Origin of the sequence: Pseudomonas sp. P20, from assembly GCF_016463925.1 — a bacterium.
Taxonomy (GTDB): Bacteria; Pseudomonadota; Gammaproteobacteria; order Pseudomonadales; family Pseudomonadaceae; genus Pseudomonas; species Pseudomonas aeruginosa.
Map to the genome: position 1 here is coordinate 559,567 of NZ_JAEMVM010000007.1, position 53,149 is coordinate 612,715.

A 53,149-nucleotide genomic window follows, 5' to 3' on the forward strand; every position below is an offset into this window, starting at 1 on the left:
GGCGGCGAAGATCATGTTCACCGCGTCCGGCAGGCCGAAGAACGCCAGCAGCGAGCGCAGGTCGCCGTCCAGGGACGAGTAATAGGACGTGATGGTCGAGCCGATACCGATGCCGCCGACGACTTCGCGGAACGCCTTGTAGCCGATTTCCGCGACGAACAATTGCATCTCGAACCAGCCCTTGATGGCCATCTTGGTCAGCAGGACAAAGGCGTCGGTGACGAAGTCATAGACGCCGCTGTAGAGGAAGTCCCAGAGGGATTGCATCCAGGCGAGAATGTCGGAGAGAAAGGGAATGTCCATGGCGTTTCCTCAGGAGCGATAGAAAACGATCCATCCGGCCAGGATCGCGGCGATGAACAGCACCACGTAGCGGATGACGGAGAGTTCTTGGGCGTACTGGGTGAGGCAGACGTCGTAGCGCTGGCCGAGGGCGGTAAAGTCCCAACACGGCAGGGAGCCGCCGCCAGTGCCCAGGTGAATATCGAACTTGGAAGCGAGGACGCTTTCGAACTTGCCTTGCAGTTCCTGGAAGTCCTTTTGCGCCTTGGCGATGGCGTCGTCGTATTCCTTGATGGTCTTGTCGAAGGAGCCTTGCTTCGGCTCTTTCAGGCCACCCCCGCCGGAGCCGTCGCCGCCATCGCCACCGGTCCCGCCGCTGGAGCCGGACCCGTCGCCATCGCCGCCGCTACTGCCGTCACCGCCGGGCGTGGTGCCGCAGTCACTGCCAACATGGCCCTGACAGGGGTTGTTACCGCCACCGCCCCCACCGCCGCCGCCACCACTGGAGCCGTCATCGCCACCGCCGTTACCGGGCTTGGTGCCGCCATCGCTTCCACCGTCGCCGCCGGGCGGGTTGCTGCCACCATCGCCCCCAGTGCCGCCGTCCCCACCCGGAGGCGGACCGTCACCCGGGCCCACGTCGCAGCCAAAGGCACAGGAGCCATTGGAGGTGAACCAGTTACCGGTGAACGAGCCGATGACCTTGCAGTACGTCGCGCCGGCTTGCCCCTCAGCGGGGCCGATACAACCGTCAATCGAACTGACAGCGATCTCGCAGCCGAGGTAATTGATGAAGCGGGAGATCGGCGCTTGATGGGATTTTTCGTAGAGCGAGCCGGCCAGGATTTCGCACTTGTTTTCCTTGCACTCGCCGATCTCTTTATTGAAGTCCGTGCCTTCCGGGCAACTGTCGCCGGTCAAGATGGCAGTCTTCGTCTCCCAAGTGATTCCACCAGTACCCGAAACACTGCACTGAACTTCCTTGTAGCTCAGTTTGTTGACTTTCTTTAGCCAGTTGGCCGACGTGTTATCGAAGTAGTACTGGCATGCCGCCGTATAGGATGGAAAGAAGGCCGTGGGATTTCCGGGGATGGAAATCTTCCATTGGTAGAAGTCCGCGTGGGCCGCCGATGCGAGCACCAGGGCGAAAATAAGTAGTACGAAGCGAGGCATAAAAAAGGGGCCTTTCGGCCCCTCCTCCTGTCACTGATACTGGCCGATTTTCAATCCCGTCAGCAGCGCGGACGCCATGAATGCGCCCAGCATCAGGGACCAGATCACGTCAGGCCTTGCGCATCGCGCCGATGACCAGGGCGAGGCCGACCAGCACCGCCACGGCGGCGATCACCAGCTTGGCCACGGACCCGCCATCAGTGCTGGCTTGCGCCAGAACCCCCTTGGTGGTTTCGTCGAGCAGCGATTCGGCGAAGGAGACGTTGGCCACGGCCAGGCCGACGGTGGCGATGGAAGCGTTGCGGAACAGGGTTTTCATTTTTTCCATGATTGGAACCTCATTAATTGCGCGCTTTGCGCATGGCGGAAATGATCAAGCCAGCCCCCAAACCAACGGCGAACAGCCCGATGGTCCCGGCGAAGCCGAGGCGGAAGGCCGACGGGTCGAAACCACCCATCAGCAGAGTCAAATAGCCCTCTGCCTCAGGCGGCAGCAGGTAGGTCTGTATCCACTCAAGGTGCGTACAGCCGACCGTGCCGTCCGCGTTCTGGACCCAGGTCTTGCACACTTGAACCGATACAGAGCCTTCCATTCGTGCAGTCCTCAAACAGCCAGGGAGGCCGCTAGGCCGTCGATCCAGCCCCAGGCGTAGCCGGTGGCCAGACCTACCGCAAACAGCGAGAGATAGCGGAGCATCGCGGCCTCCTACGGCTTACGCCTTGGCGTCCGGGGACTTGTCTTGTTTGTCCTGGCCCTGCGGCTGCTGGGCCGGGCGCGGGGCTTGGGCTTGTGCTTGCGGACGAGCCGGGGCTTGGGCGGTCGGCGCGGTCGGCTTGCCGCCCACGGCCAGCAGATCCACAAGGACTTGGGTATTGGTGATCCGACCGAAACGGTCTTGGGTCGGGCGGACCACGCTGGCGAACTTGCAGAGCACCGGCTGGCCTTCGAAGACAATGGCGTCCAGCAGGGTCGGCTCGATGTTGTATTCGCTGATCTCGAAGCCCTTGGCGTTGCCACGGGCACCTTCCGGGATCGGGGCGATGGACTGGACCGAGGCGTAGATTTCCCCGGTCTTGGTCGAGGTATAGGTGTCGGTCTTGGTGACCCACAGTTCGACGACGCCGCCTTGGGTTGCAAACATGTTCATCGGTGTTTCTCCTTCAATTCGCCTTTTTCGGCGTGAGTTGTCCCGCTGCTGCAAATTCGGCTGTTTCGCCTTCATTCAGCGGTGTTGGGTGAAAGTGATTTGTCGGGCGATCCCTTCGGGCCGGGCTCTATTCGCTAGCGAACCAAGCCAACCACGGGTGTTCGTCTCGGCCCATCCGGGTAACGATCCCTATCGCAACGTCGTCGCCGACGGCCAAGGGGAACGCTTCCCCTTGGAACCCGCAGAGCAACACCAAGGGCTCTGCCCTTGTCATCCCGCTCTTGCCGCCGAGGGCTCGGGAGCGCGGGGCGGAGAAGCTGCCCCACACTCCCCAGCGGAGGCTGTTTCAGGGGGGGAGGCGTTCAAGGGTGCGCTGCGCCCGTGCTTCCGTTCGCCGGAACGGTGAAGCTGTTCCGACGAGCCGGGAGCGCGGCCCTTGACCGGATCGGCCACGGTGCGAATGGCTTGGATCAGGCAGAGCAGGAGCAGCGCTTTCAGGGTGTCAGCGAGCATGGGTCAGCCCTCCCGTTGGAATGCTTCGCGCACGGGCACAAAGGGCGTGGGCTTCCCGCTGTCGTACACAACGTGCCAGTACTTCGGCGGACGCCGGGACGGGTCGTGTTTCGCGCAGAAGGAACGGGAACGGCAGAGCCAGCGGCCATCTTCCAGATAGGGCAGCCCAGGGGGCCGGCAGTCTGGACACGGCGACGGGCTGTGCAATGGGATGACCTGCCTTGCGGACCAGCACACAGAGCAGGCGCAGTCCGGAGCGTGGGTTTGGCGCAAGTAATTCGGAGACGACATGGTCAGCTTCCTCCTTATCTTGGCGAGCACGGCCCCAGGCGAGAGCTTCAACCCGCAGGTCGGCCAGATAGGATTCTTCCGGTTGGGAGAGGTAGCCGGCATCCATGAGGCCATCGATCAGCATCAGGGCGCGGTCGAAGGGTTCGCTAGGGGGCTGTGCCGTTTGCAGCAGATAGCCTTCCAAGAAGGTCAGCAACGCATGGATAGGATTGCCTGACAGCATCAGAACTCCTCCTTTTCCATCAGTTGATGGGTGAAGAGCGCAACATTGACCATCACGTGCTTGCCGATCTTGTACGCGGGGATATAGCCCTTACGAATCCATCCACGGACGGTTTCGTGGTCTTCCCCCATGCCAATCCAGTTCGCGAAGTCCCGCCACGGCAACACCGGGGGCGCCGCGCGGAGGTCTTGAGCCTTGATTTCTTCCACTTCCATGGCCTTTGCTGCACTATGTTGGACATTGTTGGATAGTGGCTTGAGTCATTATGACTTAAGCTGATTTGAATCTTATTTTGCTTGAGTCGTTTTGACTAGAGCTTATTTAGATGAATTAGTTATGATAAAGCAGCGCGTTATAGCCATCCTTGCTTGGTCGGACATTCGGCTGCCTAAGCTCGAAGAACTGACAGGTATCAGCCGCTACACATGGAGCAACCTCAAGAATCCGTCTAAGAGTCGGGAGATTAAGGAGGAAGAGATACTTGCCATCGCTAAGGTCTTTCCGCAGTTCCGTTGGTGGCTACTCACCGGTGAGGTAATGCCTGATATAGGTCAGACCAGCCCCGAATACGAAGAGGCCAACCGAAACTTGACCAGTCAAAGCGCGGGATAGCGATCACACAGGAAGTGGCTAGACGTTGGTATGCCCGAGAGACTAAGAGAGTAAAAGTACACTCAGAAAACTAGGATCACAGATATTAGCTATACAAGTTAATACTGCACCATCACACTATTCCAGCTTGGGATGTAAGATATGGACCGATTCAGTAAAAGGGAATGGATTTTAACAATCTTTATAATTGTTATTTTGCAATTTATTCTTCATTGGCTGGCATTTCAATACAGAGGAAGTTCGAACGCCCTTGGTTACATATCCTTTGCCGGAACTGTTGTCTCTATAGTCTTAGGTGTAGTGGCGATAATATATTCTTTTGTGCAATCAATTTCTCACAACACTTCAGTGGAAGAGATGCGGGCTCAAGTTGAAGATTTAATAACTGCCACTAAAGATATAAACAAGTCGAAAGATAGCCTTCACGAATCCACAATTAAAATAATCAGCGCCGTGGAGTCGCTAAATACAAACCTAGTTGAAAATAATATCAATATGAACAATTTGTATTCAAGGTTTACAGAAGGTAGTTCAGACTCTGACGCGCAAAACTCAAATCAGAGCAGGATAAAAATAAGTAACCATCGCGATGAGGCCCCTCCATTCCTACTTACCAGTAATTTTTTATTAAACAGCATGACTGCTATTATTGGTGAAGCAGTTGTAGAAGGGTGGACCTCAGATAAGATAAATAGATTTATTCTTCCAGCCTTCAATAAGTGGCATACAATTGATACGGTTTATTTTTATGGCGCATATACGTCTTTACTTATCATCCTTAAGGCTGAAGGGCTTGTGAAAGGCGGGAATAGTGCGTATGAGCCTCTCAAAGAAAGCGGAAGTTTTTTAGAAAAAATAAAAACTATCAGAGAGATGTTTGCAACCAGTCAAGATGAGAATATAGCCGAGATAAGGCTCGCTATTGACATGCTAAAAGCTCAAGATGCTGAGAAAAACTCTAAGGCATAGAGTTTAATCCGCCAAATAACTCTTAGGTTTAAGACTTGGCATGAAGCCAAATATAAGGAAAGGAGCCCATGCAGGTTGATACAGATGAGATTCGTGCCCCTTGGGCACCTCGCGCTCGCCCAATAAGCCGTTTCGAATGGCTAGCCATAATTACTATTGGCGTGACCTTAGGCAGCCTCTTAAAGGATGGTATAGAACTCATAATCGCTAAAGCTATAGCTGAACGATATGTTTACGAAGCTAGCCAGGAACTGAAACGCTCTAGCGAACGAATGCGGAAAGAAACTGAAGCTATCAGACAGCGCACAGTCCAACGTAAAAGCGAGTCTGAACAAATACTTCTTCGAGAACAAGCCGAAAAAGAACGATTGAACAAGCTGAATAGTCCAGAATGCAAGTTTTGGACAGAGCAAAACAATCGAAATCCGAGCAGCAAGACTAAAGACGGAGTCAGCCGAAGCTGTCCGTAACCTAGCAATGGAAGCCACTTAAAGCTAAAGGAAACAAAAAGTGGAAGAAACCACCACTAAAAAAATCTCCCTAATTGAAAAAGCACTATCATCAGAAGCTATTTTACGCACAAAGCGCCAGAAGCCGCATAGGCTACGGAGTAGGCTATTGGCCCTCGGTACTACGCAATAATAGGAAGAAACATATGTACACATACATACTCCATCACACCCATGGCCCCTCAGAGAGCGAAAGTTACAAGCTTCTAGGCGTGTTTAGCTCACAACTCAACGCAGAGCAGGCGAAAGACCAGTACCTTACCCTTCCGGGCTTCCGAGACTACCCTGAAGGTTTTTCAATCATCGCCTACTCACTGGACGAATCTCATTGGACGGAAGGCTTCGAGGCTGGAGAAGACCACATTTTTGACTGATCGGCCTTTTTCTCACGGATCCTTCACAGTCGAAAAAGTGTCGAAATCACTGATCAGCAATGACCAATTAAGGCGACTTTGCCTGCTTGCAAGTAATTGATTTTTCAGTAATTGTCCAGCATAGGCCAAATAAGACCACCCTAAAAATAGGGTTCGACTCCCACTGCCTTCCGCCAATTCTCCGCTCGCTTTCGGCGGCCATCGTGTCTCACAGGATCAAGCGTCTATCTCGGTCCGTTCCAGCAGAAGCAGCGTCTCACCCGTCCCCGTCGTCTCCCTGACCAGCGCTCCCCGCTCATTCCAAAACGCACTCCTGCCCGCCGCCTTCCAGCCACCCGTCGGCCCGCCATGGTTGGCCAGCAGCACGCCCATTCCGTGCTCGCGGGCATAACCGGCCAGTAGGGCCGAGTCGGCCGGGTAGCCGTTTTCTCCGATCAGCGCGCTGGCGATGTAGAGGCGAGCGCCGGCACGGGCGGCGTGGGCCGGGTGGCTGGGTTGGCTGAAGTCGGCGCAGACCGCCAACGCCATCGGTAGGCCGTCGATCTCCAGCAGGGGGCCGCCGTCGCCGGCTGAGAAGTGGCGTTCCTCGCCCGCGTGCAGGTGCTGCTTGGCATAGACGCCGAGGCTGCCGTCGGCGCCGAGGATCAGGGCGGCGATCAGCGGCTTGGCATGCTTCGGCGAGCGCAGCGGCAGGCCGACCACCGTGGTCATCCGTGCCTGCTCGGCGAGCTGGCGCAGCGGTTGCAGCAGGGGCGTGTCCGCCGGCTGGGCGAGGGCGGCGGCAGCGGTGGGTTCGTAGCCGGTGAGCGACAGTTCGGGAAACACCAGCAGGCGCACGCCCCGTGCCTGGGCGATACGCATCAGGCGCAGGTGGTCGTCGAGGTTGCGTGGCAGGTCGGCGGGGTGGGCGCAGCTCTGGGCGGCGGCGATCAGCGTCATGGGGCTGTCTCGGGTATGGATGGCACAAATTCGCCAGTAGAGCCGAAGGCAGCATTTCCGGGAAGAGGCGATTAGCGGCTGCGCTACGTTTGGCTGGGGAGGGCGCTTTCGTCGCCGCGAAGCCGTAAGATAACGCGCTTCATGGCGCGCCCGACGGACGGGTGCGCACGCTTGCCTCGGGAGAACAGGGATGGCCGAGATCAATCCGCTTTCAACGGACCTGCAACAGCAACTGGCGGAGCTGCAGGCACAGGGGCTCGCCTTGCTTGGCGTCGCCGCGGACGAGACGCCGGCGCAGATCGTCGCCGCCGTCACCGACTACGTGCGCGATGCGAGGGAGCAGGGGCGCAGCCTCGACGACGAGGCGGTCTTCGCCCTCGGCGCGCTGATCGGCGCGCAGTACGTGCGTGGCCTCGGCTGGCACTGGGGCGACGTGACCTGGGACGGCGACCCGGACAGCGCCGCCGTCGGCGTGCTCAGCCCCGACGAATCGCTGTTCAACAACCCCATCGGCTGGGTAAGCCAGATCGCCGAAAGCGGCGGCGGGGTGCCGTTCATGCTCAGCTACAACATGATCCTGGCCAACCAGGTGCCGCTGTTCGAGCGGGGCAGCGCCACCGGTCTCTATTGAGCATGCAGGCGGATCGCCGCGACGCGCCGGCGCATCCCGCCAGGCGGGGCCGACAACCTGAACGGCCGGCGTCAGGCGCCGCGACCCGCCGAGCAGCGCCAACCGGCGAACGAGGTGCGGGTGACCGTGGTGGAACAGACGCTGCCTCTGAGAAACCGCGCCTGCGGCGCTTTCCAGGAAGGCAGCCTGGAACGACGCGACTGCCGAGCCCATATCGGGCTGCAATTCCGCGATTGAGTGGGCTGCGGGTTCGCGACTCGGCTGGCCTTCCTGGGAACACTTCTGAGGTTTTCGCATGACGGATCTTGAACACGCGGTGGAAAGCAACCGACGCGCCTGGGACGCGTCCGCCGACAGTCACCTGCGTGGCAGCGGCTGGCAGGAATTGTCGCTGGCGGTACAGGAAACCGGCTTCAGTTGCCTGGACGAGACCCTGGCTGGCGTGCTGCGCAATCTGGACCTGGCCGGCAAGGCGGCGGTCCAGGTCGGCTGCAACAACGGCCGGGAAGTGCTTTCGCTGTACGCCTTCGGCGTCGCGCGGGCGGTGGGGATCGACCAGTCCGCCGCCTTCCTCGCCCAGGCGCGGCAACTGGCCGAGCGCTCGCCGCATCAGCCGCGTTTCGTCGAAGCCAATGCCTACGAGCTGCCCGCCGAGCTGAACGGTCAGTTCGACCTGCTGCTGATCACCATCGGTGTGCTCAACTGGATGCCCGACATCGCGCGCTTCTTCGCCTCGGTGAGCGGCCTGCTGAAGCCGGGCGGGCAATTGGCGATCTATGAGACCCACCCGTTCCTGGAGATGCTCGAACCCGAGTCGGAGCGACCGTTCGAACTGCGCAACGACTACTTCACCGACACGCCCCACGTATCCCGGGAGGCCATCGTCTACGAAGGCAGCGGCAGCGATACCGGCATCGCCAGCTACTGGTACGTCCACCCGCTCGGCGACATCCTCGGCGGGCTGCTCGGCGCCGGCCTGCGCCTGAGTCACTTCAAGGAGTACCCGCACTCGAACCGCGAGGAACTCTACGACCTCTACGAGGACGGACCGCTGGCGATCCCGATGTGCTACACGCTGGTCGCGGTCAAGGCATGACCTGCGTCGAGGCCGAGCGAGGCGCGCCGCTGCGTGTGGTGGTGGTCGGCACCAGCGGGGCCGGGAAGACGACCTTCTCCGCCGCGCTGGCCGCCAGGCTGGGTTGTACGCATGTCGAACTCGACCGACTCTACTGGGGCCCCGGCTGGCAAGCCGTGCCCCACGAACGCTTCGAGCACGCCGTGGAGCGGGCGACGACGGCGCCGCGCTGGGTCGCCGACGGCAACTACAGCGCCGTCCGCGAGTTGCTCTGGGGCCGCGCCACCCACGTGGTATGGCTGAATTTCGGGCGCTGGACGGTGTTCTCCCGGGTCCTTCGCCGCACCCTGGCCCGGGGCCTGCTGCGCACCCGCCTGTCCCACGGCAACCGTGAATCGCTGCGGATGGCGTTCTGCTCCAGGGATTCGATCCTGCTCTGGTCATGGACCACCTTCGCAGGCAACCGCCGCAAATACACCGGCCTGCGCGAGGATCCGCGGTTCGCGCATTTGCGCTGGGTGGAGGTTGGCGAGCCGGGGAGGGTGGGGGAGGTGATCGAGAGGTTGGTGGAAGCCGCGCTCGCACAGTCGCAGTAGTGAGCGAAGCACGCTATCCGCCTCAGTCCTGGGGCTTGCTTACCCGGCTGCGCAGCGACTCGAAATAGGCTGTATCGGCGGGGCCGCCTGGCGTCGATTCCGCGCCGGCGACCAGCGTTTCACGCAGTTCCCTGGCGTGCGTTTCGCGTTCTCCCCTTACCAGGCCACTCTGTATCATTGGGTGCCGCGTCGCCGCCAGCGCCCGGCCGAGAATCCTTGCGACGACCTCGTCCTTGCCACGGGTATAGGCCTCGCGGTCGGTGGGGTAGCGGCGGGCCAGGGCGTGCTTGGTTTCGGCGTAGAGGCGGGCGTCGTCGGGGTGGTTGCGCAGCCAGTCGCGGAACAGCAGGTAGCGGTCGGCCTGGGCCAGGGGCATGACATGGACATGGTGGGTGCGGCCATGGCCGAAGGGCGGCATGCCTTTGACGAAGAACATCCGCTGGGTGTTCGGGTTCTCGCGCCAGAACTGGTAGCCGAGGCCCTCCAGCGGGGCTACCAGCCGCTGCGGATCGTGGCCGGGCGGCGGCAGCAGGAGGATGTCGATGATCGGCTTGGCGTCGAGCCCGGGCACCGCGGTGCTGCCGACATGCTCGATGCCCAGCCCGGGCAGCGCCAGCGCCGTGCGGATGGCTTCGGCTTCGGCGGCGAAGTGTTGTGGCCAGGCGGGGTCGGCAGGCAGCACCTCGATGCGGTCGTCGTCGGCGTTGCTCCAGCGTTGGCCGTCGAAGCGGGGCGGTTGGGGTGAGGACATGGCGGACTCCGGGGATATGCGGGAGATTGGCGGCGATGGAGAGCTGGGGTAGGGCGAATAACGCCAGCGGCGTTATCCGCCTTCCGCGAGCGGGGTGCGGGTAAAACCTGGGAGTCTCAGAAGTCCAGTGCCTGCACCCCTGGATGCTGCGGATCGAACCCATCCAGGCGCATGCGCTCGGCGAATGCCTCCCGCGCCGCGTCTCCCTGGAGAAACGCGCTCCGCGCCGAGGCCCAGTCGTCCGGTTGCAGCCGTGCCATCCAGCCCTCGCCGTAGCAATCCCGGTTGATCAGCGCCGGGCGCTTGACCACCGCCGGGTTGCTCGCCAGCAGGGTCCCGGCCAACGGGCTGCGGGCCGAGGAGGCAGCCTTGGCGAACTCGACCACGCCGAAGCTGCGGTCGCGTTCGATGTGCCAGCCGTCGCGCTTGGGGGTGAAGGCGAAGATTTCGCCATACAGCGCGCAGCCGTAGGCGCTCAGGCCCAGGGTCAGGCTGCCGTCGACTTCCTCGCGCAACCACAGGTTGTAGTCCGGGGCGTAGAACAGCCCGTCGGGGAACTCCAGGCCGTGCAGGTTCGCGCTCATAGGGTCAGCACCCGCTCGGATTCGAGGATCAGCCGTGCCAGTTCGCCGCCGCTGGAGATTTCGTCGAGTTCCTCGATCAGTTCGCTTTCGTCGATGTTCACCCCGGGTTGGCGGCACATCAGCAGGCGCGCGCCGGCCTCGCGGGCCTGGCGGATGAAGTGGCGCAGCGGCTCGCCGCCGTCCAGCGCGCGCAACTGGTCGGCGACGGCGCGGCGGGCCAACTGCACGCCTTCGCCGCTGAGGAACAGGGTCACCTCGGCGTCCATGCAGGCCAGCAGGGTGGCGGTGTGGAAGGGCGCGGCGCAGCGGGCCGGGGTGCTCGGGCCGCTGGAGACGATGATGAGGACGCGCTGGGCGTGGGTGTCAGGGTTCAAGGGGCTTGTCCATCTGGATCAGCGCCACGCGCCGGCCGTCCGGATCGTGGCGTTCGGCGATGGCGCGCGGCTGGTAGCCGAGCTGGGTATAGAGCAGCAGCCCGGCGGCGTTGGCGTTGAAGCAGGAAATCTTCATCAGGCGCGCTTTGTACTGTTCGCGGGCGAGGTTTTCCATGACCCCGATCAGGTAGCGGGCCACGCCCAGGCCGCGCGCGGCGGGCGCCACCATCATGTTGCCGAGGGCGCAGAAGTCGCCGTGCTGCCACTGGTAGAAGTTGGCGAAGCCGAGCACCTGTCCGTCGTGCACGGCCACGGTGCTGCCGCGGCGTTCGGCGATGGCGGCGGCCAGCTGGGCGACGCTGAACGGCCAGATCGCCTTGGGGTAGCAATAGAAGAGTTCGTCGCGGTCCTGGGGGAAGCCGGCGACCGTCTCCAGGTCACCGGTCTCCGCCGGGCGGTGGCTGAGCTGCATGTCAGCGCGGCGGGTATTGCGACATGACTTTCTGCACCGTCTCGCGGATCGCCTGCTCGCGCTCGGCCGGGCTCGGCGGGCTGGTGCGCATGATCTGCTCGCCGCTGCCGCGCCAGACCAGTTTGCCGTCCTTGCCGTCGAACAGGTCGACCTGGAGGGTGGCAACCTTGTAATTCACGGTGCGCGTCTCGGCCATCGCCGGGCCGCCCCAGTATCCTCCCCAGTAGCCGCCCCAGTAACCGCCGCCGTAGTTGGTGGTGATCTGGTCCTGGCGATCGTCGACGATCAGGTAGGCGCGCACCGTGACGTCGCCCCTGGCGTTGCCCTGGGCCGGACGCAGGCCGCGCTGGTCGAGCTGCTGGGCGACGGCTTCGCGGATGCGTTGCTCGGTGAGGTCGCTCTTGATGCGTGGGTCGTCGGGGCGGTATTCGAAGGCGGGTTGCGACCAGCTCCAGCTACGGTAGGCGGCGAAGTCGCGGGAGCTGTCGAAGTCGCGGTCGAGCTGGGTGGTTTCGCAGGCTGCGAGGCTGAGGAGCAGGCCGAGCAGCAGGATTCGGCGGATCATGGTTTTTCTCCAGTCAGAGTTCACATCCAAGCTCAGCGCCGGATGAAAGGCAAGAGGAAACGCGGGTTTGAAGCGTCTCCACAAGTAACGTTGGCGAGCACCCGCCCTATAGGGCGCGACGGGAGAATGAAATGAATCGAAGTATTGCGATCCTGCTGCTGGGCCTGTCGCTGACCGGCTGCGTCGAGGCACGCTCGGTGGTACCGGCGGATGGCCCGGGCCCGCTGCTGGTGGCCCATCGCGCCGGCACCGCGGACTACCCGGAGAACACCCTGCTGGCGATCCGCAAGGCGCTGGACAACGGCGCCGACGCGCTATGGTTGTCGGTGCAGTTGAGCGCCGATGGCCATCCGGTGCTCTATCGCCCCGCTGACCTGGCGGTCCTGACCCAGGGCGCCGGTGCGGTCGGCCAGTCGAGCCTGGCCGAGCTGGCGCGCTTGAACGCCGGCTATATGTTCAAGGCCGAGGACGGCAGCTATCCCTACCGCCAGAAGCCGCTGCGGATTCCTACGCTGCGCCAGGCGCTGCGGGCGATCCCGCCGCAGGTGCCGGTGTTCCTCGACATGAAGTCGCTGCCGGTGGAGCCGCTGGTCGATGCCGTGGCCGGCGAGCTGGAGCGGCAGAAGGCCTGGTCGCGGGTGCGTTTCTATTCCACCGAGAAGGCCGCCAACGACTACCTGACGCAGCGCTACGCGGACCGCGCGCGACAGTTCGAAAGCCGCGATGCGACGCGCAACCGCCTGGTCGGCCTGGCCTTCGGCGAGCGCTGCGAGGCACCGCCGGCCGGCGGCACCTGGATGGGCATCGAGCTGCGCCGCGAACTGACGGTGACCGAGCGCTTCACCCTTGGCGAGTCTTCCTACAAGGTGCCGGCGGCGCAGTTGTGGACGCGCAAAGCGATGGACTGCGTGCGCCGCGAGCCGGTGAAGGTGGTGATGTTCGGCATCGAGACCGCCGAGGACTACCGCACCGCGCGCGCCCTGGGCGCCGACGCGGTGATGAGCAACTCGCCCAGGAAGATGGAGGCGATCCGCCGCCGGGTGCTCGCCGATCAGCCCGGCGGGTAGCTCGACAGCGCCCGTTTCACCGCTTCGCGCAGGGCCTTGGCCTGTTCGCTGGCGGAGTCGCCGGAGTCGAACTCGGCGCTGTTGCCCCACACCGGCTGGCCGCTGCGGGCGTCGTTCAGCTCGACGCGGACCACGGTGACCTGCACGGTGTAGCTGCGGGTCACCGGGTAGCTGGCGCCATAGCCGTACCAGGGATCGCGCCAGCCGCCGTAGTTGCCGTAGTAGCCGCCGTAGTAGTCGGTGACCTGGCGGGTGCGCAGTTCGTTGCGCAGGAACGCGCTGACCTGCAGGTCGGCCGCGCTGCCCGGCCGCGCCGGGCGCAGGCCGCGCTGGTCGAGCTGCTGGCTGACGGCGTCGCGCAACTGGTTGTCGTCCAGGCCCTGGGGAAAGCCGCTGACCCCGGCGGCGGCCCAGCTCCAGCTACGGTAGCGGGCGTAGTCGCGCGGCGCCGCCGGATAGGCGCCGGGATCGAGGCCGGGATTGGCCGCGGTGGCCGGCTGCGGCGGGTAGGGCAGAGAGCTGGCGCGGTAGGGATTGTCGCCCTGGCAGGCACCGAGGGCGGCCAGGCTGGCGAGTAACGGCAGGATCAACAGTCGCGATTGCATGCTCGACGCTCCGTGGCCGCGCTACGTCGGCGGCCCTTGCAGGCTCAGACTGCATTCTGCGCCTTTCATTGCGGGCGGCACAGCCAGTGCAGGTAGCGGCCAAGCCCGGCAAAGGCCGGGTGGCGGCGGTAGGCCAGTTCCATTTCCACCAGGTCGAGCCGTTCGGCCTTAGCCTGGAACTCGCTCGGCATGTAGTCGTGGAACACCCGCACGCCGCTGCGCGCCTTGATGCGCCAACGCGCTGCCAGCGCCTGTTCCAGCTCGCGCGGGTCGAGCGGGCGCTGCGGGGTCAGGCTCTGCCCCTCGCCAGCGAAGCGTTCCTTGCGCAGCTTGCGGAAGTGGCCCTTGAGCAGGTTGCGGTAGATCAGCGCGTCGCGATTGTAGAAGGCCAGCGACAGCCAGCCGCCGGGTGCGCAGAGTTGGTGCAGCACCGGCAGGATCGCATGGGGTTCGGCCAGCCACTCGAGCACGGCGTGGCAGAGCACCAGGTCGTAGGGCTCGGTGAGCTGGCCGAGCAGTTCCTGCCAGGGCGCCTGGATGAATTCGGCGGCCTGCCCGGCTTCGGCGAAGCGCTGGCGGGCGCCGTCGAGCATGGGTTGCGCTGGCTCGGCGAGGGTTACGCGGTGGCCGCGAGCGGCCAGCCAGAGCGACATGTGGCCGAGCCCGGCGCCGATGTCGAGGACCCGCAGAGGTCGCTCCGGGAGGGCCTCGGCGAGGTCGGCCTGGAGTACCGCGAGGCGGATCGCACCCTTGGCGCCGCCATAGATCTTTTCGGCGAAGCGCGTCGCCAGTTCGTCGAAATGGCGGTCGCTCATGGCAGGAAGCGCCGTTCGCAGTCGGCCAGCTTGGCGCGCACCACCTGTTCCAGGTCGAGGCCGGTTTCCCCGCAGAACAGCAGCAGATAAAGGACGATGTCGCCAACTTCCTGACCAGCGTGTTCGAGCTGCTCGGCCGACAGCGTGCGCGACTGGTCTTCCGTCAGCCACTGGAAGATCTCCACCAGTTCGGCCATCTCGACGCTGGCGGCCATGGCCAGGTTCTTCGGGCTGTGGAATTGGCGCCAGTCGTTGCGGTCGCGGATGGCGTGCAGGCGCGCGGTGAGTTCGTGCAGGTCCATGGGGATTCTTCGCGGTGGCGGTAAGCAGCCGCATAGCTTCGGGCTTTGCGCCCGAAGCTTCAAGGCATGGCGGACCGGCGTCAGCCCTGTAGCCGGCTCCAATGCCCGGCCATGTGCGGCAGGTCGTCCTTGCCGCGCAGGCTGAACTGGCCGTCCGCCGCCGCCGCGCTGGCCAGGAGGGTGAGGCTGGCCGGCAGCAGCACTGGCTTCTGGAAGCGCACCTCGACCCGATAGCCCGAGGCTGGCAGTCGCTCGCCGAGGGCGGCCAGGCTGCGAGCCTTGTTCCACAGGCCGTGGGCGATGGCGCGGGGAAAGCCGAACAGCTTGGCGCTGGGCGCCGACAGGTGGATCGGGTTGTAGTCGCCGGCGGCACGGGCATAGCGCCGGCCGATGTCGGCGGGCGCCTTCCAGTTGTCGACCGGCTCCAGCGGCAGCGGCTCCTGCTCGGCTTTCGGCGGAATTTCGCCGGGCACCTTGACGCCGCGGCAGAGCACCTTGCTGTCGCCGACCCAGAGCAGGCCAAGCTGGTCTTCCAGGCGGGTGACGATGCTGAAGGTGGCGCCCTTGTCGTGCGGTTGCAGGTTTTCCACCGCGACGCTCACGGTGAACGGGCCGAGGCCGCCGAGCGCGCGCAGCACGTCGATGCGGTTCTCCAGGTGGACCAGGCCGAGCAGCGGGAAGGGGAAGCGCTTGTCGGTGAGCAGCGCCATCTGCAGCGGGAAGGCGAGGATGTGCGGGTAGGTCGGCGGCAGCAGGCCGTCGTCGCGGAAGCCGCAGACCTGGCGGTAGCGCTCGAGGTGCTTCGGGTCCACCGTGACCTGGCTGCGCAGGCCGCGCTCGGGCAGGGCCTTGCCGCGGATGCCGCGGCGCAGTGCGGCGCGCAGGAACAGGCCGGGCAGGGCGGGTGGGGCGGGCAGGTCGAGCCAGGCGGTGGGCATTGGACATCTCCTCGAAATAGGTGGCTGTCAGCTTAGTCGAGCACCCGCAGCAGGCATTGGCCGCCTGGCCGACGCCGCTGGCAGGGCGGTCAATCGGCTCCGGGATGCGTCTGCATCGAGATTTTCGACCACGCCGGCGGCTAGTCGATCTGAGGGTTTTTCCGTCATGCGGGATGGGTTATTTCTATGGCCTCTCCTTGAGAGGGGATGGCAAAGCTGCCTAAGATGGGCCCGCCCCATGGATAACTAGAAAAAACACCATGCGTGATCTGACCGACGATGTAGCGCTGATGCGCCCGGTGATCGACGCCCTGCGCGCCAGCGGCTGCGATCCGGACCGGGTCCTGGTCCGTGTCGGGCTGCCACCGGGTGGCCTGCCGGCCGGCCGTTTCCCCCATTCCGCACAGAACCTGTTCTGGAAGGCCGCCGCCGACGAGTGCGGCGAAGAGCATGTCGGCCTGCACCTGGCCGAGCACCTGCCGGCGTTCCACGGCCTGCTCCTGGAATACCTGTTCCTCTCCAGCGATACCTTCGGCGCCGGCCTGCGCCATTCCCTGCGCTACGTACGCCTGCTGTCCGACACCCTGCAGGCGCAACTGGAGGTGGAGGGCGAGCGCGCGGTGCTGTCGCTGGGCGAATCGCCGGCGATCAACCGCCACTTCCCGGAAATGCTCGCCGGCGCGGTGATCCGCCTGTTCGGCGCGCTCACCGAGGGCGAGTTCAAGCCGCTGGAAGTGCAACTGATGAACGAAACCGGCGCGCCGATGGAGCGCTACCGTGCGGTCTACGGCTGCCCGACGATCCTCGGCATGCCGCGCTACGCGCTGGTATTCGATGCCGCGGTGCTGGACAAACCCTCGCGCCACGCCGCCCCGGAACTGCTGCGCATGCACGAGTCGCTGGCGCGCCGGCAACTGGCCGAGGTGGAGCGCCTGGACCTGGTGCGCCAGGTCCGCGAACTGATCGGCGAGTTGCTGGTGGACGGAGGCGCCACCCTGGAGCAGGTCGCCGCGCGCCTCGGCATGCCGGCCCGACGTCTGCGCGAACGCCTGGCGATGGCCGGGGTGCGCTTCAACGATCTGGTCACCGACTACCGCTGCCGACTGGCCAAGGAACTGCTGCTGAAGACCGACGAGCGCATCGAAGTGATCGTCGAACGCACCGGGTTTTCCGAGCCGAGCACCTTCTATCGCGCGTTCAAGCGCTGGGTCGGCGAGACGCCGGTGGAGTTCCGCCGGCGCGGGCAGCAGGGGCGCGGGTAGGGCCTGTCCGAAGGGGCTACCGGTGGTTTCCCGGTGCAGGGCCAGATAACGCCGTTGGCGTTATCCGCCCTACCGGGTCGGCGTCCTGTTGCCGGGGAGTCAGGGGCCGCCTCAGGCCCCCAGCAGGCTCTGCCCGCACACCCTCAGCACCTGGCCGCTGACCGCGCCGGACGACGGCTGGGCGAACCAGGCCACCGTTTCGGCGACGTCCTGCGGCAGGCCGCCCTGGCTCATGGAGTTCATCCGCCGGCCGGCCTCGCGGATGGTCAGCGGAATGGCGGCGGTCATCTGCGTCTCGATGAAGCCCGGCGCCACCGCGTTGATGGTGATGCCGCGCTTGCCCAGCGCCGGCGCCCAGGCCTGGGCCAGGCCGATCAGGCCGGCCTTGCTCACCGCGTAGTTGCTCTGCCCGAGGTTGCCGGCGATGCCGCTGATCGACGCCAGCAACACCACCCGGCCGTTGTCATGCAGCTTGCCGCCGTCGAGCAGGGCCTGGGTCAGCACCTGCGGGGCATTGAGGTTGACGTTGATCACCGAGTTCCAGAAGTCGCTGCTCATCTTCGCCAGGGTCTTGTCGCGGGTGATCCCGGCGTTGTGCACGACGATATCGACGCCCTCAGGCAGCACGTCCACCAGTTGCTGCCCGGCGTCCGCGGCGCAGATGTCGAGGGCCACGGCACGGCCGCCGAGGCGCGCGGCGAGGCCTTCGAGGGCCTCCCTGGCCGGCGGCACGTCGAGCAGCACCACTTCCGCGCCGTCGCGCGCCAGGGTTTCCGCGATGGCCGCGCCAATGCCGCGGGCGGCGCCGGTGACCAGTGCGCGCTGGCCGGCCAGCGGCTTGCTCCAGTCGTGGACCTGGGCGCTGTTGGCGGCAAGACGGATCACCTGGCCGGAGACGTAGGCGCTCTTCGGCGAGAGGAAGAAGCGCAGTGCGCCTTCCAGTTGGTCCTCGGCGCCCTTGCCGACGTACAGCAACTGCACGTTGCCGCCGCGACGGATTTCCTTGCCCAGGGAGCGGGTGAAACCTTCCAGGCTGCGTTGCACGCTGGCGGCGACCGGGTCCTTGAGAGACTCGGGGGGGCGTCCGAGGACCACCACCTTCGGGCACTTGTCGAGGCCCTTGAGCACCGGCTGGAAGAAGTCGCGCAGCGCCACCAACTGCTCGAAGCGGGTCAGGCCGCTGGCGTCGAACAGCACCGCCTTGGCCCGCGGGCTGTGCTCGGCGGTCCAGCGCGGCAGCTCGAACTGTCCCTCGACGGCGGCGAACACCGCGTCGGTCAGCTTGCCGGCGAAGGGCAGCACGGCCTCGGCCAGCGCGCCGCTCCCGCCGATCACCAGCGGGCCGTCCACCGGCCGCACCCGGCCGGCCTGCCAGCGCTCCAGGCGCAGCGGGGAGGGAAGGCCGACGGCGCCAACCAGGCGGCGGCCGACGGGGGAGTTGGCGAAGGCGATGTAACGATCGGTCATGGAACGGGCTCCCGGTGGAAAGGCTCCAAGGCTGAAGGTGGATTCCGCCGGCCAACGATGCCGAGGGAACGCGGGTAACAGTGTGGACAACTCTACGCAGCCACCTGTTTGCCGCAATTGACCGCGCTGACCGGGATAACGGCAGGGCGGCCAATGCGACGCGACCGGCTAAGGTTAGCCTGTGCGCCACTGACCGCTCAGTTAACGGGTCGAGCCTCGGCTCGGCGTAAACGATTCCAGCAAGGAGTTCTTCCATGACCCAGCTGCGCCGGGTCGCCATTGTCGGCGGCAACCGTATTCCCTTCGCCCGCTCGAACACCGTGTACGCCACGGCGAGCAACCAGGAGATGCTCACTTCCGCCCTGGAAGGCCTGGTGGAGCGCTACAACCTGCACGGAGAGCGCCTTGGCGAGGTGGTGGCCGGCGCCGTGCTGAAGCATTCGCGCGACTTCAACCTGACCCGCGAATGCGTGCTCGGTTCGCGCCTGGCCCCGGAAACCCCGGCCTACGATATCCAGCAGGCCTGCGGTACCGGCCTGGAGGCGGCGATCCTGGTGGCCAACAAGATCGCCCTCGGGCAGATCGACAGCGGCATCGCCGGCGGCGTCGATACCACTTCCGACGCGCCGATCGGGGTCAACGAGGGCCTGCGCAAGATTCTCCTCGAGGCCAACCGCGGCAAGAGCAACCTGGACAAGCTCAAGAGCCTGCTGAAGATCCGCCCGCGCCACGTGGTCCCGGCCATCCCGCGCAACGGCGAGCCGCGCACCGGGCTGTCGATGGGGGAGTCCTGCGAACTGATGGCGCAGACCTGGCAGATTCCCCGCGACGAGCAGGACAGGCTGGCCTTCGAGAGCCACCACAAGCTGGCCGCGGCCTATGAGGAGGGCTGGCAGAACGACTTGATGACGCCGTTCCGCGGCCTGACCCGCGACCAGAACCTGCGCCCGGATATCGACCTGGAGAAGATCGGCACCCTCAAGCCGGTGTTCGAGCGCGGTTCGCGCGGCACCCTCACGGCGGCCAACTCGACGCCGCTGACCGACGGCGCCTCGGTGGTACTGCTGGCCAGCGAGGAGTGGGCGAAGGCGCGCGGCCTGCCGATCCTGGCCTATTTCAAGGACGGCGAGGCGGCGGCGGTGAACTTCGTCGATCGCCAGGAGGGCCTGCTGATGGCGCCGGTCTACGCGGTGCCGCGGCTGCTGGCACGCAACGGCCTGAGCCTGCAGGACTTCGACTACTACGAGATCCACGAGGCCTTCGCCGCCCAGGTGCTCTGCACCCTGAAGGCCTGGGAAGACCCCGAGTACTGCAAGACCCGCCTCGGCCTCGACCAGCCGCTGGGCTCCATCGACCGCAGCAAGCTCAACGTCAAGGGCAGCTCACTGGCCGCCGGCCACCCGTTCGCCGCCACGGGAGGACGGATCGTCGCCAACCTGGCCAAGCTGCTCTCGCTGGCGGAGCAGGGACACGGGCTGATTTCCATCTGCGCCGCCGGTGGGCAGGGTGTGACCGCGATCATCGAGCGGTAATCCAATAGGGCGAGCGGCCTTGTCGCTCGACGATGTAAGCAACTCCGTGACTTGGGCGGTGCCGTGCGAACGGGACCGCCTTTTTTTTTGCTGGCGCCCTACGGTTCGGGTTCGTCGGCGGCGTTGGAGACAGCGAATTCGACGCTTGTACGGAGAATCCCCTCTCTCTTCAGGGAGAGAGTTGGGGTGAGGGCGGCTCCGCTATCGGCCGGGAGTGCCGCTGCGGCGGATAACGCCGTTGGCGTTATGCGCCCTACCGTTCGGGTTCGTGGCGGCGATGAAGTACGGATCCCGACGCCTGCCGGATAACCCCGGCGTAGGGCTCACGCCGCACATCCGCCATTGCCGTCCTGCCCCCGCAGGCTTGCCGGCTGGCGGTCGGCGAAGGGGGTGGAGAGGATCATCGAGGTCTTGCTGATGCCGAACTTCATCAGCCGGTCGATCAGGTCCTGCAGCTCCGGCATCGAAGCCACGGCGGCCTTCATCAGCACGCAGGCGTCGCCGGTGATCCGGTGGCAGAGGGTCAGTTGGGGGATCCGGGCCAGTTCGTCGAGCACTGACTGGCAATCCTTCTCGGTGATCCGCAGTTCGATCACGCACTCGATGGGCAGGCCGAGCTTGGCCAGGTTCACCGAGGCGTGGTAGCCGGTGATCACCCCTTCGGCCTCCAGCTTGGCCACCCGGTCGGCTACCGCCGGGGGCGACAGGTTGATGCGCCGGGCCAGTTCGGCGAAGGTCAGGCGGCCGTTGTCGATCAGGGCGGCGAGGAGCGCACGGTCGTATTTGTCCATGATGGATCCCGGTTGTCGAATCGACGGAAAGCATGGCCGATTTCCATGGAAAGAAAAGTGTTACGTCCCGATAACCAGCGGCTGTGCCTTAACCGGCGGGTAGCGACCTCATAAAATGAAGTCTTTCTCCCGCCTGCCCTGTCGAGTGCTTTCCATGCCTGCCCGTCGCCTTCCGCTGTTGCTTTTCGGTGCGTTCTTCGCCCTGTACTTCATCTGGGGCTCCACTTACCTGGCGATCCGCTTCGGCGTCGAGTCCTGGCCTCCGATGCTGATGGCCGGGGTGCGCTTCGTCATCGCCGGCGGCCTGATGTTCGCCTGGTTGCGCTGGCGCGGCGCGCCGTTGCCGACCTGGCGCGAGTGGCGCGGCGCGGGGGTCGTCGGAATCCTCCTGCTCAGTTGCGGCAACGGCGGGGTGACGGTGGCCGAGCACTGGGGCGTGTCTTCCGGGGTGGCGGCCCTCGCGGTGGCTACGGTGCCGCTGTTCACCCTGCTGTTCAGCCAGTTGTTCGGCCAGCGCAACACCACCCTGGAATGGGGCGGCATCGTGCTCGGGCTGTTCGGCATCGTCCTGCTCAACCTCGGTTCGAACCTCCAGGCCAGCCCTGCCGGCGCCGGCCTGATCCTGTTCGCTGCCGCGTCCTGGGCCTTCGGCTCGGTGTGGAGCCGGCGCCTGTCGCTGCCGGCCGGACCGATGGCCAGCGCCGCGGAAATGCTGGTCGGCGGCGCGGTGCTGCTGGTCGGCAGCCTGGCCAGCGGCGAGCGCCTGGAGCATTGGCCGAGCACCAGCGGCTGGCTGGCGCTGGTGTACCTGATCCTGTTCGGCTCGATCATCGCCTTCAGCGCCTACCAGTACCTGCTGCGCAACGTACGGCCGGCGGCGGCCACCAGCTATGCCTACGTCAATCCGGCGGTGGCGGTGTTGCTCGGCACCCTGTTCGCCGACGAGCGGATCGGCGGTATCGAGGGGCTGGCGATGGCGGTGATCATCAGCGCCGTGGTGCTCATCGGCCTGCCCCAGTGGCGCGCCAGCCGCGCCGCCGCCTGAATGCCTTAAGCGATCCCTAAGGCGGGCTGCGCCATGCTGCGGCGCAGCGCCCGGATGGGCCGGGCTGACGGGGGTACGAAGATGAAAGCGCTGGTCATCGGTGTGGTCCTGGTGTTCCTTGGCGGTTGCGCCAGTCACGTGAGCCCCGGCGGCAAGGCCATCGAGTCGCCGATCAAGGAGTATTTCGGCCAGGACCCCATCGAGCGCCGGGCCTTCGGCGAGAGCGAGAACGGCGCCGAGGCCGAGGATTCGCCACTGCGTTTCCGCCTGACGCCCTGAACGGTCGCCCCGGGCGCCTGACCGGACGTGCAGAAGTCGTCTCCAGCGTCTTCAATACGGAATGACGGTCGCCGCCAGGCGGCCCCGTAGCGAAGGCCGGAGGGGCGATGGAGAGCATGCTGGACAGGCCCGAGCAGGAACTCGTGCTGGTGGTGGACGACACCCCGGACAACCTGCTGCTGATGCGCGAGCTGCTCGAGGAGCAGTACCGCGTGCGCACCGCCGGCAGCGGCCCGGCCGGGCTGCGGGCGGCCGTCGAAGAGCCGCGCCCGGACCTGATCCTGCTCGATGTGAACATGCCGGGCATGGACGGCTACGAGGTCTGCCGACGGCTCAAGGCCGATCCGCTGACCCGCGACATCCCGTTGATGTTCCTCACTGCCCGCGCCGATCGCGACGACGAGCAACAGGGCCTGGCCCTGGGCGCGGTGGATTACCTGGGCAAGCCGGTGAGCCCGCCGATCGTCCTGGCGCGGGTGCGTACCCACCTGCAATTGAAGGCCAATGCCGATTTCCTGCGCGACAAGAGCGAATACCTGGAACTCGAAGTGCGCCGTCGCACGCGCCAGCTGCAACAGTTGCAGGACGCCGTCATCGAAGCCCTGGCGACCCTTGGCGATCTTCGCGACAACCCGCGCAGCCGCCATCTTCCGCGTATCGAGCGCTATGTCAGGCTGCTCGCCGAGCACCTGGCGGCGCAGCGGGCGTTCGCCGACGAGCTGACTCCGGAGGCTGTCGACCTGCTGAGCAAGTCGGCGCTGTTGCATGACATCGGCAAGGTCGCGGTGCCCGACCGGGTCCTGCTCAACCCCGGGCAACTGGACGCCGCCGACACCGCCCTGCTACAGGGCCATACCCGCGCCGGGCGCGACGCCCTGGCCAGCGCCGAGCGGCGGCTCGGCCAGCCTTCCGGATTCCTCCGCTTCGCCCGGCAGATCGCCTACAGTCATCACGAACGCTGGGATGGCCGGGGCTTTCCGGAAGGCCTTGCGGGCGAGCGGATTCCCCTGGCGGCGCGGATCGTCGCCCTGGCCGACCGCTACGATGAACTGACCAGCCGGCACGCCTACCGGCCGCCGCTGGCGCATGCCGAGGCGGTGCTGCTGATCCAGGCCGGCGCCGGCAGTGAATTCGACCCACGGCTGGTGGAGGCCTTCGTCGCCGTGGCCGACGCTTTCGCCGAGGTTGCCCGGCGCTACGCCGACAGCGCCGAGGCGCTGGACGTGGAGATGCAGCGGCTGGAACAGGCGGTGGCGGAAAGCATCGAACTCACCGCGCCACCGGCCTAGTACGCCGATCGGTGCGCAGTCCGGCGGAAAGCCGGCGCGTCCGGCTGTGCTCGGCACGGCGTTTGCCGTATAACGTCAGACCCTTTGCCTTACACATTGGCCCCGAGGAACCGCGTAGCACCGATGAAGACACCCAGACGCCTGGAACCGTTGATCGAAGACGGTCTGATCGACGAGGTCGTGCGCCCGCTGATGAGCGGCAAGGAAGCCTCGGTCTATGTGGTGCGTTGCGGCGACAGCCTGCGTTGCGCCAAGGTCTACAAGGAAGCCAACAAGCGCAGCTTCCGCCAGGCCGCCGAGTACCAGGAGGGCCGCAAGGTCCGCAACAGCCGCCAGGCGCGGGCCATGGCCAAGGGCTCGAAGTATGGCCGCCGCGAACAGGAGGAAGCCTGGCAGAATGCCGAAGTGGCGGCCCTGTTCCGTCTCGCCGGGGCCGGTGTGCGGGTGCCGAAGCCCTATGATTTCCTCGATGGCGTGTTGCTGATGGAGCTGGTGGCGGACGCCGACGGCGATGCTGCGCCGCGTCTCAACGACGTGACGCTGGAGCCCGACGAGGCACGGCGCCACCACGCTTTCCTGATCCGCCAGATCGTCGCCATGCTCTGCGCCGGCCTGGTGCACGGCGACCTCTCCGAGTTCAACGTCCTGCTCGGTCCGGATGGCCCGGTGATCATCGACTTGCCGCAGGCGGTCGACGCGGCCGGCAACAACCATGCGTTCAGCATGCTCGAACGCGACGTCGGCAACATGGCCGCCTACTTCGGCCGCTTCGCCCCGGAACTCAGGCAGACCCGCTATGCCAAGGAAATGTGGGCGCTCTACGAAGCCGGCGAGCTGACAGCGGAAACCCCGCTCAGCGGCACCTTCGTCGAAGCCGAAGAGGCCGCCGACGTGCGCGCGGTGCTCCGCGAGATCGAGGCCGCGCAGCGCGAGGAGGCGCGTCGCCAGGCGCTGCGCCAGGCCGACGACGCGCCGCGTGGCGAGCGCGAGGAACCGCCGCCGCCCTGGTTGCAGTGAGCGGCTGGCGGATGTTTTTTCCCGCCAACTGTATCGCGACCCTTGCGCACGCAACTGCTAGCGTGGCCTGAAGTTTTCCGGAGGCCGCCATGCCTGTTGCACATATCCTGCTCGCCCTGCTGGTGACCCTGATCTGGGGTCTGAACTTCGTCGTGATCAAGGTCGGCCTCGGCGACTTCCCGCCGCTGCTGTTCTGCGCCCTGCGCTTCGCCCTGGCGGCGCTGCCGCTGCTGGTCCTGCGCGGGCCGATGCCGGCGCCGTTCGGACGCATCCTGCTGATCGGCGTGCTTCTCGGGGTGGTCAAGTTCGGCCTGCTGTTCGTCGGCATGGCCCAAGGCATGCCGGCCGGGCTGTCGTCGCTGGTGCTGCAGAGCCAGGTATTCTTCACCATCCTCATCGCCGCCCTGTGGCTGGGCGAGCGGCCGACGCCGCGCGGGTTGTTCGGCCTCCTGCTGGCGGCGGCGGGGCTGGTCCTGATCGGCCTGGAACGGCCGCTGGGAGACAGCCTGCTGGCATTCCTGCTGGTGGTCGCCGCAGCGCTGGCCTGGTCCTTCGCCAATATCGCCACCAAGCGTTCCGGGGCCACCGACATGCTGCGCCTGATCTGCTGGGTCAGCCTGGTCCCGCCGTTGCCGCTGCTGGCGCTTTCCTATCTATTCGAAGGTCCGCAAGCCATCGAGCGCGCCGTGCTGAACATGAGCTGGGGCGGCTTCGGCGCGCTGCTCTACATCGCCTTCGGCGCGACCACGGTGGGCTTCGCCATCTGGAGTTTCCTCCTGCGCCACTACCCGGCCAGCCTGGTGACCCCGTTCGCCCTGGCTGTGCCGGTGTCGGGCATGCTCGCCGGCTGGCTGCTGCTCGGCGAACGCCTCGACCTGGACAGCCTGCTGGCCTGCGCGCTGGTGTTCGTCGGGCTGGCCATCACCCTGTTGCCGGCCAGCCTGCTGCGACGCTTCGCCTGGCCGGTGCGGCGGTTGGGATGAAAACGGCGGAAGACATCCTCGCGCTGATCGCCGCCGATTCCTCGCGCCTGCATCTGCTCCGCGTGCTGCGCGAGGTCGGCCCGGAGGGCGCCTGGATCGGCGCCGGCTTCGTGCGCAACGCGGTATGGGACCATCTGCATGGCTACGGCGAAGCCACGCCGCTGGCGGACATCGACGTACTTCATTTCGCCCCGCGGGCCCTCGACCCGCAGGCCGACGCCGACTTCGAGGCCGCGTTGCGCCGTCGCTGCGAGGTACCCTGGTCGGTGAAGAACCAGGCGCGCATGCACCTGCGCAACGGCGACCGGCCCTACCGGGATTGCGCCGATGCGCTGTGCCACTGGGCGGAAACGTGCACGGCGGTGGCGCTGCGGCTCGTCGGCGAACGCCTGGAGCTACTGGCACCGCTGGGCGTCGACGACCTGCTGGCGCTGAAGGTGCGGCCCACCGCGCATTTCGCCGGCAAGCCGGAGGTCTACCGGCGGCGCCTGCGGGAGAAGAACTGGACGGCGCGCTGGCCGCTGCTGGATATCAGTGGCAGCAGCCAGACGCCAGGTCCTTGAGGATCGGGCAGTCGGGGCGGTGGTCGCCCTGGCAGTGCTCGACCAGGTCCTGCAGGGTGTCGCGCAGGGTGCTGAGCTCCTCGATCTTGCGATTCAGCTCGCGCACGTGCTGCGCCGCCAGGGCCTTGACGTCGGCACTGGCACGCTGGCGATCCTGCCAGAGGGTGAGCAGCTTGCCGACTTCGTCGAGGGAGAAACCGAGGTCCCGCGAACGGCGGATGAACGCCAGGGTATGCAGGTCGTTCTCGTTGTAGTGGCGATAGCCGCTGGCGCTGCGTCCGGCTGGGCGGAGCAACTCGATGGACTCGTAGTAACGGATCATCTTCGGCGTCAGTCCGCTTTTCTTCGCCGCTTCACCGATGTTCATCCGGGTCTCCTGGGAGGTTGCGAAGCCGCTAGCCTATCCCTTTCCCGGCCAATGCGCAGGCTATCAGATATGTGACCGCCCGCTGTCCGGACCTCTGGCCGGCGGCCGCGTCGCGTCCGGCTGGGTCTTCGGCAGGAACACCTGCACTTCCAGCCCTTTGCCCTCCAGTCCCTTGCCCAGGCCGATACTGCCGAAGTGCAGTTCGACGATGCGCTTGACGATCGGCAGGCCCAGGCCGCTGCCCTCGCCGCTGCTGGTGGCGGGGCTGCGGTAGAAGCGGGTGAAGATCGCCTGCTGCTCTTCCAGGGCGACCCCGGGGCCGTTGTCGCGCACCCGCAGCACGGCGTGCTGGGCGCGATTCTCGACGCGGATCTCGACCTGGCCCCCGGCCGATGTGTAGCGCAGGGCGTTGCCCACCAGGTTGCCGACCATCGCCTTCAGCCACAGGTCGATGCCCATCACGTGCACGGTCTCCTGGTGCAACGACAGCTCGATGTCCTTGTCGATGGCCTGGCGCGCCAGTTCGGAGAGTACGTCTTCGGCCAGGGTGGCGAGGTTGACCGGGTGGAATTGCTCCAGCAGGGCGTCGCCGTCGAGGCGGGCGAGGAGCAGGATCTGCTCCATCAAGGTGCTGATCCGCTCGACGCTGCGACTGACTTGCAGCAGGCCGCGGGCGTGGGCCTTGGGGTCTTCCGAACGCAGCGCGACCTGGGCATGGGTGCGCAGGCTGGCCAGTGGCGTGCGGATTTCATGGGCGGCGTCGCTGGTCAGTCGGCGTTCGGCCTCGAGGGCGGTGCGCAGACGCTCCAGCAGGAGGTTGAGTTCGTCGATGAGGCCGCGGATCTCCAGCGGCACCGCTTCCACCGCGATCGGCTGCAGGTGTCGCGCGGAGCGCTGCTGGACCTCGGCCTGCACTTCGCGTAGCGGCGCCAGGCCGCGGGCAACGCCGAACCAGACCAGGCCGCCGAGCAACGGCAGCGCCAGCAGCAGTGGGAACAGCGAGTAGAACAGCAGCAGGTTCATGGTGTGCTGGCGGTAGATCAGGTTTTCGCTGATCCAGATCTGGAAGCCGTCGATGTTCAGCTGGAGCACCCGCCAGTGGGTGCCCTGGGCTTCCACGGTGCTGAAGCCGGGGCCCTGGGCCGTGATCTCCGGCGGCAGGTTGAGGCTCGACAGCAGCGGCTGGCCGTCGCGCCACAGGGCGTAGCCGAGGGCGCTTTCGCGGCGCAGCAGGGGCAGACCCTGGATCGCTTCGCGGCTGCGTTCGATGATCTCGGTGATGGAGCCGTCCTCGCCGGCCTGGTCTTCGGTGGCAAGGTCGAGCAGGCGCAGGGCGGCTTCGCCGAAGTCCACCATGTCGTCGTCGAACAGGCGGTTCACCTGCTTCAGCGAGAGGTGGTAGGTCAGCGCCGCCACGCTCAGCCAGCACAGCACGAAGCCGACCAGCAGGTTGACCAGCAGGCGCCGGCGGACGGAGGGGACGGCGGCACGGGACATCGGGGGACTCCGGTAGGCGGTTTTCAGGGCGCCGGCTGGTCGATGCCGTAGCCGATGCCGCGGACGGTGCGGATCAACTGGTTGCCGAGCTTGCGCCGCAGGTGGTGGACGTGGACTTCGATGGCGTTGCTCTCGACGTCGCCGCTCCAGCCGTAGAGGCTCTGCTCCAGTTGGTTGCGCGAGAGCACCTTGCCGCTGTTCTCCAGCAGCAGGCGCAGCAGTGCGTATTCGCGCGGCGCCAGTTCCACCGCCTGCCCGGACAGGGTCACTTGGTGGGTCGCCGGGTCCAGGCGCAGCTCGCCGTGCACCAGTTGCGGCAGGGCGCGACCGGTGGTGCGGCGGGTCAGGGCGCGCACCCGTGCCTGCAGTTCGTCGAGATCGAAGGGCTTGGTCAGGTAGTCGTCGGCACCGCTGTCGAGCCCGGCGACCCGGTCGGCCACCTTGTCCCGCGCGGTGAGCAGCAGCACCGGGGTGAGCCGGCCCTGGTGGCGCAGGTTACGCAGGATGTCCAGGCCGCTGCGGCGCGGCAGTCCGATGTCGAGCACCAGCAGGTCGAACTCGTCGGTGACCAGCGCGTTCTCCGCGGCCACGCCGTCGGTCACCCATTCCACGGTATCGCCTTCCAGGCGCAGCCCGGCGCGGATGCCGTCGCCGAGCAGCAGGTCGTCCTCGGCCAGCAGTATTCTCATGGCAGCCTCGTTTCAGTGATTCCACAATTCCCACAGGCTCAGGCCGGCCTCCAGCAGGAGGATGGCGACGATCAGCCATTCGACCCGCAGTTCGCCCCGGAAGTAGCGGTATTCGCCGAGGCGGTCGGCGGCCAGTTCGTAGAGGTCCTGCAGCACTTCGATGCGGTCGTCCAGGGTCGCCAGGCGATCGTGCACTTCGGCCTGCATGGCCAGTTCGTTGTAGAGCCGGCGCACAGCGCCGTTCAGTTGCAGCGGCGGCTTCTCCAGGTGCGACTCCAGGCGGGCATAGGCCATGCGCCAGAGTGTAGTGCGTCGCACCTGCCGGTTCACATGTTCCTGGCGCCGCAGGGCGGCACGGCGCGGTAGCTGGGTCAGTTCGACATCGGACTGGGCCGGTTCCCAGGCCGCCGCGGTCTCGCCTTCCAGGCGGCGCAGGTGACCTTCGTGCCAGGCGAAGACGGCCAGGCCTTCGAGCAGCTCCCGGCAGCGCTCGGGGTTGCCGATGACCAGCGCGCGGCCGGGGCGCCACAGCACCCGCTCGCCGAACGAGGGCGCTTCCAGGGGCGGCTGGCGCTCGTCCTCGCCGGCGGCCATCCAGGCTTCCAGGCGCTGGTGCCAGGCGTGCCCGGTCTGTAGCCCGGCGTTGGCGAAGATCACCAGCAGCTCGTCGTCGACGGCGGTCTCCGGCAGTTCCGCGTCTTCGCTCAGCTCGATGCGTTGCGCCAGGACGGCCAGCGCCGGCTGCGGATCACGCAGGGTGGCCAGCAGCGGCAGGCCGCCGCCGTCCGCGGCGGAGCGGAAGCGTACCCGGTGCAGCAGGCAGGGCGCGCCGTTGACGGCCAGCGGTACGCTGGCCAGGGGAGCGGCGGACATCTTCAGGTCCTCGCCAGGGCCGGCAATTGTGCCGGGCCGAACTCGATCTCCTCGATATCCGGCGGTGCGACGAAGGGTACGCCGTCTTCCAGTACCGGTCCCGGCTGGGCGAGCAGGAAGCGGGTTTCCCGGTCCATCACGAAGCAGGCCTTGAGGTAGTCGCCGTCGAGGTGGTCGAGCCACAGCGGGCCGAGCTTGCGTTCGATGCGTCGGTCGATGTCCTCGGCCTGCCAGTGGTTCGTGTCGAGCCAGTCGGAAGCCAGCAGGAAGCCCCAGGAGGAGAGGAACGAGGGCACCGTGGCGCGGTAGCTGTGGACCTGGGAGAAGACACTGCGCAGGGTGCGGGCGAGGGCCGCGTGGGGCTTGTCGTCGCTGTGGGAGAACTCCAGCCCCTGCACCGCGACCACCCCGCCCGGTCGCAGGCGCGAATGCAGCAGCTCGTAGAACTGGCGGGTATAGAGAGCCTGGGCCGGGCCGTTGTCGAGCATGTCGACGACGTCGATGATGACCACGTCATAGAGCGACGGGTCGCGCTCGAGATAGGCCCGGCCGTCCTCGGCGAGCAGTTCGCAGCGTGGGTCGTCGAAGGCGCCCTGGTGCCACTGGAACAGGTGTTCGCGACACAGTTCCACCAGCTCCCGGTCGAGATCGACCATCACCGCCCGCCGCACGCTGGCATGGGACAGCACCTCGCGCAGGGTGGCGCCTTCGCCGCCGCCGATGATCAGTACGTCGCGCGGCTCGTCGTGGGCGAGCATGGCCGGCTGCACCAGCAGCTCGTGGTACAGCGACTCATCGCTCTCGGCGCTCTGGATCGCGCCGTCGAGCATCAGCACGCGGTCGTAGTTGTAGGTGTCGGCGATCAGCACGTTCTGCCAGCGCGTGCGGCCCTGGTAGAGCACCCGGCGCAGGCGGTAGACGTACTGGTCGAAGGGGTCGCTGTCCTCGATCGCGGTGATCGCGCCGTCGCCTTCCAGCAGCGGGTCCGGCGGATAGAAATAGAAGTGGTTCGGCGGCAGCGGCGGCAGCCCGGCGGCGACCTCCGCCGGCACCAGGCCGGTGAGGTCGACGGCGTAACGGGCCTGGCTCAGGTCGGGAGCCAGCGGGGCGCGTTCGATCGGCGTATCCATCAGGCCACCCCCGTGCCCTGGCCCAGCGCCCAGCGCAGGGTCGGGCTGTCTTCGTCGACCGGGCCATTGCCGGCCAGGCTGCGGCTGAGCAGCCCCAGGCGATGGCCGCCGAGGCCGCGGTCCATGCTCGAGATCAGGTGCCGACGGCTGCCCAGGCGTTCGCTGAGCACGCGCACGGCCTGGGCGCCATCGAGCACGTCGCCGCAGGTGAACACGTCGACCGCGGCATAGCCGTACTCCGGCCAGGTATGGATCGCCAGGTGCGATTCGGCGATCACCACCACGCCGGAGATGCCGATCGGGCTGAACTTGTGGAACGCCGAGGTGATGATGGTGGCGTTGGCCTGGCGGGCGGCCTCGAGCATGCTTTCCTCGATCCACTGGATATCGTCGAAGCGCTGGTCGACGCAGTCGAACAGCTCGATGACCAGTTGCTTGCCGAGCACGGTGATCGGATCGAGTCGCAACGGTTGAATTGCCATGAAGGCCTCCTGCTTCCGTTTCGGCGAGGGATGTCCTCGCGGTGGAAGGCACGATAGGCGCGGCTGACTTAAGAGGTGCTTAACGACGGATTTTTTGCCCGACCCGGCGCGGGCCGACGACGCCGGAGCAGCCATTTCGCCTGACGTAGGGCGAATAGCGCCAGCGGCGCTATCCGCCGCTTCTGCGGAGCATGGCCCGGCGGATAACCGCGAGCGGTTATTCGCCCTACCGGTGAGAGTCGTGACGTAGGGCGAATAGCGCCAGCGGCGCTATCCGCCTCTTTTGCGGAGCATGGCCCGGCGGATAACCGCGAGCGGTTATTCGCCCTACCGGTGGGAGTCGTGAGGTAGGGCGAATAGCGCCAGCGGCGCTATCCGCTGCTTCTGCGGAGCATGGCCCGGCGGATAACCGCGAGTGGTTATTCGCCCTACCGAGGCGCGCCCTTCGCCTGCGTCACCCGGTCCACCAGGTAGACCACCCCGCGGTAGTCGATCCCGCCGTGCTCGCTGAGGCCGATCTCGCAGGTACGGCTGGTGGATACGCCTTCCTCGCAGAACTGCACGGCATCCTTCAGGTTGCGCAGGGAGTGAGCGTTCAGTTCCGGCGTGGTGAAGCCCTTGTCGCCGGCGAAGCCGCAGCAGTGAATGCCTTCCGGGATCACCACCTCGCGGGTGCAGCGGCCGACCAGGTCGATCAGCGCCTGGCTCTCGCCGAGGTGCTGGGTGCTGCAGGTGACGTGCACCGCTACCGGTTTGTCCTGCGGGATGAACTCCAGGCGATCGAGCAGGTGACTGCGGATGAATTTCACCGGGTCGTGGATCTGCAGCCGCGGATCGTCCAGACCCTGGACCAGGCGCAGGGTGCAGGGGCTGGTGTCGCAGTAGATCGGGTCGAGGCCGCCGCGGCTGGCCTGGAGCAGGGCGGCGAGCAGCTCGTCGCGCTTGTCGTCGGCCTGCTTCGCATACCCCTTGGACGCGAACGGCTGGCCGCAGCAGAGGTTGTCCAGGTTATCCGGGAACACCACCTGGTAGCCGGCCTTTTCCAGTAGACGGCGGGTCTTGTCCAGCAGCGGCTCGCGCTCTTCGTCGCCGAAGGCCGGGCCCATGGCACGCGAGACGCAGGCGGCGAGATAGACCACCCTCGGCCGCTCGTCGTCGAGCGGGGCGGGCGGCGGCGCCAGGCGTACCGGCTGCGGCAGCGCCGGCGTCCATTGCGGCACGCGGCCGCCGCTGGCCTGGCTGAGGCCGCGGCTGGCCCTGGCCAGCAGGGGCGCGCCAAGCAGGCGCCGGGCGCCGTCGGCAGCGAGCAGGGCGAAGCGCGCAGCGCGCATGGCTCCGGCAAAGTTGCGCGCCAGCCAGGTGGCGCCACCAGCGTGGCGGGCGTCGGCGCCGCGCAGCTTGCGGATCAGCTCGCCGGTGTTGATGTTCACAGGACAGCGCTGGGCGCATAGGCCGGTGGCGGCGCAGGTGTCGATGCCCTGGTAGCGGTAGTCGCGCTCCAGCTCGGTGGTGTCGACGCCGGCGCGCTTCTTCGCCTGGATGTCGCGCCACAGGACGATGCGCTGGCGTGGCGTTAGGGTCAGTCCGCGCGACGGGCAGACCGGTTCGCAGAAACCGCACTCGATGCACTTGTCGACGATCTCGTCGGCAGCCGGCAGCGGCTTGAGGTTCTTCAGGTGGCTCTGCGGGTCGTCGCTGAGGACCACACCCGGGTTGAGGATGCCGCGCGGGTCGAGCAGGCGCTTGAGCTGCCACATCAAGCGATAGGCGTCCTCGCCCCACTCCAGTTCGACGAACGGCGCCATGTTGCGCCCGGTGCCATGCTCGGCCTTCAGTGAGCCGCCGTACTCCACCGCCACCAGGTGCGCCACGTCGTCCATGAACGCCGAGTAGCGGGCGATCTGCTCGGGCGAGTCGAAGCCCTGGGTGAAGACGAAGTGCAGGTTGCCCTCCAGCGCGTGGCCGAAGAGGATCGCCTCATCGTAGCGGTGCTTGTCGAACAGCTCGATCAGGCGGTTGACTCCCTCGGCCAGTCGTTCGACGGGGAAGGTGACGTCCTCGATGATCACCGTGGTGCCGGTCTCGCGCACCGCGCCGACAGCCGGGAAGGTGTCCTTGCGGATGCGCCAGAGCTGGTTGTAGACCGCCGGGTCTTCGCTGAAGTCGACCTGCTTCTCCAGCGGATATTCGGCGATGGAGGCCATGATCCGCCCGAGCTGTTCGTGCAGCAGCGTGCGGCTCGCCGCGCGGGACTCGATGAGCAGGGCGCAGGCACCGGCGGAAAGACTCTTCACCCATTCCGGCATGCCCTGCATGTTCTCCACCGAGCGCAGGCTGCGCCGATCGAGCAGTTCCACTGCCGAGACCGGCTGGCGTTTGAGCACCGCGACCGCCGTGCAGCAGGTTTCCACCGTGGGGAAAACCAGCAGCGCCGAGGCCTTGTGCGGGTGTTCCGGGACGGTGTCGTAGGTCACCGCGCTGATGAAGCCGAGGGTGCCCTCGGAGCCGACCATCAGGTGGGTGAGGATGTCCAGCGGCTCGTCGTAGTCGACCAGCGCGTTCAGCGACAGGCCGGTGGTGTTCTTCAGCCGGTACTTGTGGCGGATCTTCGCGGCCAGTTCGGCATTGGCGCGGGTCTCGCGGCCGAGTTCGGCAAGCCGTTCAAGCAGCTCGCCGTGGCTGGCGCGGAAGGCCGCGACGCTGGCCGGGTCCTCGCTGTCCAGGCGGGTGCCGTCGGCCAGCAGCAGGCGCAGGCCGGCGAGGGTGTGGTAGCTGTTCTGCGCGGTGCCGCAGCACATGCCGCTGGCGTTGTTGGCGACGATGCCGCCGATCTTGCAGGCGTTGATCGAGGCCGGGTCGGGACCGATCTTGCGGCCGAACGGCGCCAGCCAGGCGTTCGCCTGGGCGCCGATGACACCCGGCTGCAGGCGGATCTGCGCGCCGTCGGCGCGGATTTCCCGGCCGTTCCAGTTGTCGCCGAGGACGAGCAGCACCGAGTCGCTGATGGCCTGGCCGGAGAGGCTGGTGCCGGCGGCGCGGAAGGTCACCGGGACCTGCTCGCGGTAGGCGGCGGATAGGATCGCGGCGACCTCGTCCTCGCTTTCGACGCGCAGCACCAGCTTGGGAATCAACCGGTAGAAACTGGCGTCGGTGCCGAAGGCCAGGGTCGACAGCGGGTCGTCGAAGCGGCGTTCGCGCGGTATCAGCCGCTCGACGGTCTCGAGAAAGGGAATCGGCAGGCTCATCGGCTTTCCTCGGCCCTGGGACGACGGTCACGCCCCGGGCGTTTTCTGGCTTTTCTGGTGGGCGTCTCAGGCGCCCAGTTCGCGGACCAGCGAGTCAGCGCTGATCTCGCCGATCGACTTGGCCCCGGTGAGGACCATGGCCACGCGCATTTCCTTTTCGATCAGTTCGAGCAGGTTGCGCACCCCGGCCTCGCCGGCGGCGGCCAGGGCGTAGATGAAGGCGCGGCCGAGCAGCACGCTGTCGGCGCCGAGGGCGATCATCCGCACCACGTCGAGACCGGTGCGGATGCCGGAGTCGGCAAGGATCGCCAGTTCGCCCTTCACCGCATCGGCGATCGCCGGCAGCGCGCGGGCGCTGGACAGCACGCCATCGAGCTGGCGGCCGCCGTGGTTGGAGACGACGATGCCGTCGGCGCCGAACTTCACCGCATCCCTGGCATCCTCGGGGTCGAGGATGCCCTTGATCACCATCGGGCCGTCCCAGAACTCGCGGATCCACTCCAGGTCCTTCCAGGAAATCGACGGGTCGAAGTTGGCGCCCAGCCAGCCGATGTAATCCTCCAGTCCGGTCGGGTTGCCGCGGTAGGCGGAAATGTTGCCGAGGTCGTGGGGCTTGCCCAGCAGGCCGACGTCCCAGGCCCAGGCCGGGTGGGTCATGGCTTGCAGGATGCGGCGCGGCGCGGCGTAGGGGCCGCTCATGCCGGAATGGGCGTCGCGGTAGCGGGCGCCGGGGACCGGCATGTCGACGGTGAACACCAGGGTGGTGACGCCGGCGGCCTTGGCCCGCTCCAGGGCGTTGCGCATGAAGCCGCGGTCCTTCAGCACGTAGAGCTGGAACCACATCGGCCGGTCGATGGCCGGGGCGACCTCCTCGATCGGGCACACCGATACCGTCGACAGGGTGAAGGGCACGCCCTTCGCCGCCGCCGCGCGTGCCGCCTGGACTTCACCGCGGCGGGCGTACATGCCGGTGAGACCGACCGGGGCGAGCGCCACCGGCATCGCCAGGGTCTCGTCGAACAGGCGGGTTTCCAGGCTCAGCTCGGACATGTTCTTCAGCACCCGCTGACGCAGGGCGATGGCCGACAGGTCCTCGACGTTGCGACGCAAGGTGTACTCGGCGTAGGCGCCGCCGTCGATGTAGTGGAAGAGGAACGGCGGCAGCTTGCGTTGGGCGGCGGCGCGGTAGTCGGTGGAAGCGGAAATGATCATTGGGCTCTTCCGTTGTGTCGAAAGGTTTTGCATCGAGCGCAGTGGAGCGGGACACGGTGGAAATGGCCAAGGGAGCCGGGCCTACGATCGTAGGCGAGTCTCCCCCGGACCATTTCCTGCGCAGTATCGCCGACGCGCGGCCGATCAGGGCGCGGTCAGTGCACCAGCATGCCGGTGAATAGGTATGCCTGGGCCAGGGTGATCAGTCCGACCAGCGCGGCGAAGATCAGGCTGTGCTTCAGGGTGAAGCGGAACAGGTCGGATTCCTTGCCGACCATTCCGGTCGCGGCACAGGCCACGGCGATGGATTGCGGGGAGATCATCTTGCCGGTCACGCCGCCGCTGGTATTGGCGGCCACCAGCAGGGTGTCGCTGACTCCGATCTGGTGCGCGGTGGTCGATTGCAGGGAGCTGAACAGGGCGTTGGAGGACGTATCCGAACCGGTCAGGAATACCCCCAGCCAGCCGAGGAACGGCGAGAAGAACGGGAACGCCGCGCCGGTACCGGCCAGGACCAGGGCCAGGGTGGTGGACATGCCCGAGTAGTTGGTGACGAAGGCGAAGGCCAGGACCATGCCGATGGACAGGATCGGCCACTTCAGCTCCACCAGGACTTCCTTGAAAGTGGTAATACCAATTTTCGCTCCGATGCGCAGGATGAACATCGATACCAGCGCCGAGAGGAAGATCGCCGTGCCGGTGGCGGAGATCGGGTCGAACTTGAATACCGCGGCGATCGGCGTGGCGCTGGTGGCGATCGGCGCGCCCTTGACCACCAGTTGGTCGAGGTGCGGGATGGCGAAGTTGAACACCAGCCAGTAGAGCTCGCCGCCCGGGGCGAACAGGGCCTTGAAAGGTTTCAGGGTCCAGATGGTCACCAGTACGGTGAGCACCAGGAACGGCGACCAGGCCTTGAGGATCTCGCCGAAGCTGTAGGCGGACGGTTCGACGCTGCGTTGCCCGCCGTAGCCGCCACCGGCCACGGCCGCGCCGCCGCTGGCGGCGAGCGCTTCGCTGGCGCCCTGCGGCTGCCAGACCTTGAGGAACAGGGTCAGGGAGACCAGGCTGACCAGCGCCGAGGTGATGTCCGGCAACTCCGGGCCGATGAAGTTGGACGTCAGGTACTGAGTGATGGCGAAGCTGCCGCCGGCGACGATGGCGGCCGGCCAGGTTTCGCGGATGCCGCGCCAGCCGTCCATCATGAACACCAGCCAGAACGGTACCAGGATCGACAGGAACGGCAGTTGGCGGCCGGTCATGGCGCCGATCTTGAAGGCGTCGATGCCGGTCACCTGGCCGGCGACGATGATCGGGATGCCCAGTGCGCCAAAGGCCACCGGCGCAGTGTTGGCGATCAGGCACAGGCCGGCGGCGTAGAGCGGATTGAAGCCGAGGCCGACGAGCAGGGCGGCGGTGATCGCCACCGGCGCGCCGAAACCGGCGGCGCCTTCGAGGAAGGCGCCGAAGGAGAAGCCGATCAGCAGTACCTGCAGGCGCTGGTCGCCGGTAATCGACAGCACCGAGCTGCGGATCACCTCGAACTGGCCGCTCTTCACCGTCAGTTTGTAGAGGAAGACCGCGGCGACGATGATCCAGGCGATCGGCCAGAGACCGTAGAGGAAGCCGTAGCCGGCGGCGGCGAAGGCCATGTCGGCGGGCATGTGGAAGGCGAAGATGGCCACCGCGATGGCCAGCGCCAGGGTGATGCTGCCGGCGATGTGGCCCTTGAGGCGGAATACCGCCAGGGCGAGGAAGAAGAACACGATCGGGATGACGGCCGCGGCGGCCGACAGGCCGAGACTGCCCAGGGGGGTATAGAGTTGTTGCCAGGCTTGCATGGGGGTTGGCTCCCTAATTGTTGTTGGGTTTGCCTGTGACCAGATCGGATACGCGCCAAGACCTGTGTGTGCAAGGGCGCTGGGCAGCCGAACCTGGCAAAGCTCGCATAATTGGTAAGACCAATTTACAAAAGCGAGCGCTCAGGTTAAGAGTCGAGCGTTCGGCGTGTCAATTTGCCCGTCTACGACTTTTGTCTAAGGATGCTCGTGCGGGGCTCGTGGCGGCTCGCTTGTGGTGCGGGGAGCGGCTCGGTACGCTTCCTCTCTTTTTCGCGCTGGGCGCATGGCAGAGGCTTTGCGACGAAACTTCGGGTAAGGGTGTCGGGATATGGAATTTGGTCAGGTCAGGCAGCGCCGTCTGTCGGATGACATCGTTGCGCAACTGGAGGCGATGATCCTGGAGGGCACGCTGAAGTCCGGCGAGCGGCTGCCCGCCGAGCGCGTGCTTGCCGAGCAGTTCGGGGTTTCCCGGCCGTCGCTGCGCGAGGCGATCCAGAAACTGGTGGCGAAGGGGCTGCTGGTCAGCCGCCAGGGTGGCGGCAACTATGTGACCGAATCGCTGGGCGCGACTTTCAGCGATCCGCTGCTGCACCTGCTGGAGGGTAACCCGGAGGCCCAGCGCGACCTGCTGGAGTTTCGCCACACGCTGGAAGGGTCCTGTGCCTACTACGCGGCGCTGCGTGCGACCTCCCTCGATCACCAGCGCCTGACCGAGGCCTTCGAGGCGCTCCAGGCCTGCTATGCGCGCAACGACCAGGTCAGCGCGGAAGAGGGTGCCGCCGACGCGCGCTTCCACCTGGCGATCGCCGAGGCCAGCCACAACACCGTGCTGCTGCACACCATCAAGGGCCTGTTCGACTTGCTGCGGCGCAACGTGGTGACCAATATCGGCGGGATGTACGCGCAGCGCACGGAAACCCGCGCGCAACTGATGGAGCAGCACCAGCGCCTATACGACGCGATCATCAGCGGTCAGGCGGAGCTGGCCCGGGAGGTGTCCAACCAGCACATCCACTATGTGCAGGAGGTCCTGGCGGAGGTCCAGGAAGAGGCGCGCAGGATGAAGCGCTCGCAGCGCCGGCGCAGCGTGCAGGAAGACTAGCGAGGCGCGGGCAGGGACGCGCTCAGTCGTCCTTGCCGTGGCGCATGGCGCGCTGGATCTCCCGATCGGAGTCGCGCTCCTTCTCGGTGTGGCGCTTGTCGAAGTCCTTCTTGCCCTTGGCCAGGGCGATCTCGCACTTGACCAGGTGCTTCTTCCAGTACATCGACAGGGCGACGCAGGCGTAGCCCTTCTGTTGCACGGCGCCGAACAGCTTGCCCAGTTCGCGCTTGTGCAGCAGCAGCTTGCGCGTGCGCACCGGGTCGGCGATCACGTGCGTGCTGGCGGTGGTCAGGGGCGTGATGTGGCTGCCGAGCAGCCAGGCCTCGCCATCCTTGAGCAGCACGTAGCTGTCGACCAGCTGGGCCTTGCCGGCGCGCAGGCTTTTCACTTCCCAGCCCGCCAGGGCGACGCCCGCCTCGAAGCGTTGTTCGATGAAATAGTCGTGCAGAGCCTTCTTGTTCTGCGCGATGGTCCCCGAAGGGTGTTTCTTCTGCTTAGCCATAGGCGGCGCATTATAGGGAGTCGCCGGCTTCACCGCTATGGGGCGGCGTCGCGCTTGAGGGATAGAGGCGAATTTCGGACAATGCCCACTCTTTTCCTGGCCGCTGGCCAAGGTTTTGTAAGAAAAGTCTTCAAGTGGCGTCAGGCTGCGCTGAGCGTTTTTTCTGCCGAACCCTGGCCCCGGTCGACGGGCGCAGCGCGCCGCCGTGGCGGATGCCGCCGTCCCGCCGGCTATGCTTGGGGAGTCGCCCGCTCGACAGCAGAAGTGAGAGTTCTATGAGCACCCATATCCAGCGTTCGGCGCTGTTGCCTTATCCCGCCCGCGCGCTGTTCGATCTGGTGAACGACGTGAAGCGCTATCCGGAGTTCCTGCCCTGGTGTTCGGCCAGCCAGGTCCTGGAGGAGAGCGAAAGCCTGATGCGCGCCGAGCTGACCGTGGCCAAGGGTAGCCTCAGCCAGCGCTTCACCACCCGCAACGTGTTGGTGCCGGGAGCTTCCATCGAGATGAACCTGGAAAACGGACCGTTCACCGAACTGCATGGCGTCTGGCAGTTCAAGGCGCTGGGCGAGAAGGCCTGCAAGATCACCCTCGACCTGACCTTCGATTACGCCGGGCCGCTGGTCAAGGCGACCCTCGGGCCGCTGTTCACCCAGGCCGCCAACACCATGGTCGACGCGTTCTGCCAGCGCGCCAAGCAACTCTATGGCTGAGATCGCCGTCGAGGTGGTCTACGCGCTGCCGGAGCGACAGGCGTTACTGCGCCTGAGCGTGCCGGCAGGTACCAGCGCACGCGAGGCCGTGCTGCTCTCCGGCATCGCCGAGGCCTTTCCAGGGCTGGATGTGCAAGGTTGCCCGCTGGGTATCTTCGGCAAGCTCCTGGCACGCCCGGAGGAGCGAGTGCTGGAGGCCGGCGAACGGGTGGAGATCTACCGCCCGCTGATCGCCGATCCCAAGGAGGTGCGCAAGCAGCGTGCCGCACGGGCCCGGAGCGAACGCGAAGGCGGTTAGCCGAGGGGTTTCCTGCGGAAATGAAAAAGCCCGGCGAATGCCGGGCTTTTTCGTGGAACGCCAGCCGTCATTGCGGGCTGGGGTCCAGAGGTTCGGGAGTCGGAACCGGTACCGGCTGGGCTTCGTCCACTTCGCGCTGGAGCTGTTCCAGGGTGGAGCCCGGTTTCGGCGGCTCTTCTTTCTGCGCTTCCGGTTTCTGCTGGTCGGCCGGCTGGGTGACGGTGGTGCTGCCTTCCTTGCCGAGGATCGCTTCGTCGCGGCTGACGCCGGGCATGAAGTCGCCGTTCAGGCCGGCCAGCTGGTCGCTGTCGTTGAAGAACAGGCTGACGCGCTCCTGCTGGCGACGACCGCCGCCCGGCTGGATGCTGTAGAGGTAGTCCCAACGATTGGCGTGGAAGGTATCGACGATGAGCGGGTTGCCCATGATAAACCGCACTTGGCGTCGGGTCATTCCGGGACGCAACTGGTCTATCATGTCCTGCGTTACGACGTTGCCTTGCTGGATGTCGATTTTATAGACGCCAGGAAACGAGCAACCGGCGAGTGCGGCAAGCCCCGCGAAAGCGAGACAGGTCAGCATGAGCTTGGCGTTTTGCATCGGTGAGCGACTTCCACTATCTTGGCTGGGCAAATAAAAGCCCGATCATACCCGTATTCCGGGATACTGCGAAACATCCCGCGCTGAGAAAGCAGACATGGTTGAAAATAGCGAACTTCGAAAAGCCGGCCTTAAAGTGACCCTGCCGCGGGTCAAGATCCTGCAGATGCTCGACTCGGCCGAGCAACGCCACATGAGCGCCGAAGACGTGTACAAGGCGCTGATGGAAGCAGGCGAGGACGTGGGCCTGGCAACCGTCTATCGGGTGCTGACCCAGTTCGAGGCCGCCGGCCTGGTGGTGCGTCACAACTTCGATGGCGGCCATGCCGTGTTCGAGCTCGCCGATAGCGGCCACCACGACCACATGGTCTGCGTCGATACCGGCGAGGTGATCGAGTTCATGGATGCGGAAATCGAGAAGCGCCAGAAGGAAATCGTCCGCGAGCGCGGCTTCGAGCTGGTCGATCACAATCTGGTGCTCTACGTGCGCAAGAAGAAGTAGTCGCGCAACGGTTCCATGCGAAAACGGCGACCCTGGGGTCGCCGTTTTCATTTTCCATTGAAGGAACGTTCAGTTCTGGGCGGCCAGGTTGACCAGTTTCTTCGCGTGGGCCAGGGATTCCTTGGTCAGGTCGACGCCGCCGAGCATGCGGGCGATCTCCTCGATCCGCTGGGCCTTGTTCAGGGTGGCGACCGCCGTACGGGTTTCGCTGCTGCCGCGTTCCTTGTGCACGAACAGGTGCTGGTGGCCCTGGGCGGCGACCTGCGGCAAGTGGGTCACGGTGAGGACCTGGCCGCGTTCGCCGAGGCGGCGCAGCAACTGTCCGACCACTTCGGCGGTGGGGCCGCCGATGCCGACGTCGACTTCGTCGAAGACCAGGGTGGGGATGCGCGAGGTCTGTGCCGTGATCACCTGGATCGCCAGGCTGATCCGCGACAGTTCGCCGCCCGAGGCGACCTTGGCCAGCCCTTTCAGCGGCTGCCCGGGGTTGGCGCTGACCAGGAACTCCACGCTTTCCAGTCCGTTGGCCTGCGGCTCGGCGCTGTCGCCGGGATGCAGGACGATGGCGAAGCGCCCCCCGGGCATGCCCAGGCGCTGCATCTCCTGCTCCACGCTGGCGGCAAGAGGTGCGGCCGCGGCCTGGCGCAGGCGGCTCAGTTCTTCGGCTTTTTCCTGGTAATGCCGGGCGTAGGCGGCCAGCTCGTCGCCCAGGCGTCCGACCGCTTCGTCGTCGGCGTTCAGCGCCTCCAGTTCGTCGAACAGGCGCTGCTGCAGGTCGGCCAGTTCGGCGGGCTGGACCCGGTGCTTGCGCGCCAGGGAGTAAATGACGTCCAGGCGCTCCTCGACCTGCTGCTGGCGATTGGGATCGGCATCGAAGTGGTCGACGAAGCGGTTCAGTTCGCCGATCGCCTCCTCGACCTGGATCTGCGCGCTGGACAACAGATTGACCGCTTCGCCGAGAGCGGCGGGCTGGCCGCTGAACGAGGTCAGGCGGTTGAGGCTGGCATTGAGCGCGGAAAGGACGTTGCCGGCATCGCTCTCGCTGCACATTTCCACGACTTGGCGGCAGGCGGCGAGCAGGCTTTCGGCGTTGCTCAGGGTCTTCTGCTCCTGCTCCAGGCTTTCCAGTTCGTTTTCTCCGAGGGACAGGTTTTCCAGTTCTTCCAGCTGGTAGCTGAGCAACTGGTGGCGGGCGCGCTGTTCGTCGCCGCTACGCGATAGGCGTTCGAGTTCCTGACTGGTCTGCTTCCAGCGTTGCGCGGCGAGCTGCACCTGGCGCGCCAGCTCCTGGCAGCCGGCGTACTCGTCGAGCAGGCGCCGGTGGGTCTCGCTCTTCAGCAGCGACTGGTGCTCGTGCTGGCTATGGATGTCGATCAGCAGTTCGCCCAGGCTCTTCAGGTCGCCCAGCGGGCAGGGCGTGCCGTTGATGTAGGCACGCGAGCGACCTTCGGCAGTGATCACCCGGCGCAGGATGCACGGACCGTCCTGTTCCAGGTCACGCTCGGCGAGCCAGTCGCGGGCCTCGGCGATGGCGCTGACGTCGAAGCTGGCGAGAATGTCGGCCTTGTCCGCTCCGGGACGGACCGCGCCGCTGTCGGCGCGGTCGCCGAGGGTAAGGCCGAGGGCGTCGAGCATGATCGACTTGCCCGCGCCGGTTTCGCCGGTGATCACGCTCATGCCGGTAGCGAGTTCGAGATCCAGGTGCTCGACGATGGCGTAGTTGTGAACGGACAGGTGAACCAGCATGGCGGGCGGCTCCGTGGGTTTTGTCTGGTTATTTATACAGTATTTTTTCCGGCTGGCAATTGCCGCTCGCCCCTTGAACCGTGGAAAGCCGTCCCCATATAGCCGGCAACGTTGCGAACTTATGCGTTCGCCTTGTATTTGCCAGCTTATTTTTGAAGGAGAGTGGCATGGCTGACGAACAGCAGACCCTGGATCAACAGACCCCCGAGCAGCCCACCGGCGCCGCCGAGGACCTGACCGCCCGCGTGCAGGAACTGGAAGAGCAGCTGGCTGCCGCCCAGGACCAGGCGCTGCGCATGGTCGCGGATCTGCAGAACGTACGCCGGCGTGCGGAGCAGGATGTCGAGAAGGCGCACAAGTTCGCGCTGGAGAAATTCGCCGGCGACCTGCTGGCGGTGGTCGACACCCTCGAGCGCGGCCTGGAGATGTCCGATCCCAACGACGAGGCGATCAAGCCGATGCGCGAAGGGATGGAACTGACCCTGAAGATGTTCGACGACACCCTGCGCCGCTACCAGGTGGAGGCGCTGAACCCGGAAGGCGAGCCTTTCAACCCCGAGCAGCACCAGGCGATGGCCATGCAGGAAAGCGCTTCGGCCGAGCCGGGCAGTGTCCTCAAGGTGTTCCAGAAAGGCTACCTGCTCAACGGCCGCCTGCTGCGTCCGGCGATGGTGGTAGTCAGCAAGGCGCCGGCGGAAACCCCGCCGTCCATCGACGAGCAGGCTTGAAATTCGACGCGACGACCCCATCTGGGTAGTCAACCGAGCACGAGACCCACGGGCGGGTCGCACGGAATCAAAGTTTCTGGAGAGTGAATATGGGCAAAATCATTGGCATCGACCTGGGTACCACCAACTCCTGCGTGGCTATCCTGGAGAACGGTAACGTCAAGGTCATCGAGAACGCTGAGGGCGCGCGTACCACCCCCTCGATCATCGCCTACACCAACGATGGCGAAACCCTGGTGGGCCAGCCGGCCAAGCGCCAGGCGGTCACCAACCCGCAGAACACCCTGTATGCGGTGAAGCGCCTGATCGGCCGTCGCTTCGAAGAGAACGTGGTTCAGAAAGACATCCAGATGGTGCCGTACAGCATCGTCAAGGCCGACAACGGCGACGCCTGGGTGGAAGTGAAGGGCCAGAAGATGGCGCCTCCGCAGATTTCCGCCGAAGTGCTGAAGAAAATGAAGAAGACCGCCGAAGACTACCTCGGCGAGCCGGTCACCGAAGCGGTGATCACCGTTCCGGCCTACTTCAACGACAGCCAGCGCCAGGCCACCAAGGACGCCGGCCGCATCGCCGGCCTCGACGTCAAGCGGATCATCAACGAGCCGACCGCGGCGGCGCTGGCCTATGGCCTGGACAAGGCCAAGGGCGACCACACCGTGATCGTCTATGACCTGGGCGGCGGTACCTTCGACGTGTCGGTGATCGAGATCGCCGAAGTCGACGGCGAGCACCAGTTCGAAGTGCTGGCCACCAACGGCGACACCTTCCTCGGCGGCGAAGACTTCGACATCCGCCTGATCGACTACCTCGTCGACGAGTTCAAGAAGGAAAGCGGCATCAACCTGAAGGGCGACCCGCTGGCCATGCAGCGTCTGAAGGAAGCGGCCGAGAAAGCCAAGATCGAGCTGTCCTCGACCCAGCAGACCGACGTCAACCTGCCGTATGTGACTGCCGACGCGAGCGGTCCGAAGCACCTGAACGTCAAGGTTTCCCGCGCCAAGCTGGAGTCCCTGGTCGAAGACCTGGTGCAGCGCACCATCGAGCCGTGCCGCACCGCGCTGAAGGATGCCGGCCTGGATGTTTCCGATATCCATGAAGTGATCCTGGTCGGCGGCCAGACCCGCATGCCGCTGGTACAGAAGACCGTTGCCGAGTTCTTCGGCAAGGAAGCGCGCAAGGACGTCAACCCGGACGAAGCCGTGGCTGTCGGTGCCGCCATCCAGGGCGCGGTCCTGGCCGGCGACGTGAAGGACGTGCTGCTGCTCGACGTGACCCCGCTGACCCTCGGCATCGAGACCCTGGGCGGCGTGATGACCGGTCTGATCGAGAAGAACACCACCATCCCGACCAAGAAGTCGCAGGTGTTCTCCACCGCCGACGACAACCAGGGCGCGGTGACCATCCACGTGCTGCAGGGCGAGCGCAAGCAGGCCGCGCAGAACAAGTCGCTGGGCAAGTTCGACCTGGCCGACATTCCGCCGGCTCCGCGCGGCGTGCCGCAGATCGAGGTGACCTTCGATATCGATGCCAACGGCATCCTGCACGTCTCGGCGAAGGACAAGGCCACCGGCAAGCAGCAGTCCATCGTGATCAAGGCATCCTCCGGCCTGTCCGAGGATGAGATCCAGCAGATGGTCCGCGATGCCGAGGCGAACGCCGAGGAGGACCGCAAGTTCGAGGAACTGGCTGCCGCTCGCAACCAGGGCGACGCGCTGGTCCACGCGACCCGCAAGATGATCACCGAGGCGGGCGACAAGGCCACCGCCGAGGACAAGGCGACCATCGAGAAGGCGCTGGGCGAGCTGGAAGCGGCGGTGAAGGGCGACGACAAGGCCGAGATCGAGGCCAAGATGAACGCTCTGTCCCAGGCTTCCACCCCGCTGGCGCAGAAGATGTACGCCGAACAGGCCCAGCAGGGCGAAGACGCTCCCCAGGGCGAGCAGGCGAAAGCCGCTGACGACGTGGTGGACGCCGAGTTCGAAGAGGTCAAGGACAACAAGTAAGCCCCGGCTTGCTTCTGCCCCGCGTGCCGGCCAGGCCGGTACGCATGATCCGCCACGCGGGAGCCTGCTCCCGCGTTGGCGTGTCTGGAGGGTCCTTAATTGAGACGGAAAGGTTATGGCGAAACGAGACTTTTACGAGGTTCTGGGGGTTGAGCGTGGCGCCAGCGAGGCGGACCTGAAGAAGGCCTACCGCCGCCTGGCGATGAAATACCACCCGGACCGCAATCCTGGCGACAAGGAAGCCGAGGACAAGTTCAAGGAGGCCAACGAGGCCTACGAGGTCCTCTCCGATGCCAGCAAGCGGGCGGCCTACGACCAGTACGGCCATGCCGGCGTCGATCCGAATATGGGTGGGGGCGCTGGCGCCGGTTTCGGCGGGGCGAGCTTCTCCGACATCTTCGGCGATGTGTTCAGCGATTTCTTCGGTGGCGGCGGTGCCCGCGGTGGCTCGCGCGGCGGCGCGCAGCGCGGCGCGGACCTGCGCTACACCCTGGACCTCGACCTGGAGGAGGCGGTACGTGGCACCACCGTCACCATCCGCGTGCCGACCCTGGTCGGTTGCAAGACCTGCAACGGCAGCGGCGCCAAGCCCGGCACCACACCGGTCACCTGCACCACTTGCGGCGGTATCGGCCAGGTGCGCATGCAGCAGGGCTTCTTCTCGGTCCAGCAGACCTGCCCGCGCTGCCACGGCACCGGCAAGATGATTTCCGATCCCTGTGGCTCCTGCCATGGGCAGGGGCGCGTGGAAGAGCAGAAGACCCTGTCGGTGAAGGTGCCGGCCGGCGTCGACACCGGCGACCGCATCCGCCTCACCGGCGAAGGCGAGGCCGGCAGCATGGGTGGTCCGGCGGGCGACCTGTACGTGGTGGTCAATGTGCGCGAGCACCCGATCTTCCAGCGCGACGGCAAGCATCTGTACTGCGAAGTGCCGATCAGTTTCGCCGACGCTGCGTTGGGTGGCGAGCTGGAAGTGCCGACCCTGGATGGCCGGGTCAAGCTGAAGATTCCGGAAAGCACCCAGACCGGCAAGCTGTTCCGCCTGCGCGGCAAGGGCGTGGCCCCGGTGCGCGGCGGCGGCGCCGGCGACCTGATGTGCAAGGTGGTGGTGGAAACCCCGGTGAACCTGGACAAGCGCCAGCGCGAGCTGCTCGAGGAGTTCCGCAAGTCGTTGCAGAGCGACACCTCGCATTCGCCCAAGGCCAGTGGCTGGTTCGAAGGCATGAAGCGTTTCTTCGACGACCTATAAACAAAGCCATGGGCGCGGCCTGACAGCCGCGTCCGGGTTCCGCGTGGAGTGGTTTTATGCGACGTATAGCCGTAGTGGGCGCCGCCGGGCGCATGGGCAAGAACCTGATCGAGGCCGTTCAGCAGACCGGCGGTGCCGCCGGGCTGACGGCGGCGGTGGATCGTCCGGATAGCACCCTGGTGGGGGCGGACGCCGGCGAGCTGGCCGGTCTCGGCCGGATCGGCGTGCCGCTGTCCGGGGACCTGGGCAAGGTCTGCGAGGAGTTCGACGTCCTGATCGACTTCACCCATCCCTCCGTAACCCTGAAGAACCTCGAACAGTGCCGCAAGGCGCGCCGGGCGATGGTCATCGGCACCACCGGCTTCAGCGCCGACGAGAAGCTGCTGCTGGCCGAGGCGGCGAAGGATATCCCGATCGTCTTCGCTGCCAACTTCAGCGTCGGCGTGAACCTTTGCCTGAAGCTTCTGGATACTGCGGCACGGGTGCTGGGCGACGAAGTGGATATCGAGATCATCGAGGCCCATCACCGGCACAAGGTCGATGCGCCGTCCGGCACCGCCTTGCGCATGGGCGAGGTGGTAGCCCAGGCGCTCGGCCGGGACCTCCAGGAAGTGGCGGTCTACGGACGCGAGGGGCAGACCGGCGCGCGGGCGCGGGAAACCATCGGCTTCGCCACCGTGCGCGCCGGAGACGTGGTGGGCGACCACACCGTGCTGTTCGCCGCCGAGGGCGAGCGCGTGGAGATCACCCACAAGGCTTCCAGCCGCATGACCTTCGCCCGTGGCGCGGTGCGTGCGGCGCTGTGGCTGGAGGGCAAGGAGAACGGCCTGTACGACATGCAGGATGTGCTCGGCCTACGCTGAGGCGCTGCCGCACGTCGTCTTATTGGTGGACCGGAATGTCGCGATTCTGTAAACTACAGCTTTAGTGTGTCCACTAAAAGCAGCGCAGCATGAATCGAAAAAAAGCGGGATGACTCTTCACGGTGTCATCCCGCTTTTTTACACCTGCGCGACCAGTCAGGCTTGATTTACGGGAGGTCTTCTTGACTAAGCCAGCCATACTTGCACTTGCCGACGGCAGCATTTTTCGCGGTGAAGCCATCGGTGCCGACGGCCAGACCGTTGGCGAGGTGGTGTTCAACACCGCCATGACCGGCTACCAGGAAATCCTTACCGATCCTTCCTACGCCCAGCAGATCGTCACCCTGACCTACCCGCACATCGGCAATACCGGTACCACCCCGGAAGACGCCGAGGCCAACCGTGTCTGGGCCGCCGGCCTGATCATCCGCGACCTGCCGCTGATCGCCAGCAACTGGCGCAGCAAGCAGTCGCTGCCTGACTACCTGAAAGCCAACGGCACCGTCGCCATCGCCGGCATCGATACCCGTCGCCTGACCCGTATCCTCCGCGAGAAGGGTTCGCAGAACGGCTGCATCCTGGCTGGTGCCGACGCTACCGAGGAACGCGCGCTGGAGCTGGCTCGCGCCTTCCCCGGCCTGAAGGGCATGGACCTGGCCAAGGAGGTCACCACCGCCGAGCGCTACGAGTGGCGCTCCAGCGTCTGGAACCTGGAAAGCGACAGTCATCCGGAGATCCCGGCCGGTGAACTGCCGTATCACGTGGTGGCCTACGACTACGGCGTCAAGCTGAACATCCTGCGCATGCTGGTGGCGCGCGGCTGCCGCCTGACCGTGGTGCCGGCGCAGACACCGGCCAGCGAAGTGCTGGCGCTGAACCCTGACGGCATCTTCCTTTCCAACGGCCCCGGCGACCCCGAACCGTGCGACTACGCGATCCAGGCGATCCGCGAATTCCTCGATACCGAGATCCCGGTGTTCGGCATCTGCCTCGGCCATCAGTTGCTGGCCCTGGCCTCTGGCGCCAAGACCCTGAAGATGGGCCACGGCCACCACGGCGCCAACCACCCGGTGCAGGACCTGGACAGCGGCGTGGTGATGATCACCAGCCAGAACCACGGTTTCGCGGTCGACGAGAGCACCTTGCCGGACAACCTGCGAGCCACTCACAAGTCGCTGTTCGACGGTACCCTGCAGGGTATCGAGCGCACCGACAAGGTCGCTTTCAGCTTCCAGGGCCACCCCGAGGCGAGCCCCGGTCCGCATGACGTCGCCCCGCTGTTCGACCGCTTCATCTCGGCGATGGCCGAGCGTCGCTGAGGAGCAGAGCCATGCCGACCCTGGGGATAACCGATTTCTGGACCTACGTGCTGGGTGTGGTTTTCGTGATCCTGTTGCCCGGGCCGAACTCGTTGTTCGTCCTCGCGACTTCGGCCCAGCGTGGCGTGGCGACCGGCTACCGGGCCGCCTGCGGCGTGTTCCTCGGCGACGCGGTGCTGATGCTGCTGTCGGCCCTTGGCGTGGCGTCCCTGCTGAAGGCCGAGCCGATGCTGTTCATCGGCCTGAAGTACCTCGGTGCGGCCTACCTGTTCTATCTCGGCGTCGGCATGCTGCGGGGCGCCTGGCGCAAGCTGCGCAATCCCGAAGCGACGGCGGCGCAGGCCGAACAGGTGGATGTCCACCAGCCGTTCCGCAAGGCGCTGCTGCTCAGCCTGTCGAATCCCAAGGCGATCCTGTTCTTCATCTCCTTCTTCATCCAGTTCGTCGATCCCGGCTATGCCTATCCGGGCCTGTCGTTCCTGGTGCTGGCGGTGATCCTGGAACTGGTCAGCGCCCTTTACCTGAGCTTCCTGATTTTCACCGGTGTGCGGCTGGCGGCCTGGTTCCGCCGGCGGCAACGGTTGGCTGCCGGCGCCACTTCGGGCGTCGGCGCCCTGTTCGTCGGCTTTGGTGTGAAGCTGGCCACCGCAACCCTGTCCTGATTATTGCAACGAGAGTCCCATGCCAAAACGTACAGACATAAAGAGCATCCTGATCCTCGGTGCCGGCCCCATCGTGATTGGCCAGGCCTGCGAATTCGACTACTCCGGCGCCCAGGCCTGCAAGGCCCTGCGCGAGGAGGGCTACCGCGTCATCCTGGTGAACTCCAACCCCGCGACCATCATGACCGACCCGGCGATGGCCGACGCGACCTACATCGAGCCGATCAAGTGGGCCACCGTGGCCAAGATCATCGAGAAGGAACGCCCCGACGCGCTGCTGCCGACCATGGGCGGCCAGACTGCGCTGAACTGCGCCCTGGACCTGGAGCGCCACGGCGTGCTGGAGAAGTTCGGCGTGGAGATGATCGGCGCCAATGCCGATACCATCGACAAGGCCGAGGACCGCTCGCGCTTCGACAAGGCGATGAAGGATATCGGCCTGGCCTGTCCGCGCTCGGGCATCGCCCACAGCATGGAGGAGGCCTACGGCGTGCTCGAGCAGGTCGGCTTCCCCTGCATCATCCGTCCGTCCTTCACCATGGGCGGCACCGGCGGCGGTATCGCCTACAACCGTGAAGAGTTCGAAGAGATCTGCGCCCGTGGCCTCGACCTGTCGCCGACCAACGAGCTGCTGATCGACGAGTCGCTGATCGGCTGGAAGGAATACGAGATGGAGGTGGTCCGCGACAAGAAGGACAACTGCATCATCGTCTGCTCCATCGAGAACTTCGACCCGATGGGCGTGCACACCGGTGACTCGATCACCGTGGCACCGGCGCAGACCCTGACCGACAAGGAATACCAGATCATGCGCAACGCCTCGCTGGCGGTATTGCGCGAGATCGGCGTGGAAACCGGCGGTTCCAACGTGCAGTTCGGCATCTGCCCGAACACCGGGCGCATGGTGGTGATCGAGATGAACCCGCGGGTTTCCCGTTCCTCGGCCCTGGCCTCCAAGGCCACCGGTTTCCCGATCGCCAAGATCGCCGCCAAGCTGGCGGTCGGCTACACCCTCGACGAACTGCAGAACGACATCACCGGCGGTCGCACCCCGGCGTCGTTCGAGCCGGCCATCGACTACGTGGTGACCAAGATCCCGCGCTTCGCCTTCGAGAAATTCCCGAAAGCCGATGCCCGCCTGACCACCCAGATGAAGTCGGTCGGCGAAGTCATGGCCATCGGCCGGACCTTCCAGGAGTCGGTGCAGAAAGCCTTGCGCGGCCTGGAAGTCGGCGCCACCGGCTTCGATCCGAAGCTCGACCTGAACGACCCGGAGGCCGACAGCATCCTCAAGCGCGAGCTGACCGTGCCCAGCGCCGAGCGTGTCTGGTACGTCGCCGACGCCTTCCGCGCCGGCAAGAGCGTCGAGGAAGTGTTCGAGCTGACCCGCATCGACGAATGGTTCCTGGTGCAGATCGAGGACCTGGTCAAGGACGAGGAGAAGGTCAAGACCCTCGGCCTGTCCTCTATCGATCGCGAGCTGATGTACAAGCTCAAGCGCAAGGGCTTCTCCGACGCGCGCCTGGCCAAGCTGCTCGGCGTCACCGAGAAGAACCTGCGCAGCCATCGCCACAAGCTGAAGGTACTGCCGGTCTACAAGCGCGTCGATACCTGCGCCGCCGAGTTCGCCACCGACACCGCCTACATGTATTCGACCTACGAGGAAGAGTGCGAGGCCAACCCGTCGAGCCGCGAGAAGATCATGATCCTCGGCGGCGGTCCGAACCGCATCGGCCAGGGCATCGAGTTCGACTACTGCTGCGTGCACGCGGCGCTGGCGATGCGCGAAGACGGCTACGAGACCATCATGGTCAACTGCAACCCGGAAACCGTCTCCACCGACTATGACACCTCCGACCGCCTGTACTTCGAGCCGGTGACCCTCGAGGACGTCCTTGAGATCGTCCGCGTCGAGCAGCCCAAGGGTGTGATCGTCCAGTACGGCGGCCAGACCCCGCTGAAGCTCTGCCGCGCCCTCGAAGAGGCCGGCGTGCCGATCATCGGCACCAGCCCGGACGCCATCGACCGTGCCGAAGACCGCGAGCGCTTCCAGCAGATGGTCCAGCGCCTGAACCTGCGCCAGCCGGCCAACGCCACCGCGCGCAGCGAAGACGAGGCCCTGGCTGCGTCCAAGGCCATCGGTTATCCGCTGGTGGTACGCCCGTCCTACGTGCTGGGCGGGCGGGCGATGGAAATCGTCTACCAGGAAGAAGAACTCAAGCGCTACATGCGTGAGGCGGTTCAGGTTTCCAACGACAGCCCGGTGCTGCTCGACCACTTCCTCAACTGCGCCATCGAAGTCGACATCGACGCGGTATGCGACGGCGAGATCGTGGTGATCGGCGCGATCATGCAGCATATCGAGCAGGCTGGCGTTCACTCCGGCGACTCCGCCTGTTCGCTGCCGCCGTACTCGCTGCCGCAGCACATCCAGGACGAGATCCGCGAGCAGGTCAAGAAAATGGCCCTGGAGCTTGGCGTGGTCGGCCTGATGAACGTGCAGATGGCGGTGCAGGGCGAGGATATCTTCGTCATCGAGGTCAACCCGCGCGCCTCGCGTACCGTGCCGTTCGTCTCCAAGTGCGTCGGCGAGTCGCTGGCCAAGGTCGCCGCCCGCGTCATGGCCGGCAAGACCCTGGCCGAGGTCGGCTTCACCCAGGAAATCATCCCGCCGTTCTTCAGCGTCAAGGAAGCGGTGTTCCCGTTCGCCAAGTTCCCCGGCGTCGATCCGATCCTCGGCCCGGAAATGAAGTCCACTGGTGAAGTGATGGGCGTCGGTGATAGCTTTGCCGAAGCCTTTGCCAAGGCTCAGTTGGGGGCCAGCGAGATTCTCCCGACCGCCGGTTGCGCCTTCATCAGCGTCCGCGAAGACGACAAGCCGTTCGCCGCCCAGGTGGCTGGCGACCTGGTCGCGCTGGGCTTCGAAGTGGTAGCCACCGCCGGTACCGCGCGTGTCATCGAGGCCGCGGGCCTGCCGGTGCGTCGCGTGAACAAGGTGACCGAAGGTCGCCCGCACGTGGTGGACATGATCAAGAACGACGAGGTCACCCTGATCATCAACACCACCGAGGGCCGGCAGTCCATCGCTGACTCCTACTCCATTCGTCGAAACGCCCTGCAGCACAAGATCTGCTGCACCACCACCATTGCGGGTGGGCAGGCGATCTGTGAGGCGCTCAAGTTCGGTCCCGAGAAGACCGTTCGGCGTCTGCAGGATCTCCACGCAGGAATCAAGGCATGAGCAAGTTCCCCATGACCGTCCAGGGCGCCCGCGCCCTGGAAGAAGAAGTGAAACACCTGAAGGGCGTGCTGCGCCCGCAGATCAGCCAGGCCATCGCCGAAGCGCGTGAACTGGGCGACCTCAAGGAAAACGCCGAGTACCATGCGGCGCGCGAACAGCAGGGCATGGTCGAGGCGCGTATCCGCGACATCGAGGCCAAGCTGTCCAACGCCCAGGTCATCGATGTCACCGCCATCCCGCACAGCGGCAAGGTGATC

60 protein-coding genes (2 of these 60 running past the window's edge) are annotated in these 53,149 nt (G+C 65.8%); 29 read left to right on the forward strand and 31 right to left on the reverse strand.

The genetic code is table 11. The features are described 5' to 3' along the window. The 6 genes from JHD77_RS09935 to pflM form a co-directional block, all read right to left on the reverse strand. On the reverse strand, window positions 1-303 hold the 5' portion of the coding sequence (locus JHD77_RS09935) for a DUF2523 family protein (protein WP_003159569.1). Its footprint begins 48 nt before the window's first position; the window shows 303 of its 351 coding nt (coding positions 1-303); its start codon is at window positions 301-303; the stop codon falls past the left edge of the window. Window positions 304-312: 9 nt separating this feature from the next. Then, on the reverse strand, window positions 313-1,455 hold the full coding sequence (locus JHD77_RS32330) for a hypothetical protein (RefSeq protein WP_223697228.1): 1,143 nt from the start codon (window positions 1,453-1,455) through the stop codon (window positions 313-315). 109 nt (window positions 1,456-1,564) lie between these two features. Then, window positions 1,565-1,783 (reverse strand): hypothetical protein, encoded by a 219-nt coding sequence (locus JHD77_RS09945; RefSeq protein ID WP_019725828.1) that lies wholly within the window; start codon window positions 1,781-1,783, stop codon window positions 1,565-1,567. 13 nt (window positions 1,784-1,796) lie between these two features. Continuing rightward, window positions 1,797-2,048 (reverse strand): hypothetical protein, encoded by a 252-nt coding sequence (locus JHD77_RS09950; protein ID WP_003124954.1) that lies wholly within the window; start codon window positions 2,046-2,048, stop codon window positions 1,797-1,799. Between the two features lie 120 nt (window positions 2,049-2,168). Continuing rightward, window positions 2,169-2,603, reverse strand: a complete 435-nt coding sequence (locus JHD77_RS09955; RefSeq protein ID WP_003115097.1) for a hypothetical protein — start codon at window positions 2,601-2,603, stop codon at window positions 2,169-2,171. A 516-nt stretch (window positions 2,604-3,119) separates the two neighbouring features. Beyond that, a complete protein-coding gene (gene pflM, locus JHD77_RS09960) occupies window positions 3,120-3,407 on the reverse strand; it encodes a lysogeny maintenance protein PflM (RefSeq protein ID WP_191519347.1) in 288 nt (95 codons plus the stop codon). Between pflM and JHD77_RS09965 the strand changes: the two genes are divergently transcribed. Further along, window positions 3,406-3,624, forward strand: a complete 219-nt coding sequence (locus JHD77_RS09965) for a hypothetical protein (RefSeq protein WP_151129927.1) — start codon at window positions 3,406-3,408, stop codon at window positions 3,622-3,624. The genes pflM and JHD77_RS09965 overlap by 2 nt on opposite strands. 5 nt (window positions 3,625-3,629) lie before the next feature. Here the strand turns inward: JHD77_RS09965 and JHD77_RS09970 are convergent, their stop codons facing one another. Next, window positions 3,630-3,845: a DNA-binding protein gene (locus tag JHD77_RS09970; protein WP_053817660.1), complete on the reverse strand. Its 216-nt coding sequence runs from the start codon at window positions 3,843-3,845 to the stop codon at window positions 3,630-3,632. Between the two features lie 121 nt (window positions 3,846-3,966). Between JHD77_RS09970 and JHD77_RS09975 the strand changes: the two genes are divergently transcribed. The 4 genes from JHD77_RS09975 (at window position 3,967) to JHD77_RS33075 (ending at window position 6,094) form a co-directional block, all read left to right on the forward strand. Beyond that, window positions 3,967-4,242 carry a helix-turn-helix domain-containing protein gene (locus JHD77_RS09975; protein ID WP_023089992.1) on the forward strand — a complete coding sequence of 92 codons (276 nt, stop codon included), beginning with the start codon at window positions 3,967-3,969 and terminating at the stop codon, window positions 4,240-4,242. Window positions 4,243-4,383: 141 nt separating this feature from the next. Further along, a complete protein-coding gene (locus tag JHD77_RS09980) occupies window positions 4,384-5,211 on the forward strand; it encodes a hypothetical protein (protein WP_151129928.1) in 828 nt (275 codons plus the stop codon). 68 nt (window positions 5,212-5,279) lie between these two features. After that, window positions 5,280-5,681 (forward strand): hypothetical protein, encoded by a 402-nt coding sequence (locus JHD77_RS09985; RefSeq protein WP_151129929.1) that lies wholly within the window; start codon window positions 5,280-5,282, stop codon window positions 5,679-5,681. 185 nt (window positions 5,682-5,866) lie between these two features. Continuing rightward, window positions 5,867-6,094 (forward strand): DUF7336 domain-containing protein, encoded by a 228-nt coding sequence (locus tag JHD77_RS33075; RefSeq protein ID WP_034059302.1) that lies wholly within the window; start codon window positions 5,867-5,869, stop codon window positions 6,092-6,094. Window positions 6,095-6,310: 216 nt separating this feature from the next. On the opposite strand, the gene JHD77_RS09990 is transcribed toward JHD77_RS33075, so the two are convergent. Beyond that, window positions 6,311-7,033 carry a carbon-nitrogen hydrolase family protein gene (locus tag JHD77_RS09990; protein ID WP_003095301.1) on the reverse strand — a complete coding sequence of 241 codons (723 nt, stop codon included), beginning with the start codon at window positions 7,031-7,033 and terminating at the stop codon, window positions 6,311-6,313. A gap of 262 nt (window positions 7,034-7,295) precedes the next feature. Here JHD77_RS09990 and JHD77_RS09995 point away from each other — a divergent pair, with 262 nt between their 5' ends. The 3 genes from JHD77_RS09995 to JHD77_RS10005 all read left to right on the forward strand — a co-directional run bounded on the left by JHD77_RS09995 (window position 7,296) and on the right by JHD77_RS10005 (window position 9,335). Beyond that, window positions 7,296-7,664: a hypothetical protein gene (locus JHD77_RS09995; RefSeq protein ID WP_003121092.1), complete on the forward strand. Its 369-nt coding sequence runs from the start codon at window positions 7,296-7,298 to the stop codon at window positions 7,662-7,664. Window positions 7,665-7,959: 295 nt separating this feature from the next. Next, a complete protein-coding gene (locus tag JHD77_RS10000; protein WP_003095295.1) occupies window positions 7,960-8,760 on the forward strand; it encodes a class I SAM-dependent methyltransferase in 801 nt (266 codons plus the stop codon). Beyond that, window positions 8,730-9,335: an AAA family ATPase gene (locus JHD77_RS10005; RefSeq protein WP_196493974.1), complete on the forward strand. Its 606-nt coding sequence runs from the start codon at window positions 8,730-8,732 to the stop codon at window positions 9,333-9,335. The genes JHD77_RS10000 and JHD77_RS10005 overlap by 31 nt, the downstream gene beginning before the upstream one ends. 22 nt (window positions 9,336-9,357) lie before the next feature. On the opposite strand, the gene JHD77_RS10010 is transcribed toward JHD77_RS10005, so the two are convergent. The 5 genes from JHD77_RS10010 to JHD77_RS10030 form a co-directional block, all read right to left on the reverse strand. After that, on the reverse strand, window positions 9,358-10,086 hold the full coding sequence (locus tag JHD77_RS10010) for a GrpB family protein (protein ID WP_003102271.1): 729 nt from the start codon (window positions 10,084-10,086) through the stop codon (window positions 9,358-9,360). A gap of 116 nt (window positions 10,087-10,202) precedes the next feature. Next, window positions 10,203-10,670, reverse strand: a complete 468-nt coding sequence (locus tag JHD77_RS10015; RefSeq protein ID WP_004352618.1) for a glycine cleavage system protein H — start codon at window positions 10,668-10,670, stop codon at window positions 10,203-10,205. Next, a complete protein-coding gene (locus JHD77_RS10020) occupies window positions 10,667-11,044 on the reverse strand; it encodes a DsrE family protein (protein WP_003095286.1) in 378 nt (125 codons plus the stop codon). The genes JHD77_RS10015 and JHD77_RS10020 overlap by 4 nt, the downstream gene beginning before the upstream one ends. After that, window positions 11,034-11,516 (reverse strand): GNAT family N-acetyltransferase, encoded by a 483-nt coding sequence (locus JHD77_RS10025; protein WP_003111411.1) that lies wholly within the window; start codon window positions 11,514-11,516, stop codon window positions 11,034-11,036. Before JHD77_RS10025 ends, JHD77_RS10020 begins: the two co-directional genes overlap by 11 nt. 1 nt (window position 11,517) lies before the next feature. Next, window positions 11,518-12,081 (reverse strand): DUF4136 domain-containing protein, encoded by a 564-nt coding sequence (locus tag JHD77_RS10030; RefSeq protein ID WP_003095282.1) that lies wholly within the window; start codon window positions 12,079-12,081, stop codon window positions 11,518-11,520. Between the two features lie 131 nt (window positions 12,082-12,212). On the opposite strand from JHD77_RS10030, the gene JHD77_RS10035 reads away from it, so the two are divergent. After that, on the forward strand, window positions 12,213-13,148 hold the full coding sequence (locus JHD77_RS10035) for a glycerophosphodiester phosphodiesterase family protein (protein WP_003102260.1): 936 nt from the start codon (window positions 12,213-12,215) through the stop codon (window positions 13,146-13,148). On the opposite strand, the gene JHD77_RS10040 is transcribed toward JHD77_RS10035, so the two are convergent. From JHD77_RS10040 to JHD77_RS10055, 4 genes are all read right to left on the reverse strand, one after another. After that, a complete protein-coding gene (locus tag JHD77_RS10040; RefSeq protein ID WP_003102259.1) occupies window positions 13,133-13,753 on the reverse strand; it encodes a DUF4136 domain-containing protein in 621 nt (206 codons plus the stop codon). The two genes, JHD77_RS10035 and JHD77_RS10040, sit on opposite strands and share 16 nt — an antisense overlap. 65 nt (window positions 13,754-13,818) lie before the next feature. Further along, entirely contained in the window at window positions 13,819-14,568 is a 750-nt protein-coding gene (locus tag JHD77_RS10045; protein ID WP_031755302.1) for a methyltransferase domain-containing protein, read from the reverse strand. After that, complete coding sequence (locus JHD77_RS10050) at window positions 14,565-14,870, reverse strand: nucleotide pyrophosphohydrolase (RefSeq protein WP_003102255.1); 306 nt, start codon at window positions 14,868-14,870, stop codon at window positions 14,565-14,567. The genes JHD77_RS10045 and JHD77_RS10050 overlap by 4 nt, the downstream gene beginning before the upstream one ends. A gap of 80 nt (window positions 14,871-14,950) precedes the next feature. After that, on the reverse strand, window positions 14,951-15,808 hold the full coding sequence (locus JHD77_RS10055) for a MaoC family dehydratase (RefSeq protein ID WP_003095272.1): 858 nt from the start codon (window positions 15,806-15,808) through the stop codon (window positions 14,951-14,953). 260 nt (window positions 15,809-16,068) lie between these two features. Here JHD77_RS10055 and JHD77_RS10060 point away from each other — a divergent pair, with 260 nt between their 5' ends. After that, entirely contained in the window at window positions 16,069-17,070 is a 1,002-nt protein-coding gene (locus tag JHD77_RS10060; RefSeq protein ID WP_003095270.1) for an AraC family transcriptional regulator, read from the forward strand. 111 nt (window positions 17,071-17,181) lie between these two features. On the opposite strand, the gene JHD77_RS10065 is transcribed toward JHD77_RS10060, so the two are convergent. Next, window positions 17,182-18,537, reverse strand: coding sequence for a 3-oxoacyl-ACP reductase (locus JHD77_RS10065; RefSeq protein WP_004352620.1), 1,356 nt, complete (start codon window positions 18,535-18,537; stop codon window positions 17,182-17,184). Between the two features lie 254 nt (window positions 18,538-18,791). Here JHD77_RS10065 and JHD77_RS10070 point away from each other — a divergent pair, with 254 nt between their 5' ends. Then, the gene (locus tag JHD77_RS10070) at window positions 18,792-20,069 is read left to right on the forward strand and encodes an acetyl-CoA C-acetyltransferase (RefSeq protein WP_031755304.1); all 1,278 of its coding nucleotides are present in this window, start codon (window positions 18,792-18,794) and stop codon (window positions 20,067-20,069) included. A gap of 323 nt (window positions 20,070-20,392) precedes the next feature. On the opposite strand, the gene JHD77_RS10075 is transcribed toward JHD77_RS10070, so the two are convergent. Continuing rightward, window positions 20,393-20,860 carry an Lrp/AsnC family transcriptional regulator gene (locus tag JHD77_RS10075; protein ID WP_003095262.1) on the reverse strand — a complete coding sequence of 156 codons (468 nt, stop codon included), beginning with the start codon at window positions 20,858-20,860 and terminating at the stop codon, window positions 20,393-20,395. A gap of 154 nt (window positions 20,861-21,014) precedes the next feature. Here JHD77_RS10075 and yedA point away from each other — a divergent pair, with 154 nt between their 5' ends. The 6 genes from yedA (at window position 21,015) to JHD77_RS10105 (ending at window position 26,036) form a co-directional block, all read left to right on the forward strand. Further along, the gene (gene yedA / locus JHD77_RS10080; protein WP_031755305.1) at window positions 21,015-21,905 is read left to right on the forward strand and encodes a drug/metabolite exporter YedA; all 891 of its coding nucleotides are present in this window, start codon (window positions 21,015-21,017) and stop codon (window positions 21,903-21,905) included. A gap of 33 nt (window positions 21,906-21,938) precedes the next feature. Further along, window positions 21,939-22,184 carry a hypothetical protein gene (locus JHD77_RS10085; protein ID WP_003102243.1) on the forward strand — a complete coding sequence of 82 codons (246 nt, stop codon included), beginning with the start codon at window positions 21,939-21,941 and terminating at the stop codon, window positions 22,182-22,184. Window positions 22,185-22,291: 107 nt separating this feature from the next. Continuing rightward, complete coding sequence (locus tag JHD77_RS10090; RefSeq protein WP_003102241.1) at window positions 22,292-23,473, forward strand: cyclic di-GMP phosphodiesterase; 1,182 nt, start codon at window positions 22,292-22,294, stop codon at window positions 23,471-23,473. 123 nt (window positions 23,474-23,596) lie between these two features. Next, window positions 23,597-24,490 (forward strand): PA4780 family RIO1-like protein kinase, encoded by an 894-nt coding sequence (locus JHD77_RS10095; RefSeq protein ID WP_003095255.1) that lies wholly within the window; start codon window positions 23,597-23,599, stop codon window positions 24,488-24,490. 89 nt (window positions 24,491-24,579) lie between these two features. Next, window positions 24,580-25,473 carry an EamA family transporter gene (locus tag JHD77_RS10100; protein WP_003102239.1) on the forward strand — a complete coding sequence of 298 codons (894 nt, stop codon included), beginning with the start codon at window positions 24,580-24,582 and terminating at the stop codon, window positions 25,471-25,473. Next, entirely contained in the window at window positions 25,470-26,036 is a 567-nt protein-coding gene (locus tag JHD77_RS10105; RefSeq protein ID WP_003112922.1) for a nucleotidyltransferase family protein, read from the forward strand. Before JHD77_RS10100 ends, JHD77_RS10105 begins: the two co-directional genes overlap by 4 nt. On the opposite strand, the gene cueR is transcribed toward JHD77_RS10105, so the two are convergent. From cueR to JHD77_RS10150, 9 genes are all read right to left on the reverse strand, one after another. Next, on the reverse strand, window positions 26,005-26,403 hold the full coding sequence (gene cueR, locus JHD77_RS10110) for a Cu(I)-responsive transcriptional regulator (RefSeq protein ID WP_003095248.1): 399 nt from the start codon (window positions 26,401-26,403) through the stop codon (window positions 26,005-26,007). The two genes, JHD77_RS10105 and cueR, sit on opposite strands and share 32 nt — an antisense overlap. Before the next feature lie 63 nt (window positions 26,404-26,466). Beyond that, window positions 26,467-27,900, reverse strand: a complete 1,434-nt coding sequence (gene pmrB / locus JHD77_RS10115; RefSeq protein WP_034022594.1) for a two-component system sensor histidine kinase PmrB — start codon at window positions 27,898-27,900, stop codon at window positions 26,467-26,469. 23 nt (window positions 27,901-27,923) lie between these two features. Then, window positions 27,924-28,589 carry a two-component system response regulator PrmA gene (gene pmrA / locus JHD77_RS10120; RefSeq protein WP_003095244.1) on the reverse strand — a complete coding sequence of 222 codons (666 nt, stop codon included), beginning with the start codon at window positions 28,587-28,589 and terminating at the stop codon, window positions 27,924-27,926. Window positions 28,590-28,601: 12 nt separating this feature from the next. Beyond that, window positions 28,602-29,462: a hypothetical protein gene (locus JHD77_RS10125; protein WP_031755306.1), complete on the reverse strand. Its 861-nt coding sequence runs from the start codon at window positions 29,460-29,462 to the stop codon at window positions 28,602-28,604. A 2-nt stretch (window positions 29,463-29,464) separates the two neighbouring features. Further along, a complete protein-coding gene (locus JHD77_RS10130; protein WP_003102234.1) occupies window positions 29,465-30,592 on the reverse strand; it encodes a fused MFS/spermidine synthase in 1,128 nt (375 codons plus the stop codon). Next, on the reverse strand, window positions 30,592-31,074 hold the full coding sequence (speD, locus tag JHD77_RS10135; RefSeq protein WP_003095236.1) for an adenosylmethionine decarboxylase: 483 nt from the start codon (window positions 31,072-31,074) through the stop codon (window positions 30,592-30,594). Before speD ends, JHD77_RS10130 begins: the two co-directional genes overlap by 1 nt. A 428-nt stretch (window positions 31,075-31,502) precedes the next feature. Next, on the reverse strand, window positions 31,503-34,319 hold the full coding sequence (locus JHD77_RS10140) for an FAD-binding and (Fe-S)-binding domain-containing protein (RefSeq protein ID WP_031801405.1): 2,817 nt from the start codon (window positions 34,317-34,319) through the stop codon (window positions 31,503-31,505). Between the two features lie 66 nt (window positions 34,320-34,385). Then, a complete protein-coding gene (gene lldD / locus JHD77_RS10145; protein WP_031755640.1) occupies window positions 34,386-35,531 on the reverse strand; it encodes an FMN-dependent L-lactate dehydrogenase LldD in 1,146 nt (381 codons plus the stop codon). Between the two features lie 155 nt (window positions 35,532-35,686). Continuing rightward, entirely contained in the window at window positions 35,687-37,369 is a 1,683-nt protein-coding gene (locus JHD77_RS10150) for a lactate permease LctP family transporter (protein ID WP_003100495.1), read from the reverse strand. A gap of 328 nt (window positions 37,370-37,697) precedes the next feature. Here JHD77_RS10150 and JHD77_RS10155 point away from each other — a divergent pair, with 328 nt between their 5' ends. Beyond that, entirely contained in the window at window positions 37,698-38,471 is a 774-nt protein-coding gene (locus tag JHD77_RS10155) for an FCD domain-containing protein (RefSeq protein WP_003095221.1), read from the forward strand. Between the two features lie 22 nt (window positions 38,472-38,493). Here the strand turns inward: JHD77_RS10155 and smpB are convergent, their stop codons facing one another. After that, window positions 38,494-38,973 (reverse strand): SsrA-binding protein SmpB, encoded by a 480-nt coding sequence (gene smpB / locus JHD77_RS10160; RefSeq protein WP_003100496.1) that lies wholly within the window; start codon window positions 38,971-38,973, stop codon window positions 38,494-38,496. Between the two features lie 275 nt (window positions 38,974-39,248). On the opposite strand from smpB, the gene JHD77_RS10165 reads away from it, so the two are divergent. Then, the gene (locus JHD77_RS10165; RefSeq protein WP_003100497.1) at window positions 39,249-39,683 is read left to right on the forward strand and encodes a type II toxin-antitoxin system RatA family toxin; all 435 of its coding nucleotides are present in this window, start codon (window positions 39,249-39,251) and stop codon (window positions 39,681-39,683) included. Further along, window positions 39,676-39,981, forward strand: coding sequence for an RnfH family protein (locus JHD77_RS10170; RefSeq protein WP_003095218.1), 306 nt, complete (start codon window positions 39,676-39,678; stop codon window positions 39,979-39,981). Before JHD77_RS10165 ends, JHD77_RS10170 begins: the two co-directional genes overlap by 8 nt. 67 nt (window positions 39,982-40,048) lie before the next feature. Here JHD77_RS10170 and JHD77_RS10175 read toward each other — a convergent pair whose 3' ends face one another. Then, complete coding sequence (locus JHD77_RS10175) at window positions 40,049-40,579, reverse strand: outer membrane protein assembly factor BamE (RefSeq protein ID WP_003113904.1); 531 nt, start codon at window positions 40,577-40,579, stop codon at window positions 40,049-40,051. Between the two features lie 97 nt (window positions 40,580-40,676). Here JHD77_RS10175 and fur point away from each other — a divergent pair, with 97 nt between their 5' ends. After that, a complete protein-coding gene (gene fur, locus JHD77_RS10180; RefSeq protein ID WP_003095216.1) occupies window positions 40,677-41,081 on the forward strand; it encodes a ferric iron uptake transcriptional regulator in 405 nt (134 codons plus the stop codon). A 69-nt stretch (window positions 41,082-41,150) separates the two neighbouring features. Here the strand turns inward: fur and recN are convergent, their stop codons facing one another. After that, window positions 41,151-42,827 carry a DNA repair protein RecN gene (recN, locus tag JHD77_RS10185; protein WP_003100507.1) on the reverse strand — a complete coding sequence of 559 codons (1,677 nt, stop codon included), beginning with the start codon at window positions 42,825-42,827 and terminating at the stop codon, window positions 41,151-41,153. A 167-nt stretch (window positions 42,828-42,994) separates the two neighbouring features. On the opposite strand from recN, the gene grpE reads away from it, so the two are divergent. The 8 genes from grpE to greA all read left to right on the forward strand — a co-directional run. After that, window positions 42,995-43,555 carry a nucleotide exchange factor GrpE gene (gene grpE / locus JHD77_RS10190; protein ID WP_003095213.1) on the forward strand — a complete coding sequence of 187 codons (561 nt, stop codon included), beginning with the start codon at window positions 42,995-42,997 and terminating at the stop codon, window positions 43,553-43,555. Window positions 43,556-43,644: 89 nt separating this feature from the next. Beyond that, the gene (dnaK, locus tag JHD77_RS10195) at window positions 43,645-45,558 is read left to right on the forward strand and encodes a molecular chaperone DnaK (RefSeq protein WP_003095212.1); all 1,914 of its coding nucleotides are present in this window, start codon (window positions 43,645-43,647) and stop codon (window positions 45,556-45,558) included. A 115-nt stretch (window positions 45,559-45,673) separates the two neighbouring features. Continuing rightward, a complete protein-coding gene (dnaJ, locus tag JHD77_RS10200; protein ID WP_003095211.1) occupies window positions 45,674-46,807 on the forward strand; it encodes a molecular chaperone DnaJ in 1,134 nt (377 codons plus the stop codon). 56 nt (window positions 46,808-46,863) lie between these two features. After that, window positions 46,864-47,670 (forward strand): 4-hydroxy-tetrahydrodipicolinate reductase, encoded by an 807-nt coding sequence (dapB, locus tag JHD77_RS10205; protein WP_017148601.1) that lies wholly within the window; start codon window positions 46,864-46,866, stop codon window positions 47,668-47,670. Between the two features lie 182 nt (window positions 47,671-47,852). Then, window positions 47,853-48,989 carry a glutamine-hydrolyzing carbamoyl-phosphate synthase small subunit gene (carA, locus tag JHD77_RS10210; protein ID WP_003095209.1) on the forward strand — a complete coding sequence of 379 codons (1,137 nt, stop codon included), beginning with the start codon at window positions 47,853-47,855 and terminating at the stop codon, window positions 48,987-48,989. A gap of 11 nt (window positions 48,990-49,000) precedes the next feature. Continuing rightward, the gene (leuE, locus tag JHD77_RS10215; RefSeq protein WP_003095208.1) at window positions 49,001-49,651 is read left to right on the forward strand and encodes a leucine efflux protein LeuE; all 651 of its coding nucleotides are present in this window, start codon (window positions 49,001-49,003) and stop codon (window positions 49,649-49,651) included. Between the two features lie 19 nt (window positions 49,652-49,670). Beyond that, window positions 49,671-52,892: a carbamoyl-phosphate synthase large subunit gene (gene carB / locus JHD77_RS10220; RefSeq protein WP_003095207.1), complete on the forward strand. Its 3,222-nt coding sequence runs from the start codon at window positions 49,671-49,673 to the stop codon at window positions 52,890-52,892. Beyond that, window positions 52,889-53,149: the 5' portion of a transcription elongation factor GreA gene (greA, locus tag JHD77_RS10225; RefSeq protein WP_003095206.1), read on the forward strand. It continues 216 nt past the right edge of the window; 261 of the gene's 477 nt are visible here — the first part of the coding sequence; it begins with the start codon at window positions 52,889-52,891; its stop codon lies beyond the right edge, outside the window. The genes carB and greA overlap by 4 nt, the downstream gene beginning before the upstream one ends.

Bases quoted from the DNA above. Each gene is read 5' to 3' on its own strand.
- JHD77_RS32330 (WP_223697228.1), bottom strand. From the start codon at position 1,455: ATGCCTCGCTTCGTACTACTTATTTTCGCCCTGGTGCTCGCATCGGCG.
- JHD77_RS09945 (WP_019725828.1), bottom strand. From the start codon at position 1,783: ATGGAAAAAATGAAAACCCTGTTCCGCAACGCTTCCATCGCCACCGTC.
- JHD77_RS09950 (WP_003124954.1), bottom strand. From the start codon at position 2,048: ATGGAAGGCTCTGTATCGGTTCAAGTGTGCAAGACCTGGGTCCAGAAC.
- JHD77_RS09955 (WP_003115097.1), bottom strand. From the start codon at position 2,603: ATGAACATGTTTGCAACCCAAGGCGGCGTCGTCGAACTGTGGGTCACC.
- JHD77_RS09965 (WP_151129927.1), top strand. From the start codon at position 3,406: ATGGTCAGCTTCCTCCTTATCTTGGCGAGCACGGCCCCAGGCGAGAGC.
- pflM (WP_191519347.1), bottom strand. From the start codon at position 3,407: ATGTCGTCTCCGAATTACTTGCGCCAAACCCACGCTCCGGACTGCGCC.
- JHD77_RS09970 (WP_053817660.1), bottom strand. From the start codon at position 3,845: ATGGAAGTGGAAGAAATCAAGGCTCAAGACCTCCGCGCGGCGCCCCCG.
- JHD77_RS09975 (WP_023089992.1), top strand. From the start codon at position 3,967: ATGATAAAGCAGCGCGTTATAGCCATCCTTGCTTGGTCGGACATTCGG.
- JHD77_RS09980 (WP_151129928.1), top strand. From the start codon at position 4,384: ATGGACCGATTCAGTAAAAGGGAATGGATTTTAACAATCTTTATAATT.
- JHD77_RS09985 (WP_151129929.1), top strand. From the start codon at position 5,280: ATGCAGGTTGATACAGATGAGATTCGTGCCCCTTGGGCACCTCGCGCT.
- JHD77_RS33075 (WP_034059302.1), top strand. From the start codon at position 5,867: ATGTACACATACATACTCCATCACACCCATGGCCCCTCAGAGAGCGAA.
- JHD77_RS09990 (WP_003095301.1), bottom strand. From the start codon at position 7,033: ATGACGCTGATCGCCGCCGCCCAGAGCTGCGCCCACCCCGCCGACCTG.
- JHD77_RS10000 (WP_003095295.1), top strand. From the start codon at position 7,960: ATGACGGATCTTGAACACGCGGTGGAAAGCAACCGACGCGCCTGGGAC.
- JHD77_RS10010 (WP_003102271.1), bottom strand. From the start codon at position 10,086: ATGTCCTCACCCCAACCGCCCCGCTTCGACGGCCAACGCTGGAGCAAC.
- JHD77_RS10015 (WP_004352618.1), bottom strand. From the start codon at position 10,670: ATGAGCGCGAACCTGCACGGCCTGGAGTTCCCCGACGGGCTGTTCTAC.
- JHD77_RS10025 (WP_003111411.1), bottom strand. From the start codon at position 11,516: ATGCAGCTCAGCCACCGCCCGGCGGAGACCGGTGACCTGGAGACGGTC.
- JHD77_RS10030 (WP_003095282.1), bottom strand. From the start codon at position 12,081: ATGATCCGCCGAATCCTGCTGCTCGGCCTGCTCCTCAGCCTCGCAGCC.
- JHD77_RS10035 (WP_003102260.1), top strand. From the start codon at position 12,213: ATGAATCGAAGTATTGCGATCCTGCTGCTGGGCCTGTCGCTGACCGGC.
- JHD77_RS10040 (WP_003102259.1), bottom strand. From the start codon at position 13,753: ATGCAATCGCGACTGTTGATCCTGCCGTTACTCGCCAGCCTGGCCGCC.
- JHD77_RS10045 (WP_031755302.1), bottom strand. From the start codon at position 14,568: ATGAGCGACCGCCATTTCGACGAACTGGCGACGCGCTTCGCCGAAAAG.
- JHD77_RS10050 (WP_003102255.1), bottom strand. From the start codon at position 14,870: ATGGACCTGCACGAACTCACCGCGCGCCTGCACGCCATCCGCGACCGC.
- JHD77_RS10055 (WP_003095272.1), bottom strand. From the start codon at position 15,808: ATGCCCACCGCCTGGCTCGACCTGCCCGCCCCACCCGCCCTGCCCGGC.
- JHD77_RS10060 (WP_003095270.1), top strand. From the start codon at position 16,069: ATGCGTGATCTGACCGACGATGTAGCGCTGATGCGCCCGGTGATCGAC.
- JHD77_RS10065 (WP_004352620.1), bottom strand. From the start codon at position 18,537: ATGACCGATCGTTACATCGCCTTCGCCAACTCCCCCGTCGGCCGCCGC.
- JHD77_RS10070 (WP_031755304.1), top strand. From the start codon at position 18,792: ATGACCCAGCTGCGCCGGGTCGCCATTGTCGGCGGCAACCGTATTCCC.
- JHD77_RS10075 (WP_003095262.1), bottom strand. From the start codon at position 20,860: ATGGACAAATACGACCGTGCGCTCCTCGCCGCCCTGATCGACAACGGC.
- yedA (WP_031755305.1), top strand. From the start codon at position 21,015: ATGCCTGCCCGTCGCCTTCCGCTGTTGCTTTTCGGTGCGTTCTTCGCC.
- JHD77_RS10085 (WP_003102243.1), top strand. From the start codon at position 21,939: ATGCTGCGGCGCAGCGCCCGGATGGGCCGGGCTGACGGGGGTACGAAG.
- JHD77_RS10090 (WP_003102241.1), top strand. From the start codon at position 22,292: ATGGAGAGCATGCTGGACAGGCCCGAGCAGGAACTCGTGCTGGTGGTG.
- JHD77_RS10095 (WP_003095255.1), top strand. From the start codon at position 23,597: ATGAAGACACCCAGACGCCTGGAACCGTTGATCGAAGACGGTCTGATC.
- JHD77_RS10100 (WP_003102239.1), top strand. From the start codon at position 24,580: ATGCCTGTTGCACATATCCTGCTCGCCCTGCTGGTGACCCTGATCTGG.
- JHD77_RS10105 (WP_003112922.1), top strand. From the start codon at position 25,470: ATGAAAACGGCGGAAGACATCCTCGCGCTGATCGCCGCCGATTCCTCG.
- cueR (WP_003095248.1), bottom strand. From the start codon at position 26,403: ATGAACATCGGTGAAGCGGCGAAGAAAAGCGGACTGACGCCGAAGATG.
- pmrB (WP_034022594.1), bottom strand. From the start codon at position 27,900: ATGTCCCGTGCCGCCGTCCCCTCCGTCCGCCGGCGCCTGCTGGTCAAC.
- pmrA (WP_003095244.1), bottom strand. From the start codon at position 28,589: ATGAGAATACTGCTGGCCGAGGACGACCTGCTGCTCGGCGACGGCATC.
- JHD77_RS10125 (WP_031755306.1), bottom strand. From the start codon at position 29,462: ATGTCCGCCGCTCCCCTGGCCAGCGTACCGCTGGCCGTCAACGGCGCG.
- JHD77_RS10130 (WP_003102234.1), bottom strand. From the start codon at position 30,592: ATGGATACGCCGATCGAACGCGCCCCGCTGGCTCCCGACCTGAGCCAG.
- speD (WP_003095236.1), bottom strand. From the start codon at position 31,074: ATGGCAATTCAACCGTTGCGACTCGATCCGATCACCGTGCTCGGCAAG.
- JHD77_RS10140 (WP_031801405.1), bottom strand. From the start codon at position 34,319: ATGAGCCTGCCGATTCCCTTTCTCGAGACCGTCGAGCGGCTGATACCG.
- lldD (WP_031755640.1), bottom strand. From the start codon at position 35,531: ATGATCATTTCCGCTTCCACCGACTACCGCGCCGCCGCCCAACGCAAG.
- JHD77_RS10150 (WP_003100495.1), bottom strand. From the start codon at position 37,369: ATGCAAGCCTGGCAACAACTCTATACCCCCCTGGGCAGTCTCGGCCTG.
- JHD77_RS10155 (WP_003095221.1), top strand. From the start codon at position 37,698: ATGGAATTTGGTCAGGTCAGGCAGCGCCGTCTGTCGGATGACATCGTT.
- smpB (WP_003100496.1), bottom strand. From the start codon at position 38,973: ATGGCTAAGCAGAAGAAACACCCTTCGGGGACCATCGCGCAGAACAAG.
- JHD77_RS10165 (WP_003100497.1), top strand. From the start codon at position 39,249: ATGAGCACCCATATCCAGCGTTCGGCGCTGTTGCCTTATCCCGCCCGC.
- JHD77_RS10170 (WP_003095218.1), top strand. From the start codon at position 39,676: ATGGCTGAGATCGCCGTCGAGGTGGTCTACGCGCTGCCGGAGCGACAG.
- JHD77_RS10175 (WP_003113904.1), bottom strand. From the start codon at position 40,579: ATGCAAAACGCCAAGCTCATGCTGACCTGTCTCGCTTTCGCGGGGCTT.
- fur (WP_003095216.1), top strand. From the start codon at position 40,677: ATGGTTGAAAATAGCGAACTTCGAAAAGCCGGCCTTAAAGTGACCCTG.
- recN (WP_003100507.1), bottom strand. From the start codon at position 42,827: ATGCTGGTTCACCTGTCCGTTCACAACTACGCCATCGTCGAGCACCTG.
- grpE (WP_003095213.1), top strand. From the start codon at position 42,995: ATGGCTGACGAACAGCAGACCCTGGATCAACAGACCCCCGAGCAGCCC.
- dnaK (WP_003095212.1), top strand. From the start codon at position 43,645: ATGGGCAAAATCATTGGCATCGACCTGGGTACCACCAACTCCTGCGTG.
- dnaJ (WP_003095211.1), top strand. From the start codon at position 45,674: ATGGCGAAACGAGACTTTTACGAGGTTCTGGGGGTTGAGCGTGGCGCC.
- dapB (WP_017148601.1), top strand. From the start codon at position 46,864: ATGCGACGTATAGCCGTAGTGGGCGCCGCCGGGCGCATGGGCAAGAAC.
- leuE (WP_003095208.1), top strand. From the start codon at position 49,001: ATGCCGACCCTGGGGATAACCGATTTCTGGACCTACGTGCTGGGTGTG.
- carB (WP_003095207.1), top strand. From the start codon at position 49,671: ATGCCAAAACGTACAGACATAAAGAGCATCCTGATCCTCGGTGCCGGC.